Origin of the sequence: Arenibacter echinorum, assembly GCF_003259375.1 — a bacterium.
Lineage (GTDB): Bacteria > Bacteroidota > Bacteroidia > Flavobacteriales > Flavobacteriaceae > Arenibacter > Arenibacter echinorum.
Genome location: NZ_QLLN01000003.1, coordinates 115,343 through 173,013, shown reverse-complemented (window position 1 = coordinate 173,013; position 57,671 = coordinate 115,343). Strand labels below are relative to the sequence as shown.

The window sequence follows — 57,671 nt, the reverse complement described above, 5'->3', positions numbered from 1 at the left end:
GAATGTCCCTTGCTTAGGGCTAATAGTTCCTCCATCTACAGGAAATACATCTCCTGCAAAGTCATAAACGGTAATTTCATCTTTTTTGGAGCATGAACCAATTACAAACAGGAAAAGTGGGATTAAGATAATTAAGGTAGATAATATTCTTTTCATTGCACGTTTGGTTAGATAGGTTATTAAACTACAATTCAATAAAAAAATATTCTATTGGGGCAATGAATCATATTAGTAGAAATATACCTAAAAAACAATCAGTAGACAATTAACATCGGTGTAATTCCAACAATGTGGTATAAACGGTAATTCTTGAAAATTTATCAATTATTTAGATTGATTTGAATTATTATTATATACAATATTTTTCGTTTAAAAATAATTGTTACTACAGTAAAGGATTTTAAAAAATTAAGTACATATTAGGGGGTTGATTAGATTTTTTTTCAAATTCATAACCCGGAGGTCACGAGTTCAACTCTCGTTCTCGCTACAAAACTTAAGTTTATAGAAATCAACGGATTGGCAATAGCTGATCCGTTTTTTTATGTCCAAATTTGATTGAAAGCTTGCTCTTGAACACAAAAGTGAACACGTTTTGGAACACATTTTTATAAACTAGCATCTGAGAAGCCTTGAAAATAGATGGTTTTTAAAAACCAAGCAGGGATTATCCACTCCCCTATTTGGAAGAGGAATGTGAGTGCAACCTTTCTGAGAAACTATCTGATGTTGCAGGATTTTTGGTTGAGACAATCATGTATTGTCCGAAATCTGGAATTGGTTTTTATGAAGGTGGACACGTATTATATAGATGTACTCTGAAGAAAAACAGTGCACAACAGAGCTTAAAATTAGTACCGGATTCTGGCTAAATCCAATGGTTTTTGTATATTTAAAAAGTCCGCCAAATTGAAAATTACGCGATAGCAAAATATTCAAAATTTGGCTTTTAAAATGAAATGATAAAAATACCCCCCGAACGCCTGCCTGACCACATTCGGGCGAAGGCAGGCAAAAAGCTTGGCAGGCGGAAACTGGCCAACGCGCCAACTCGCCCGCTGTTATAACAGACGGCGTACCTCCGCACTACGCTTAGCTCAACCTTTGTGCACAAGCGCAATGGTATAATTTAATGTTTTTATTAATTTTGGAATATGGCACTTGACCTAAAGAAATTTTTCATTTCAAACCAGCATTGCAATAAAATTATAAGTGATGATTACATGTTTATTGAATTTAATTGCCCCATTGAAATGGAAAATTTTAAATTATGGACAGAAATTCCATTTTTAGCTTATATAGTTAGTGGCAGAAAAGATTGGACAACTTTAAATAAAACCTATTGTTTAAAAGAAGGGGATGCTGTTTTTGTTAGAAAAGGTGTTTTTAAAACCAAGCAATATTTTGAAGAGAATTATTGTAGCCTACTTTTTTTTATTACAGACGATTTTATAAGACGGTTTTGTAAAGAACATCATGAAGCTCTGCCTAAAACTTCAGCAGACTTTCTAGAAAATCAAATTTATAAAATCAATGTTAATGACCCTTTAAGCTCGCTTTTTTTAACAGTTTTCAATTATTTAAAAGCTGGGAAAGAAATACCAAAAGGTCTGGTAGAAATGAAATTTAAAGAGCTTTTATTTAATATAACAATAGATCCATTAAACAGAGAGTTAGTGGCACTCTTTAATTCTATTCAACAAGTTGAAAAAACTAATCTCAATGATGTGATGATTAAAAATTTTCAAAGTGATCTAACGCTGGAAGAGTATGCACGTTTATGCGGGAGAAGCTTGTCCACTTTTAAAAGAGATTTTCAAAATCATTTTAAAGAAACACCAGGTAAGTGGCTAAATAATAAACGTCTTGAGTATGCCAAAATGTTGCTTCAAAACCAAGATTTAAATATCAATGATGTCTGTTGGGAAAGTGGTTTTAAGAATACTTCACACTTTAATAGTGCTTTTAAGAATAAATACAAATTGCCCCCTAATCAGTTCAGAAAGGAGCATTATAATCTTTAGATTTTATTTTTCTGATATTTTCTTTTCTTTTTAAACTTGAACTTTTTACCAAACAAATCGAATTTTAAAGTAAATCGAAGACTTTAAATACGGAATACATTTGTCCTATTGAATCTGAAACAGATAAAAAAGACCATAAAGAACTATCGAAATCAAATGAAATCTTACATAAAAGCATCTCTAGGCCATGACCATCCATAAAAAGATGGCTTTTTTTTGCTTTGAACTTTTTACCAAATAATTTGAACTTTAGAGTAAATCCTACACTTCGCAATCGCAATACATTTGTATCAAACAAATATTAATAATTAAAATATTAAAAAAATGGAAGCAACAACAGTAAACATTAAAAACGGAGTAAACGTAGATCAATTAGTAGAAACAATTGGTCACATTCAAGATCAACCAGAATTGGCTAAATTCGAATTCAGAGCCAAAAACAATTGGATTGAAGGAGGACATTGTGTGTCTAGTGTTAAAGGATTCTATGGTGCAGGTCAAGAAGACTCAACACGTCAAGAAACTTTCACAATGGCATGTAGTCATCCACAAGTATTATTAGGAGCCGACGAAGGTGCTACACCACCAGAAGTAGTACTTCATGCTTTAAGTTCTTGTTTAACCGGAGCCATGGTTTATCATGCTGCAGCAAATGGAATTGATATTGATGGCGCAGAATCTAACATTAAAGGCACAGCAGACTTACATGGTTTTTTAGGATTGGATCCTGAAGTTCGTAAGGGATTTAACGGCATTCACTTTAAACTAAAAGTAAAATCGGATGCTACTGTTGAACAATTGGAAAATTTGGCAAAATTTTCGCCTGTATTCGACATGATTACTAATCCAACACCAGTTACAATCGAAATTGTAAAGGAGTAATTTCTTTAAAAAAGACTACTCTATAAAGTTAGAGTAGTCTTTTTTATTTCAATCAAAAAGCAAAAGAACTTTCACTTCATTACAATGAAAACTAAAAAACACATAACCGTTTGTGGTAACACAGCAGTAGCACGAATAGCTTATAAAACCAACGAGGTTTGCGCTATTTATCCTATTACGCCATCTTCCAAAATGTCAGAATTAGTAGAACAATGGAGTGCAACAAAACAAGAAAATATATTTAATACCATACCTTCAGTCTTCGAAATGCAAAGTGAAGCAGGTGTTGCTGGTGCAATGCATGGTGCTTTACAAACGGGCTCTTTATCGACAACGTTTACAGCATCACAAGGTTTATTATTAATGCTGCCTAACATGTATAAGATTGCTGGCGAATTAACGCCAAATGTCATTCATGTTGCAACAAGAAGTATTTCAACCCACGCCTTATCAGTTTTTGGAGACCATAGTGATATTATGGCTGTTAGAAGTTCCGGTTACGCCATGTTAGGATCAGCTTCAGTACAAGAAGCACAGGATTTTGCTTTAATATCCCAAGCGGCAACCTTACAATCTAGAATTCCATTTCTACACTTTTTCGATGGTTTTAGAACATCACATGAAACTTCTAAAATTGAAGAAATTTCAGATTCAATCATCAATGAAATGATGGATTTCGAATGTATTCAAAATCATAGAAATAGAGCCTTAAATCCAAACAATCCCGTAATTAGGGGAACAGCGCAAGGCGCAGAGGTGTTTTTTCAAAGTAGAGAAGCAGTGAATCCATACTATAATTCGTGTCCAGATATTGTTCAAAATAAAATGGATGCTTTCGCGGAATTAACTGGAAGGCATTATAAAATATTCGATTATGTCGGAGCAAAAAATGCTGAATATATTATTATTTCAATGGCTTCATCAACTGAAACCGTTGAAGAAACTATTAATTATTTAAATGCTAATGGTGAAAAGTACGGATTGATAAAAGTACGGTTGTTTAGACCTTTCAGTAAAAAACACATTATTAAAGCCTTACCAGAAACCGTAAAATCGATTGCTGTTTTAGACCGAACAAAAGAACCTGGTGCAACAGGAGAACCTTTATATTTGGATGTAGTTCAATCTATTTTCGAAGCCTTTCAAAATAAAGAAATCTCAATATTTCCTAAAATTGTTGGAGGTCGTTATGGTTTGTCATCAAAAGAGTTTACACCAAATATGGTGAAATCCGTATTTAATAATTTAAAATCCCTTCAACCAAAAAACAATTTCACAATTGGTATTTTCGATGACCTTACTAACTTAAGTTTATCGTACACCGAAGAATTCAAAATCAATATAGAAACTTACCAAGCATTATTCTATCAACATCAATCATTAAATAATAAAAACAAGTTCAATTGTGTGTCAGAACTGATTGGAAACACAACAGACCAGTACGTTCAATCGTATTCAGAAGGTGATTATAAAAAATCAGAATCCAGAAATGTGATGCATTTACGACTAGATTCAAAACCCATTAAAGCACCTTATTTAATTAATAATGCCGATTTTATTGTTTGCCAAAATGTGTACTTCATTGTAAATGACAATGTGTTAAAAAACATAAGGCAAAACGGAACACTTTTGGTTCCAACTTCACTTCGGACCAATGCATTTTGGCAGACACTTCCTGTAGAAATTCAGGAACAAATTATCAATAAAGAGATAACGCTTATTATTGTGGATAGTAATAATTTAAAAGAAAGTTATAACATTGAAAATCATTCAATTTCTTCTCTTCAAGCTTGTTTTCTTGCTTTAATAAATGAACTTATTGAGAATTCTACTTTAGCAGAAATAAAAAAGCAATTCATAAAAGTTGATACTTCAATTCAAACGAATTTTGATACGATTTCAATTGAAGATGATAAAGATTTTGCAACGACACTTTTAGGTAAATTATTAGCAAATAATGGAAATAATGTTTCTGTAAGCGAATTGCCAGTTGATGGCACATATCCAACGAATACTTCAGTTTATAACCCAAATACAAACACGACGACGATACCTAAATGGAATCCAAATAGTTGTACCCAATGTGGTGCTTGTAGTTTGGCATGTCCACAAAGTGCCATAAGAATGAAAGTATTTGAAGATGAAATTTTAGAAGAAGTTCCGCAAGGTTTCAAATCTGTAATTTCAAACGATTTTGACTTAATGAATTTTACTATTCAAGTTAATTCTAACCAATGCAATGCATGTAATAATTGTATTGATGCCTGTTCGGAAAAGGCATTATTTATGGCAGATAAGTCGGATTTAAATAATGAATATTGGAGATATTTTGATACCCTTCCAAAATTGGATAGGACTATTATTAATACTTCTAAAGTTAGTCAGCAACAACTACAAGAACCATTATTTGAATATTCAAATGGAGATGATGGTTGTGGTGAAGCCCCATATTTTAAATTATTATCACAATTATTTGGAGACAGACTGTTAATTGCTAATGCCACAGGTTCAAGTTCAATTTTTGGTGCAGCATTACCAACAACACCTTGGGCAAAAAACAAAGCAGGAAAAGGTCCTGTATGGTCAAATTCATTATTTGAGGATAATGCGGAATTTGGTTTAGGGTTTAGATTATCATTAGACCAACAAGAATACGAAGCAAGAACTTTGCTTAAAAAAATGATGCAATTCCTTGATTTTGATTTAGTACATGATATTATCACAGCAAAACAACATTCAGAAATTGAAATTATTAAACAGCAAAATAGAGTGACTCAACTAAAAGAAATTCTAAATAAAATTAAAACTAGTGATGCCGATGTACTTAATCGTTGTTCAGATGCTTTAGTTAAGAAAAGTGTTTGGTGTGTTGGTGGTGATGGTTGGGCATACGATATTGGTTTTGGAGGTTTGGACCATGTTATTGCATCTGGTAAAAACGTAAATATTCTAATTTTGGACAACGAAGTGTATTCCAATACAGGTGGGCAAATGTCTAAGGCAACACCATTTGGAGCATCGGCTAAATTTGCCCATTTAGGCAACGCAAAACAAAAAAAAGATTTAGGATTAATGGCAATGACTTATGAGGATGTTTATGTGGCTTCAGTTGCAATGGGCGCAAACCAAGAACAAACATTAAAGGCTTTTAAAGAAGCCGAAAGTTTTGATGGTCCATCAGTAATTATAGCCTATTGCCATAGTAATTCTCATGGTATTGACATGAGAAATCCAAGTCAGTATCATAAAGCAGCAGTTGCATCTGGCCAATGGTTGCTATATAGAAATGACCCAAGAAAATTGAAGTCATTTCAGCTCGATTCAAATCAACCAACACTAAAAATTGAAGATTATTTAAAAATGGAAAAACGATTTGATAGATTGCTCAAATCAACAAATAACCAATTAATAAATAAACTACAGATCAATATAGACAAGCGTTTTCAAAAATATAAATCCTTGTCATATTCATGAAAATAAAACCTAAAACCATAGAAATAGGTGATTAAACTTTAGAAAAGCAATCGTTATTCTACTCTCAGAAGGAATTGTAGTAGAATATTTAGACACTTTGTTTGAAAATGATATAGAAGCTATCCTGTATAATTATACCCATAAATCATTAGTGATTACACTTGAAAGATTTATAAAGGGCTTAATGAAATTAAAGAATTCATGTGTAAATTGATTAAGCATTTCTTTATAAAAAGTACTGTTTTAGTACATGATAATATGGCTATTGAAAACGAAATAGTTCATATTGTTTAGCATGAGCGCGCAAAAACATCAAGCTTATCAATGGCATCAGACACCTTTTTTATAAAAGACGAATAAATCAGGAAACATACCTTTATATGCCAATTAAACAATACATATAGATACCAAAAAAATATTCTAGCTGAAGGAATTTATTATTTAACTCTTCTCTTAATGCAAAATACTTTCGCAAACAACATTTCACTTCTTTTAAAATTTTGTGGAATTCATTTAAGAAGTAATTAAAACTAAATTCCGCAAATAAATATGATGACCTATTTAAACAAATATAATAAAAGCTAGTGGACAACAATGTGTATATTTAACCGGCCCGACAGAGTCGTTCCCGTCCTTGCCAGCACGGGCGGACTGGTGGGTTGCTAGTTCTAACGTACTTACGAAAATCCTCCTACGGCCAAAAGCGTGGGAGGACAGATTTTCTATCGGTCTACTGGCTGGCAGGTTCGGTTTTTATTTGCTAATTTAAGTGCTTAAAACACCCATCTAACCATATACTAACACGCTATGTGCAATTAACAATACAGTAAATCGTTCTTGACAGATAATCGCTCACCTCCTAAGCTCCTTATTCCTGTTGCTTAAGCTATCCCTCACTTTTGGCGTAGGTAAATGTGATGCAGTTTAAAATAAAAAGAACATATCCTTTGGAAAAATATTTTTATCCTTTTAATAGTATAGACTAACTTAAGACCTTCGTATCACGATTTTAAATATATATGAGCAATAACGATAAAGAGCACTTCCAAGAGAACAGTCCGTTTTATTTCCCTTTAGAAGTTACCCCAAGAAAAGGGCTACTACCGATATCACGGGAAGACTATGAAAACAAGCCCAGTGGTGACATTTTTGGCAAAATACAGGATGCGGGGATGAAGTGGAATCCTGGAGATGTAAATCAATCAGAATTCCTTATAATGAGTACTGCGGGAGGATTAAAGAACGGTGAAGAGACCCTGGCACTGGGCATGCACTCAGGACATTTCGAATTGGGGGATGCCGCAAAAGTTGCAGCAAATGCTTTCAAAAACCTCTTTACCAAACCCTATTATGTATCCGTATCCGATCCTTGTGATGGACGTACCCAAGGCACTACAGGCATGATGAATTCATTGGCCTATCGCAATCATGCCGCCACAGTTTTAGGAGATTTAAGACGCTCTTTGCCCAATCGCAAAGGCGTAATGGGGATCGCTACTTGTGACAAAGGCCTACCTGCCATGATGATGTCATTGGCGAATGAATCCAATCTACCAACGATTATCATGCCGGGCGGAGTGACATTGATCGCCAAAGGAATCAAAGATTTGGGTTCGGTACAGTCTTTACCATCGCTTGTTTCCCATAAAGAAATATCATTGCAAGAGGCACAATCCCATGGATGTGCTTCATGTGGGACACCAGGTGGAGGTTGTCATTTTTTGGGAACGGCAGCCACCTCCCAAGTGGTAGCGGAAGCATTGGGAATGGCATTGCCACATTCGGCACTAGCCCCCTCTGGAGGGAAGATTTGGTATGCCCTTGCTAAAGATTCAGCCATTGCTCTGGTAAATCTGGCAAAAAACAATATACATACTAGTCAGATCCTCACTCAAGATGCCGTGTACAATGCTATGGTAGTACATGCAGCTTTTGGCGGATCTACCAACCTCTTACTACATATCCCTGCTATAGCCCATGCAGCGGGACTACCCATACCTACTCGAGAAGAATGGGAGAATATTAACCGAAAAACGCCCCGATTGGTCAATGTCCTCCCCGCGGGGAAGTATTCCACAGCACACGTATATGCTGCCGGAGGAGTACCAGAGGTAATGTTACATTTGCGAAAATTAGGGCTACTCAAAGAAGACTGCCTCACCGTTACAGGCAGAACATTGGGCGAAAATTTGGATGTCTGGGAGCAGGGCGGCAAAATGTTCTCTTGGGAAGCAGAGAATAAAAGAAATAGGCGTCAGCAAGTACGCTTTAACCTCCAGACATTTAATCCTGATGCACATCCTGATAAAGTGATACTATCTCCGGAAGCGGCGAAGAAAGCCAACATGAAAAGCACCTTGACTTTCCCCACCGGAAATTTGGCACCTGAAGGAGCGCTGATCAAAAGCGGTGCAATCGCTCCAGAAATGATCGACGACAACGGCATATACTATAAAAAAGGAGTTGCTAAAGTATTTGTCTCTGAAGCAAATGCCATTAAGGCAATTAATCATGGAGAGGTAAAGCCAGGTCATATTATAATATTAATGGGGACAGGCCCAAGTGGCACCGGAATGGAGGAAACCTTCCAAATCACGGGCGCTTTAAAACAGTTATCCTTTGGCAAAGAGATAGCCCTGATTACCGACGGACGTTTTTCTGGCGTTTCCACAGGGGCATGTATAGGACATGTTGGTCCAGAGGCTCTTGTAGGTGGACCTATTGGTAAGATGCAAGATGGAGATGTCATTGAAATTAAAATTGATTGCGATAATCTAAGTGGAAGCATAAATCTAATAGCCTCTCACAGCGATCCCGATGCCGAACTAAGTGAAGCCGAAATAGCACAATTGTTTTCAAGCAGATCACCCCATCCAGCACTTCGACCACATCCAGAATTGCCCAATGATATTAAAATTTGGGCAGCTACGCAGAGCGGTATATGGGAGGGATGTGTACAGGATGCCGATCGGATTTTGAAGATTGTGAAGGCAGGTGTTGATGCTTTAAAATAAAAACAAGCACATAACAAAACTTATGGACGCATATCTGCTCCTACCCCGCAGGGACGGCGACATATGGTAACTCGTTTTGTTATAAAAGATAAAAAGGGTTGTAATATTATTTGGAAATGTTTTATTTCCTAATAAGTAGGAAAGACATGTACAAAGAGGTCACGAGTTCAACTCCCTTACGAAAAGTCTCCCGGATTTGAGCACTCCTCTATTTCCAGACCTCAAAATCTGGCCTCTTTTTCATCTGGTAAACCCTAAATACGAACTTTATAACTTTCAACATTATAACCTTCAAACTTACTTCTTTGAACCTTGAACCTTAAACATTATAACTCCACTGCCCGTTTGTCGGACATACTTGTATTTCATCGATTCACCCGATTCCAAAACCAATACTTCCTACTTTAGAAGGAGTGAAACAAAACCTTGGTTGTAGTACTCCCCCCGCTGCCCAACTCAGAAAATTTTATTGAATCGATGATATTAGAAATTTTCTTCTTTTAAAGTGGATCACCGTACTGTTCAAAATATCAAATTCCATTTGATGGAAACATCTTAAGCCATTTTTTTGCATTTTGGAAATAAATTTTATCCACTGCTTCCTTAGGGAGTTTTAATCCCCTAAACTCTTCATTTACCAGATCACTGGCCATAAGCTCATCGGTAACTAAAAATCGCCAATCCGTAAGCCACATTTTATGCATCTCCTTCTGCATTTCTAGGGCATTTTCCTTGTCTTCATCGGCCAAATCGGTTGCATAGAGGAGCCGATCTTGGTACTTAATAAAAAAGGCACGCACCTTTTCCCTATTTTCTACAGTTTGATAAAAAACTTGCCCCATTCTGGCAGCGAGGTCTACGGACATATTGGGAAACTTGTCCAACCGTTTCGCCAATTCATCCACGCTCCACTCTAGACTCCCCATGTGTGCCCCAATAAACACAAGATCGGGGTGTTTTTCCAGCATACGATCCCGAGCGGCGATCTGTTCTTCATAAGAAGGTAGTTCCGGATGTTGGTACATATGGTACTGTGGATGTTCCGAAAAATATTTCCGATCGTTATTGGTTGTCATTTCATCTAGCGGAAGCCAACAGTTTTTTGGTTCTCCCAAATGACCTACCAATGGGATCTTTTTACTGGCTAAATAATCGAATATCGTATCCAGCTTGGGATTGTCGACCATTATTAGCTCGTTATCCTTATCACGAAAAACCATGCCAATATTCTTCCAGACCTTTACAGCTATGGCCCCTTCTTCAAAACTCTTGTCCAACCAGGCAATGGTATTCTTTGTGAAGTCTGGGTTATCCCAATCCTCTATGGAAAAGGAGGTAGCGAACTCATAATCCTCAGGATGCCCTTTCTTTTGAGCTAAACAATAATCATATTGTTCTTTAATAAGTTCTTCGCCTTTTGAAAGGTCGACCATAATATTCAGCAAACGAAAATTGTCTTTTTTTGCTTGATTTACAAAACTGTTCCGATCAGCAAAAACATGAATGTGGGTATCAATTTTATCTACCTTGTCAAAATCGTCCAAAGTATAATATTCATTCTTTTCCACACAAGAAATCGTTAATAGTACTAATAAGGCAATCCATGGTTTTTTCATCTGTTTAATTTTTATAGTTTTTATCTGATATTGGTATTAATTGGCATCCGGATTAGTAGTTTTCAAAGCTGCTTTAAAATTGTTGAACAAAGGATAAGAACCTCCCAGCTTATTGTTCAGAACCTCTTTACTTTTGCCAGTTGAAACCAAACCGCAGATTTTAAATTCCTTTAAATTGTGATAAGCCGTTACAAGGGATGCACCCATATTTCCAAACCCCACTACCAGAACACGCACCGGATTGCTTTTATTGACCATAATATTAATATTAAATTTTACCAGTACTTATTTTAGGGAATTATCTTTCTGTTTTTAGGTCAGCGCTATCTGTCAAACCGCCCACCAAATCCTTTTGACCCCTATTGTCTGTATTAGGTAAAATGTGCGGCATCTTATTGTCTACTTTTAAGGTTCCTACAAGTTTTTCCCTGAAGAAAAACATGAATAACAAACCCACCAATAAAGCAATTATTGCTGGAACCAGCCAAATGGATTCCCATTGGTAGCTCAATATGCCATTAATGTCGACGAGAAAATTATCGGTTACTGCTCCTGAAACAAATGAGCCAATAAACATTCCCACCCCATAAGTTGCAAAAGTAATAAGCCCCTGGGCGGAATTTCGAAAGGAGGGTTTGGACTTCTTATCAATATAGATCTGACCGGAAACAAAAAAGAAATCATAACATACACCATGTAATATAATTCCAAAATATAACATCCAAATTCCTGGACCTATATCCCCATAAGCAAATAAAAGATAACGTACTACCCAAGCAAAAATACCTATCAGCATCATTTTTTTAATTCCGAGCCTTCTAAAAGCAAGGGGCATCAATAACATGAATAAAAGTTCGGAAACCTGCCCCAAAGTCATTTTAGCGGCAGCATTTTCCATCCCGATGTCATTCAGAAAAGGATTGGCAAAGTTGTAATAAAAAGCTAATGGGATACAAACTAGAATAGAGCTGACAAAAAAAACAACAAATGACCTTTTCTTAAATAAAACCAAGGCATCTAGTCCCAATATGGCAGAAATGCTTGCGCTTTTACCGGTAGGCGGGGTACTTGGCAAGAAGAAGCTTAAAATACCAAGCAACAAAGAACAATATGCCGCAATGCGGAAGGTCATATAAGAAGTCTCCAAATCCATAAACCCTATTAAAAGTCCCGCTGCTATCCAGCCCAAGGTTCCTAAAACCCTAATCCGTGGAAATTCCTTGTCGGGATCCTCCATTTGTGAAAAGGAAATGGAGTTAACCAAGGACATCGTAGGCATATACAACAATGTGTATAGTAAAATCAACCACCAAAATTTTTGAAAATGCTCAACGGTACTTATATAATATAAGGTGGCAGCACCCATTAAATGTAATGTTCCCAATACCTTTTGTGCGGAGAAAAATCGGTCAGCAACCAGACCAACGAAAAAAGGAGAGATAATGGCAGCTATAGAAAGGTTTGCATATGCTGCCCCCACTTGTGTTGCATTTACCTCCAATGAGGACATCAGATAGGTACCCATGGTAACATACCACGCTCCCCATATAAAATACTCCAATAGCATTAGAACGGATAAACGTAATCTTACTGAGTTTTTCATGGAGGTGAGTTGGTTGGTTATATTATTTTATGCAATGAATTCTATGGGGTAAAACTGAATATACTTTGGAAACAACGGAAAACCTCACCTTTTAGAATCAGACTTGTTGTTACTCATCCATAGGATTCCCAACTATTTATTTAGCAAAGGAGCTATCTGCTCAGCACTAGTTACCCCTGGCGGCAATTCTATTACTTTTAAATTCCTGAAATGAATCTCCGCACCTTCAGATTCGAGACAGAAATAACCTTTCTTTTGAGTGGATTTAGAAATACCATTCACAAATTTACCGTTAACAGAAAGTTTAATGACCCCATCTACACATACTACGTCATAGGTATTCCATTCTCCCTTTCCCTTACATCTATTCTCTACGGACTTACTTCTTTCCCCCCGTGGATTATCTGGTAGGGTCACTACTCCCCCTACACCCCAAACTTCCCCATGAACATAGGCTATGGGTTGCTGAACGCCATCTTTTGCATTTATGTTTACCCAGTCCAATTCCAACATCTGGATTTCCACACCGTCCGGCAATGGGGATTTCCCCTTTGGATCGGCACCGCTCCATGCAAATATTCCAGAATTGCCACCTGCTTCCATATGTCGCCATTCTACATGAAGGATAAAGTTTTCATATTGTTTCTCCGATCTTACTACCCCAATTGGATGGCCCAAGTTTACCAATACCCCATCTGCACCCACGGTCCAACCCTCTTTAACAGTATTCACATTGATCCATTTAATGGTAGATTCTTCTCCCGACTTCCCAGAAATCAAATTCTCCCAGGTATCCTCCTCGCCAAATTCAAATTCAAATGCTTCGTTCTGCGCCTCGGCCTGGTAAGCAATCATTATAATTAACAATACCGATAAAAGGGCAAATTTTCTATTAATCGAAATTTTCTTCATGTTTTTATGGTTCAATTATTTATCAAAATAAAATGGCTATTTAACAGATTACCGAACGTAGTTTTACGTTACAACAGAATAAAGTATTCCCATAAAAATAGCAATTTTGAGGACTCTTCACCTCTAAATTGCTAAATCTATAATTAGACCATTTTGGTGATGCCCGGAACCGCTATTCCTGGACCATCATATTTTAAATCCCAACTGTACTCATCGTTCTCGGGACCAAGGGATACGTTGGAGTTCATTGCCTCTTCCCAACTGATCGTTTGTCCGGAATAAGCAGCATCCCTAGCCATTATAGCCATCAAGGTACTATTGGCGGCCATTTCCCCATCGTTTATAGCACTTCCCATACGAATGGATTTAAACAATCCGTCGTGCTCACTTTGGTACATGTCGTTTGACTCCCCTTCATACTTCCATTCATTTTTGCCCCAAATCTCGTGCCTATTTCCCTGATAATATGCATTTCCAAGTGTACCGGCGACTTCTACAGAGTTTCTGGACGAACCTCCACTCAGTTGCCTTGTGGAAACATTTCCTTTTAAACCACCCCCATAATCAAATTCTACTGCAAAGTGGTCATAAATATTGCCGTACTTTTTATCCGTACGCCACTGCCTACCACCTACCCCGGTCGCACTCAATGGCATTCTTTCTCCCATGGCCCAGGAAATCATGTCTGTACTATGTACGAACATTTCTACAATAAAATCCCCGCTCAGCCAATTGTAATAATACCAGTTGCGCATTTTATATTGCATATCGTTCCAATCAGATTGGCGATCTTTGTGCCAAAGTTCACCCCCATTTCTAACGGAGGAAATGGATTTTATTTCCCCTATATCTCCACCCAATACTTTTCCAAAAAGGGCCTGTTTTGGTAAATCATATCTAAAACAGAGGCCAGAAACTATGGAAAGGTTCTTTTCTTTGGCTCTTTTTGCAGCTCCCAAGACTTTACGTATCCCAGGCGCATCCACGGCAACGGGTTTTTCATAGAACACATGTTTACCAGCGTCTATGGCCGCGCTAAAGTGTTTTGGCCTAAATCCTGGAGGCTCGGCCAAAAGCACAACATCTACACCGGAATCAATTAATTTCTGATAAGCGTCAAAACCAACAAATTGCATTTCTTTTTTTACATCTGCTCGTTGCCCATGTTCTTTCTTCAACAATTCCAAAGAACTGGTCAATCTATCCTCAAAAATATCGGCCATAGCATGCAGCACTGTATCAGGGTCTGCACTTAGTGCCTGTGCGGCCGCACCCGTACCTCTACCACCACAACCTATCAGGCCAACCTTCAATACTTTATTCTGCGTAAGGAATGGATTTGCAAAACCAGCGTTTAGGGTCGCTGCACTGAAAAGTGTAGCCGCCCCCGCCTTTTTTATGAAGGATCTTCGGTCAGAGCCGTCTAATGAAACAATACCTTTTTTAGTCATAATTTTTAATTTAAATAGCCCAGATTCTGGTTAATTATATCATTAATATTCATTTTGTACCGGGGGGAACAGGCCAGCAATAATCCCAGTATTAATTAAAATTAGCAAGCGCTCCATGGGCCAACAGCTTCCATTGACCGGAAACAGCATCTTAATAGTAAATTTTCTTGGTCCTACCTGGTTTTTACATAACCGATTTTCCAACGATTAATATCAAATAAGCGCAATCTCTCAAAAGCCAAATTCCTCAGTCGTTCAGCTTATGTTCCGTTAAGGGTGTCATTGTTATTCCAGACCTAATCTTTCTGTATAGGTTAAGGCCAGAATAGATATAACTTTGGTTCAACTTTTTGGTATATGCCATTTCTTTGTAAGTCTGCTACTAACCAAATATAATAATTTATAGTGAACAAGTTGATGACCAATAAGTTATCGAAATAAAATATTTAGACGGCTCGGATGAAGATTATCTTCTCCTTGAACATTTTAGTATTTATTGGTTTACTTTTACTAAAGATAGAATATTTGGCTGTACCAGTAACTGCGTTTGCATTGGTTTTGCCAAACAATCAAACTTGCTTGGTCCAAAGCGAAATGAAATTAGGTAGCGTACAACTATTAATAATACATTAATTAAGGTATATTTATTTACATTCTTAATTTCAAGCCTGTTTTTGCTACCATGGTCCACTAAGATGGGTCAGTTTAAAGGGTCGGCACCGACACGCTCCAACTTTCTTTTGCCCAAATAGTCAAACAACACGCTAACTACCAGGATTCATATTCGAATACTTTATCCAAAATAATTAAACCAAATACCACCGCTAATGTATAATCCAATTTAAATTCCTTAGATTCATTATATGTCAAATAAGCCCAAAATTAAAATCGCATTAATTGGATTAGGGAGGATTGCTCAAAAGGCCTATTTACCAATTTTAGCAAATCATTCAAAAGTAGATCCAATTCTTTGTACAAGAAATAATTATACTTTAAACAAACTTTCTAATGAATATAGAATACATAAAACCTGCTCAAGTTTAGATGAACTAATACTCTCAAAACCAGATGCAGCAATGGTTCACAGTTCAACTGAAAGTCACGTACTTATTATACCAAAATTGTTGGAAGCTAAAATTCCAGTTTTTGTAGACAAGCCCTTGAGCTATTCACTGGAAGAATCCGAAAGGATATTGGATATAGCCTCTAAAAATAAAGTACCCTTGTATCTAGGATTTAACAGAAGGTTTGCTCCTCTAATAAAATCATTATCAGAAGTACCAAACCCTATTCAAATATCGTGGCAAAAGAATCGGGTTGACCTCGCAGGTAATCCGCGAATTTTTATTTTTGATGATTTCATCCATGTAATTGATAGTCTTCGTTTTTTAGGTAAAGGGGCAATTCGGAATATAAATGTTGTTTCTAGAGTTAAAGACGAAAAGCTAGAGAATATTCAGGTCCAATGGCAACAAGGGGAAACGCTACTACTTGGAGGAATGAATAGAATTAGTGGTATTACTGAAGAAAAGATCGATTTGTTTTCAGTGGGGAATAAATGGGTAATCAATAATTTAAATTCTGGCACCCATTTTACAAAAGAAGAAGAAAATACGTTGAAGTTTGGTGATTGGGAATCTACTTTATACAAACGAGGATTTGTAAATATGATTGAAGATTGGATTAATGTTTTGGAAGAAAGAAGCTATAATCCTGAATCAATAGAGGATATTTGGGAAACTCATCAGTTATGCGAAACTATCTTGAACAAAGTATTAAATAGCTAATTCTAAGGATCACGTACCCCACTACGCAAAATCTACCGGATTTGAGCATTCCTCTAATTCGGGACCTCAAAGTCTGACCCTTTTTTCATCTGGTATGCCGTAGTTGTGAACTTTAAAACTTTCGACATTATAACTTTCAACTTCTCCGCCCGTTTGTCGGACAAATCAGTATTTCATCGATTCAGCCAATTCCAGAACCAATATTTGCTAATTTAGAAGGTTAGAAACAAACTCCTGGTTGTAGTACTCCCCCCGCTGCCCAACACAGAAAATTTTATTGGAATATTTAGAATTATAGGACACTAGAAGGTATTTAGGTGCTGTTTAGTTGGCTTGTAGTTTTTATAAGTGATATATAGTTAATAACTATATCTAATTGTTAGGTGTAAAACAGACCTCAATCAAGTAATCTAAAAGACAAAAAATGGTACTTATGGCAATTAATAATTTATTAAAACTTGAATCATGAAAAATATTGTTTTTGTATTAATATTTGCAACAATACCAACACTTACATTTGCCCAATTTAATGATGATGGAAAATCGAGCAATAACTCAATCAAAGAAAAAGTGGGTTCTGAATATAAAAATGCTTTGATGTATTATTCGCATATACCATTTAGCCCATATGGCATTAAGTATTCATATTGTAAATCTTGGGGATTTTATATAAGTGCAACATATGATTTTGAGACGGTGGATGGTGATGCATTCTTAAATGCTGGTGTTGTTAAATCTATTTCTAAAAAAACGCGTTGTTATATTGGTTCAGGTTATAACCCTATTTGGGAAGAAGCATGTGTGGAAACTGGGGTAACTTTTGTTTTTGGAAAATTTGCTTTAGATATTGGAGGAGGATTTAACTTTATTGTTCCTGAATATAGCTACGCAAATTTAGGGACTGGATTTAATTTCTAACCAATGCATACACCTAACATTAAGTATAGGTATTGGCAAGATTGGTACTGGTTTTGGGGTTTCGTAGCCCGTTCGTGCTTGTTCCCGGTCTGACAGTGAAAACTCAGGCAATCTGCCACTACCCTTACAATTTACCGTTAGGTGCAATTATGAGACTACTAACATTCATAAAGTAAATATATGAGTTCAAATTAGTTGGTAATTGTCTTTTTCGGACTACTTTATCTCGCATTTAAATTTTTCACCATAAAAAAAGGGAACCTTGAGGAGTTCTCAGTAGCAGGGAGGATTTTAGTTTTTTTTTGGTCTGGAAACCCTTGCAAACCCAACTCAAGCCCATGCTTTAAATAAGTTTGAATTCAACCACTCAAATTGGTAGTTAAAAAAACTATTAACTATTTTGCACATTAGATAACCAAGAAACCAATGACAAACAATTACTTTTTTAATTTTCGATCATATTGTTTTATGCTGATTGTATTGAGTTTTGCTTTTGCAAGCTGTTCCCCTCAAAATATTGTACTGGAAAACGATCATTTTAAATATGTAATAGAACCTAACGGGAAGAATCTTGAGTTTGTTGATAAGGCAACACATAACGATTATCTAGATACTGAATCAGGGTCAAAATGCGCTTATATATTCGTTGATGGACAAAGACATGATATCACCTCATTATCATTTGCAAAAGATAAATTTAAGATGGGATTTGGGGAGACCGGTGTTGATGTCGATATTCTAGTCAGTACCTCAAATGATCGCATCACTTTAAAGGTTGCATCAGTTTCCGGGGAAATTGAATCCCTCGTTTTTTTAAATGTTCCCCTAAAGCTCGAAGGCCAACCTTATGAACCTTTTGCTGCATGCGCACTCTCCATGAACCTTTTCACGCATGTCCGGCAGCTGCCACCTTTACAGACTGATCTTTGGGCAGAATGTTATAATAAATTCGGAATTGTAGGAGCAGAAGTGACCCTACTAGGCCTACCGCAACAGAAAGTACTTCCTGTTATTCGCGATGTGATCTCAACTGCCAAAAATATCCCTTTTTCAGATGCAGGAGGAGCCTGGGCACTTATGAAAAAGGAAGGGTACGGTTCTTACCTGATGAACTTTGGCTCACTTACCGAAGAAACAGTGGACGAATGGATTGAGACCTGTCATAATTTGGGTTTCAATCAGATCGATAGCCATGGGGGCGGTAGTTTTTTTGAGTTCGGAACCTTTGAGTTGAACAAGGAAAAGTGGCCCGATGGCTGGGATTCGTTCAAGCGGATCAATGAACTTTTACATAAGGCTGGTATTTCGCATATCTTTCATACTTACGCCTTTTTTATAGACAAAAACTCACGATACGTGACTCCTATTCCCAACAACGACCTGGGATATGTGAACACTTTTTCGCTTTTGGAACCCATTAATGAGACAACTGATGAAATTGTCGTAAAGGAACCAACAACCAATATATCTACAGTCACCGGTTTTCATACGGAAAACAGTGTAACCCTAAAAATTGGAGATGAGTTGATAGAATTTACCGGGGTTACTAAATCTGCTCCTTATAAATTCACCGGACTCAAACGTGGGGCAAATGGCACAAAAATCTCATCACATGGCCTAAATGAAGTCACTTATCACCTGAGCGAAAGATTCGGAAGATTCGTCCCCGGACCGGAAACCCCCTTATTTGATGAAATGGCGAAGAGGCATGCAGAAATTGTAAATCATTGTGGTTTTGATGGTATGTATTTCGATGCCATTGATGGAAGCGCTGTACTTGGAGGGGAAGAAAACTTCTGGTATTACGGGACCAAATTTATTTTTGAAGTGGTGAAAAATCTGGAACGGCCGGTTGGTATGGAGATGAGTTCTATGTCCCACCACTGGTGGCATTACCGCTCGCGCTGGCAGGCATGGGACAGGCCTGTCCGTGGATATAAGCGTTTTATTGATATTCATTTGGCATCTATAAAGGCATCTGGGCTCTTTCTCCCTGATGAAATAGTATCTTATGAATGGGAACACGGTAGATGGCCAGGACATACCCCCATAATAGATAAATATGCCGGGGTTGATAAGGGACAAATGCAGCTTCCTCTCCATTTGGGGTGGTGGGGTAACCAGATTTGGGGGCCACCTCAGGTAGAGCCAACCTTTTCCGACGATATTGAATATCTTGGTAGCAAAATGATAGGTAATAATGCTGGATTTTCACAATTGGGGGGAGTGGATAAAAAAACTTTAGAAGAAATCCCTCTATTCAAACAAGCTACAGAAATTATCAAGCAATATGATAAATTGAGACACGAAAATTACTTTGGAGAAAAGGTTAAAGAACTCCTTCGACAACCAGGAAAAGAATATAAACTTTTCCAGCAAGGAAATGACGAATGGAACTTTAAACCTATTGTCTATGACAAACACAAAGTTAAGGGCTTAGATCATTCTACGGCTAGCTGGACCGTAATTAATAAATTTGAAGCCCAGCCGATAAAACTCAGAATTGAACCGTTAATGTCGGTAAAATCCTATGACGACCCTTCCGGCATTATTTTAACTGATTTTTCAAAATCAACCGATTTTATCAACAAATCAAATGCAGAAGGGATCACAGGTCAAATAAGTGCAGCAGAAGAAAAGGTAGGAACGGGGGAAAAAGCAGCCATATTCTCTGCACAAAACAGTGGTGAGGCGCCGCAAGATGGTTCATACATTAATATGGAAAAAACTTTTGATCCATTGCTAGATCTAAGTAAAAATCAAGCGTTGGGGGTCTGGGTAAAAGGAGATGGCAATGGTCAAATACTCAATTTGAGTGTGAGGAGTCCCATACACATCTCACATGGTGCCCACGGAGATCATTTTATCAAAATAGATTTTACCGGTTGGAAATATTTTGAACTTGTGGAGATAGAATCTTCAAAGATCAGCGATTATATCTGGCCAGATGATTCTCATTTTTATGTATATGATTCTTACAGGCACACGGTTCACTTCGGAATGATCGAAAGATTGCAACTCTGGTACAATAATGTACAGGCTAATAAAAAAGTTAGTACAGAATTGGGCCCGGTCAAGGCATTACAAATGATTCCAGGATTTGTCGAAAATCCTTCGATTACAATTGAAGGGGAAACAATTGTTTTTCCAGTAAGAATGGAATCGGGCATGTATCTTGAATTCTTTTCGTCCAATGATTGTAAGCTCTATGGGTCCAAAGGGGAATTACTCGCAGAAGTAAAGCCCGAAGGCTCAATTCCCACACTTGCAAAAGGCAGCAATGAAATTTCCTTCGCTGGAAAAGGCCCAAATGAGATCAATGCTCGGGTACAAGTAACCGTTATTAGCGAAGGCGACCCTCTTGACAAAAATTAAATCACGTACCTTTTTATAAATCCCCCTGACCTAGCGCAAGCGTCCCGCTTGTGTTTAAATAAACTTTACCGCCGGTCCTAGTGCAAATTTCAAGGAATATAAAAAGGCGGTCTCTTTTCTTGTGTTTGTCTTTTGGATTTTATAAGATACGGTAATCTAGGTACCTTAAATATGCCTTCCGGCTATATCCTTTGGGCGTTCCCTCCTACGTCGGTCGGGCACTTGGCTATATCCCTTGCCTTGCTGCGGGGATGCCGCCGCGGTCCCTAACGCAAGCAAGTCTACCTGTACCCGGTGTAAAAGCCCATTGACCATTATCTTCAAAGTCTTTGGTCCGGTAGGTCTTCATAAAGCAATATCGAAGAATAAAGTTCGTTAATTTCAATAATAAAATAATTAAAACCGTTTTCATGCAAAGAACCTGTCTTCAATATCTTTTTTTGATGATTTTTGTTTGTTTTTCTTGTACAAATGATACAGAAGAAACATCGAAAGAAACGATTGACACTACAGCTCCTACTCTTAGTTTTTCCATAAGGGATATCGAAGCTTCTTCCAACGACCCCATTCGTGTGTCAGGGAAAATAAACATTAAGATAGAGGCCACTGATATAAGTGGCATTAGTAAAGTTGAAGTCTATATTAATAATGAAAAAGTTGCAGTAGATACTTCATCACCCTTCGATATAATCATTGACTTATCATCTTATACTTCAACGTCTAGTCTGAAAAAATTAGATTCTAACGCAATCTTAAAAATAATTGCTTATGATAAAGCGGGGAACGAAGCTACAATGGAACAAAATATCGTCATTTTTACCAGGGAATATCTTTTGGATATTAATATTCCTGAGGGGTTTCTCAATTCATTTTTCGAAAACGTTTATGTTTTCGCTTCTGATATGGACGGCAATTATTTAGAATCAACAACAGAACCTATCACTGCTTCCACCAGACAAATAAAGATATATGCCCCTGAGGATTTTGATTTGACCAAAGAGTTCATGATTACTTTTATGACTTTCAATCCCGGGAATGAAAACAGTTTTTCATATGCCACAACTTTTCAGAATTTAACGAAGGATAATCTCCAAGAAATTAATCTAAAGGTCCCAGAACGCTTTAGGGTATTTGAAAATGAATTAGTGCCTGCCATTGGTTTTGAAGACAATATCCACCCCGTTGGGTCTGGTATTGATTACAGAACAAGCTTAAATAACACAGATCAAGAATGGCTATTTCAAACATTAATTCCTGAAACAACGAATGATTTAACTACGAATAAAATTTACTTAAGCTATTTTTTAGACCAAAGTTTCACGAATTATCACTACCTATTTATTGACAGACCTTTAGCCGAAGATTTTCAGTTGGAGGCAAATAATTTTGTTAACGCCAATTCAACTTCGGGAAGCATTTCCTTTACCAACTTTCAACAACAACCCGAAATAAAAACCAGTCTTACAGTCTATGGTTACGAAAATGAAAACGATGTCCAAAAAAATATTTACCACACCCTATGGGGGCAAGGAACCACTAATTTTTCATTACCCATAATTTATAGCTATAACGATTCGTTTTACCAATATCGTCATCGCCTTTCAATGGAAAATTTTCACACAGAAGGACTGGGACTTCCTTTGGAGGAATATACCATTCCAAATTGGACTTTAAATCCTGTTGTCCAAAATAATAAGGTGATACTCAATAAAACTGGCGAAGGGCATTCAATAGGTAGAATTTCATTACAAGAGGACCAGGAAAAAGATATTTATGAATGGAGAATCTTATTCGACAGTGAAAAGACAAACGAAGTAGTTATTCCTAAAATTCCAGAACAATTACAAAACATCCCGTTTTTTACTTTATATGAATCCAATTCCTTTGAATTACAGCAGACTGAAATTAGTAAATTCGAGGGCATTGACAACTATGGACATTATCTAACGGAAATAATAAAGGAGAATAGAAATATTAATAATTACTCAAACAAAAAAGAAACAATATTTCAATCAAATCCAATGATTTATTTTCAGTTCAATGATTTTGTATTCGACTAAATCTATGCGGCATAAAGGAAGTACCTACCTTGGATTTAATTACTTTCCGGCAGCATTAATGAGTTTGTAATTTATTTAGTGGACAGACCATAACAACGATCTAAAGCAAAATACCTGGCCTATTCTTTGGGCGTTCCCTCCTACCTCGGGCGGGCCCTTGGCTATATCCCTTGTGGTGCTTCGGGGATGCCGCCGCGAACCCTACCTCCGGTAGGCAGGCCTAACGCGGGCAGGCTCGACCGAACAACATTACCTCAAACAATTCAGTAACTATTAAAATCGATAGAACTCACCTTATTTAGAATAAAGTATTCTTGAACCTCCTCCCTCTGCAGGCCTGTCTAACGATTAATACAGAATCAAACTACAGTATAAGCGCGTACCCCTTCCCTCCTATTCGGCTATCCGTTGGCCATAATAATCTGGAGAAAAAGGGATTATATGTTTTTGATGGTTTACAGAGCTTCAAAAAGAAGTAATCTAACCGTCGATTTGGGCAGATCTACTATGAGGCTGAAATCTTTACTGCTCAATATTTGTTCGCGGTCCAAGTCTAAATTGTGATTATCGTCCAATACATATTCGCTACACTTCAGTTCATTTTTAAAAGGAACATTCTTTATCTGGAGTTTATAGCGCGAAGCATTATCTTCAAAATTGCTTATTAAAACTGCTGTTTTTCCCTCACCTAATTCGGTAGAGGCTATAATAGAAACACCTGTTTCCTGTTTATTTCCTGAAGTAGAAACCCGTGTGCCCAATTGTACCATTTTATGATAGGCTTCCAAGGCATGAATTGCTTTTTTGGGTACTCCATATTTATCAAAAAGCCCAAAACGAAATATGGTTCCAAAAGCGGAATAGTATTGTGCCATATCCAGTTCTGTATCCTGCATATAAGATAAAACTGCGACGGTAAACGCTGCCCCAGGGGCGGCCATTGTTTGAGCCAATCCATCCCGTGATGCCTCTCTGCTTTTACCAGACCAGGATGATACGTAATTCCATTCGGACAGACTGATTTCCACATTTTTAAATCCATGTTTCCTTATAGCGGCGTTGGATATTTCAATTCTTTTCATGAAGTCGTCCGTACTTTTACTATAGATGTGATAGGAAACAAAGTCTAAAGGGGAATTGGTTTTTTTACAATGTTTAAGGAAAGCCTCGCCAAGCTCACTATCCATGTTATAGGCCAGCGTTGGCCCTCCAACTTTTAGGTTGGCATTGAGTTTTTTTAAGGTCTTTGCCGTTATTTCATATAATTGAAGATACTGTTCTTGGGTTCCTGACCAGCACTCTGCGATGTCCGGCTCATTCCAAACTTCCCAATATTGAATATCCCAATGAAAGCCATCGGCCCAGCCCATATTATAATGCTGTACTATTCGGGAACAAATGCGCGCCCATTTGTCAAAATCTGCCGGAGGATGGATGTAAAATTTTGGTTCCCCGTGCTCTATACTTTCGCCCAATCTAAATATTACTTTTGCGCCTAGGTCCAAGATCGACTTTATATAAATGTCCGTCTTTTGAAAACGATAGTTTGCCGGGTCATTTTCATCGGCATCAAAGTTTGGAAAGATGGTATGGATATCAACCGTTTCTTCATCGGAATATCGTGTATCATGAAGGCGAATATGTGGAGGGCCGAAGGTTTTGAAATATTCACTATTATCAAACGCATTTCCCAATCTAATTCTCGGACCGCCGTTAACCCCGTTCAAGGGCTTGAAACCACCCATGGTTTTAGATACGTCTACAACAAACTCAGGCAATGTTGCCGTGTCATTGCTTTGAGCCAGCAGTGCATTACCAGATAGTAATCCTAAAAATAAAAAAAGACCAAAAATTGCTGATGTAATACAATTGTTTGTTTTCATGGGTTTTTGGTTAGCTATTACGGTAAAATATCTAAATTATGATGTGTAATGAAAATGACTTGGATACACCTTCTTTTAATAATCGCATTGAATTGGCAGCACCTTAAAAAACTGTAATTAACAACCATTTTATAGTCAATGAAAACTTATGTACAGCAAACAAAGCATTATTTTATCGATTAAGCAAATACCAATACCAATATTAGTTATCTTAGAAGTTAAGAAACAAACATTTGGTTGTAGTACTCCCCCTCTTTACGCCACAAAAAATTTTATTGGATCAACAGGACACCTAAGTGTACTCAGGTACGGTCTAGTGGGATTGTAGTTTTAAAATAGATATATAGTTAATACCTATATCGAATTGTTGTGCATCATGCCATAGGCCTGTATATAATCTTCGGATTAAATTAAAATTATAGATTTAAAAAAATGAAATGAAACAAAACATATTATTACTCTTTATGACATTTATAAACGTAGGTTTTTTGCATTCCCAGAACCTCGTAAATGAAAGTTCACACTACAATCCCATGGATTTCTATGTATCCTCATTTAATCCAACTACAGGAAACGCATATCGTTCTTCAAATGGCACTCCTGGTCCTCTATATTGGCAAAACAGTTCCGATTATGTCATACATGCTACCTTGAGTGAAAAAGACACTACTGTTTTCGGTGATGTGACAATAACTTATACCAATAACAGCCCTGATCAATTGGAGTATTTATGGCTTCAACTAGATCAAAATATTTTTAAACCAGATTCTAGATCGGTTGCAGCTACCCGCTACCCAGGTGATTATTTTGGTGTTCTTGGAAATCCAAAAGGTGGTTACCAAATTAAGAATGTAACTATCAACCAAGGAGAGAATTCATATGCCGTACAACCAATTATTACAGATACAAGGATGCAGATTCGATTAAACACGGCCATGCAACCAAAAGGTGATCAGATCTCGATAAAAATAAATTTCAGTTTTGTAATTCCAATTGATGGAGCAGCCCGCTTTGGGCGACAGGATACTAAAAACGGTGTTATTTATCAAATAGCTCAATGGTATCCACGCATGTGTGTTTATGATGATGTAGAAGGCTGGAACACGCTTCCGTATTTGGGGCTTGGCGAATTTTATTGCGACTATGGCAATTATGATTATTACATCACTGCGCCAGCAGAGATGATTGTCTATGGGTCTGGTGACTTACAAAATGCACAAGATGTTTTGACAAAAGAACAAATAAAAAGACTTTCGTTAGCTTCAAAGAGCGACAGAACAATTGCTATTATTTCTTCTGACGAAGTTGGAAAACCTGCCATGCGTCCAAGTTCCAAAGGCTACCTAACCTGGCATTTTAATATGAACAATACAAGAGACGTGGCCTTTGCCGCATCAAAAGGATTAATATGGGATGCAGCAAAGATCAATTTGCCCTCTGGTCGAAAAGCACTTGCAATGTCTTGCTACCCAGTTGAAAGTGCAGGTGATACAGCATGGGCGAGATCAACAGAATATTTAAAAGCCAGCATAGAAATCTATTCAGAACATTTTTTTGAATATCCATGGAATAATGCAGTAAGTAGTGCAGGGATAACTGAAGGAATGGAATATCCTGGAATGATTTTCAATAATTATAAAGAGACAAAAGCTAGTTTGTGGTTTTTGATATCTCACGAAATTGGGCATAACTGGTACCCAATGATTGTAGGCTCAAATGAACGAAGATATATGTGGCACGATGAAGGTTTAAATACTTATGTAAACTTTATAGCCAACGATATTTTTAATAATGGAGAGTACGAAACCGACCCTTCCTATTTTGAAAAAGATTTTTTTGCATCCAGGGATTACAAGCAGTTCATGCAATACAAAGACCCATTAATGACTATGTCAGATGCAATGGATGAAGAGCAACATTGGCAGTTTTATGGCAAAACGGCTTATGGACTCAACTTACTTCGTACAGTTATAGTTGGCAAAGATCGGTTTGATTATGCCTTTAGAAAATATACCGAAGCATGGGCATTTAAACATCCAACACCCTATGACTTTTTTCATTGCATCAATAATGCAACAGGTGAAGATTTAAATTGGTTCTGGAACGAATGGTTTTATACCACCTGGAAACTGGATCAAGCAGTAGCATCTGTAAGCTACGTTGACAATGACCCTGCTAAAGGCTCATTAATCACAATTGAAAACAAGGGCAAAATGATTATGCCTGTTATAATCAAAATGACTCAAATGAATGGACAAACAGAGACGGTTCGACTACCGGTTGAAATATGGGCACGAGGATCCAACTGGACGTTTAAATATGCTTCTACATCTAAAATTGACAAAGTAATAATTGATCCGGAAAATCAATTCCCAGATCTAGAAAGAAAAAATAACGAATGGAAAAACATCAAATAATAAGATATAAAAACTTTATAAGTTGAGCTTTGAGTTTAATTAGGCACAAACTCACAACAATGTATAAAAATAATAGCCGAAATAGAAATGGATTCAAGGGTTGTAGCTCGCTTCAACATTCATGTAACGTAACATGAAAGTGTCACGTAATCGACTACTATTCTTATACTTATCGTTGGCAGCACTTAAAAGAAACTGTTTATGAATAAAAATTCAAGAAATCAAATTTTATCAATTTTGCTACTATCCTTGCTGATTGTGAGTTGTAAATCTAAACAAAGCACAGAAGAACTTTCAGAAAACACTACTTCAGACCAAATAGAAAGCACCTCAAGTCAATCTGAAAAAGAAATAAAAGCTATATTGGAAAGGATCTTGGCTGCAGTTGGAAACCGGGATGCTCAAGAATTGGATGACCTGAGTTTCGACCAGACCATTATCGCATATACGTATCCGAAGGATGGACAATGGCAGCATAAAGAGATGACTATTGACTCGTATTTGCAAACCATCCGAGATATGAAAGATCCAAAGCCTATTTTAGAATCCGCCAATTCGTTTAAGATAAATATAACCGAAGATCGATTGGCCTCAGTAATAATGCCTACCGTCATTTCAAAATTCGGTGTTGCCAGTAGCAATGAGGTCAATCATGCTATAATGATGAAAGACAGCGACCAATGGAAACTGTTAAGTATTTCATGGACCGCTCACCGGATTCCCGAAGAAGAAAGAGAATTCGATTTAAATCTCTGTGCACGCAACTATGCCCAAGTCTGGGGTAGTAACCGACCTGAGTTTGTTGCTATGTTTTATGCTGAAGACGGTTCATTACAAGTGAATGACGGAGAACCTGCCGATGGTAGAAATGCCATTACAAATGTTGCTAAAGGATTTATGGACGCTTTTCCTGATATGATTGTTTCAATGGATAGTCTAGTCACTAAATCTGACAAAAAACGATTCTATTGGACACTGACCGGAACAAATGACGTACCAAATGGAACAGGAAAGAAAGTTAAAATTAGTGGATTTGAAGAATGGACATTAAATGATGATGGATTAATCCAAGAATCAAAAGGCTATTTTGATGAAAAAGAATACAAGCGACAACTTGAATTTGGAACGGATAAATAATAACTGCTGCCAACAATTAATAAAAAGAAGATTGCAATGCTCATTAAGATTAAACCATATATATCAAAATTGGTAGTAATTATAATTTTTGGTATTACAGCATGTCAGCCTAGTAATGACAATTCAAAAAACAGACCCAATATTATCATTTTCTTTACCGATGATCAAGGATACGCAGATGTGGGGTGCTATGGTGCAGAAGGTTTTGAGACGCCTCATATTGATCGTTTAGCTTCTGAAGGTATTCGTTTTACCAATTTTTATGTTCCAGCAACAGTTTGTACGCCTTCTAGGGCCGGTCTTTTAACAGGTCGCTATCCTAAAAGATACAATCTTCACGAAGCGGTTCTTTTCCCTTTTTCAGAAGGTGGGCTTTCATTGAACGAATATACGATGGCAGAATTACTAAGGGACAATGGTTATACAACTTCCATTATCGGGAAATGGCATTTGGGTCATAAAGAGGAGTTTATGCCAAATAATCAGGGTTTTGATATGTTTTATGGTGTGCCCTATTCCAATGACATGGATAATTACTATTATAAGGAGATTGATTTTCAATCCCCTCCCCTTCCATTTTATAGAAACAAAACATTGATAGAAAGCGGCCCTGACCAAGACTATCTAACCAAAAGATATACTGAAGAGGCCATTGATCAAATAAGAAATAGAAGTGAAAAACCATTTTTCATGTATGTTGCCCAAAATATGCCACATACACCACTACACGCTTCTCCTGCTTTTATAGGTAAAAGTGAAAAAGGATTATATGGCGATGTTATTATGGAATTGGATTGGAGTGTAGGAGAGATCGTAAAAACGCTGAAAGAACAAAAAATCTATGATAATACTATTTTTATTTTCACCTCTGACAATGGACCTAGAATTGGTTCTGCAAAACCACTGAGAGGCAAGAAAGCTGAAACTTGGGACGGAGGTCAGCGGGTGCCGGCAATAGTGGCTTGGCCAGGAAAAATTCCTAAAGGAGTGGTTAGTAGTGATTTTACTACCACTTTGGATTTATATCCAACACTTGCAAAGATATCTGGTTCAAAGATTCCCAATGATTTAAAATTGGACGGCTTGGATATTAGCGATTATCTTTTACATCCTGAAACTACCAAATTACCAGAACGGCCGTTTTATTTTTATGCCAGAAACGGGGAAATGGAAGCTGTTAGAATGGGGAAATGGAAACTTCATATTGAAAAATCCAGAGGGTGGAATTTAGAGGAAAGTGGTGTTTTTCCTGTTTCTCTATATAATCTTGATGCGGACATAGGTGAAAAAAATAATGTGGTAGATCAATTTCCTGAGGTTGTTGAGGAATTAACGAACACGATGAAAGAATTTGAAGCTGAATTATAATAAGACAATAACACTATATAGTATCGATTGGCGAATAACATATTGGTAACAAAATATAAAAATAAGTACTCTATTTAGGGCTTACCTACCGGCCGGCAGTTAGGGTTAATTATAACCCGTCCTGAATCATCTGCACATACAAATACTCAAAAGAAAAAAATATCTAGTGCATGATATTGCGGATTAGTTATTAGATTGTCATTATTTACATTTGTGTTATCGTCAAACAAATTATTACATGAAAAGAAGATCAATGTTAAAATCCATGGGAGCAGTCTCTCTTGGAATGGTAACACCATCCTTTGCAAAGGGAGAATCGCTCGTAGCGCCATATAAAGTAAAAGAAGAAAGTATAACTACAGAGATATTGGTAGTAGGTGGTGGTACGGCTGGTACTATTGCCGCTATACAGGCTGGCAGAGCCGGAGCAGAAACGATCTTGATTGAAAGTGGGAGTCAGTTGGGAGGAACTACCACGACTGGCGGCGTTGCCTTTCCGGGGATATTCCATGCTTGGGGCAAACAAATTATTGGAGGTATTGGTTGGGAATTAGTGATGGATTGTGTGGAGTTGAATGGAGATAAATTACCCAATTTCTCTAAAGTTCCAGATAGCCATTGGAAACATCAAGTAACGATAAATGTGCCATTATATACTTTATTGGCCGAAGAGAAATGCCTGGAGGCAGGTGTGGATATTCGTTATTATGAATCTCCAACACAGATTGAATTTAAAAAGGGAAAATGGATCGTTGAATCCGTTGGAAAAGGGACAAAAACAACCATCGTCTGCAATCAAATAATTGATTGTACTGGAAATGCATTGATAGCATCGATGGCCGGTTATGATGTGCTAAGAGAAAAAGATACCCAACCTGGCTCCTTGATCTTTAGATTGGGAGGCTATAACTATGATTCACTTGATTTAACCAAGATTCCGGAAAAATACCACCGCGTATTGAGACAAAACATGCTCGAAAATTCAAAAAGGGAAAGTCGTGAGCACACCTATGTTCCCTATAGTTATGTATATGTGCCGGGTGCAGATTCTACCACTTCCGAAGTACATACCAAGGCCAATAATGAAGGAAGAAATACCCTGCTAAAATTGGTAAGAACGCTAAAGACTTTTCCGGGGTGTGAGAATTTGAAACTGGTGGATTTAAAAACGGAAACTGCCGTTCGAGAAACTTATCGAATAGACGGTTTGTATAAAATGAACAAGGATGATTATACCTCTGGAAAGGTGTTTGACGATGCTATTTCACATTCTTTTTATCCGATCGATCTGCATAGGGAAGGAAAATCTATTTATCAAGAATTTTTAAAACCTGATGTGGTAGCGTGTATTCCGTTGCGATCATTAATTCCGAAACAAAGCCGGAATTTTCTGGTAGCGGGTCGTTGTGTGAGTAGTGATCGCTTGGCAAACTCTGCACTCCGCGTTCAGGCATCCTGTATGGGTATGGGACAAGCAGCAGCAGTAGCTGCGGTATTGGCCAGTAAGCAAGGTGTTTCCCCTGAACAAGTGGATATTAATGAAATTAAGGAACTGTTGAAAAAACATGGAGCCATTGTTCCCGCTCAAAAATAGAGAATTACAGCATGATCAAGGTCCGTTTTTTTAACGTGGTAATTATTGGATTATTAGGGATGGTGTTAACCTCTTTTTTACAAGAAAAAGAATCCATAAAATATTGGCAAGTGGCTACGATTGAAAGTAGTGCTGCTGACGAACCTTTAATTGTTGAGACTTATAAGGACACGCTAACCAATGAAACTATTTTTTTACACAAGACAAAGGATAATCTACCGCTGCATTACTATAAAAAAGTAACAGGTGAAGTGTGTATTGACCAAGAATGTAGGTTGTTGAACATTGTGGTTTACTGGAATATTACGGGCAGGTATTTAGGGTTTGAATTGCCCAAAGGGGAGTTTTTGAGTAAATATGACCACGAACCATTTTCTGAAAGTGAATACCAACGATTACACCAATTATTGGCAGATTCATCAATGCCCTTAGATGTGGTATCTTTTGAAAAGCTGGTAGAGCAACCCAATAAGGAGCAAGGTACTGCTGATGCTGTTTCTGGAGCCACTTCAAAAAGTGTAGCAGACATGGTAGTAAAGGGGGCCGCCTATACCACGTATAAATTATGGAATGTAATAAATGGTCCAACGATGGATTTGGTTTCAGAACTCACAGAAAAACAGTTGACACCCTTATTGATAAATCGTATTTTACAAAGTCCGGATAACAGTGATAAGCTGTGGGCTTTGAATAGAATTGTCAGTGCAACAGAACTGACACCAGATCTAGAGACATCACTTTTAGAAATCGTTTCTTCCGATGATTTTTATTTGGCATATAGCGCTATTCAAGCTGTAGAACCTGTTCATTTAAAAGCTACCGATTTGCAAGAGCATTTATATTCAATGTATGCAAATGTCAATCACAGTATCCAGAAGGAATTGCTGAAAAAGTTGGGACAGGCTCCTGAACTGAGCTTAGAGGTTGTAAATGCGTCTAGAGATTTGTTGAATCAATTAAATGGACAGCAATTGGATGATCTGTTAAAACTGTATTCAAAACATGGCGTAAACGACCTTGAAACGTGTAGATCTGTGGTAAGAATTCTGGAAAATGAGAACAAATATATTTCAAAAAAGGCCTACGACTTTTTAATTGGACTACAAATAGATGATGCTACTATCATGGAACGTTTAGATGCTTATAAAAAGGGAAAACATTAACGACTCCTTAAAAGTGTAGGGCTAACAATACACTCCAAATATTGGACTTTTGTAGGCCGTGACAACTCCACCCCCAGGACCCGCATAAAATACCATACAACGGATATATTAGGACTTTATCGATTAAGCGGATTCCATAACCAATATTTGTTAACTTAGAAGGTTAGAAACAAACTCCTGGTTGTAGTACTCCCCCCGCTGCCCAACACAGAAAATTTTATTGGATTAATAGGAATTATAAGACAATTAAAGATATCTAGTTGCGGCCTAGTTGATTTATAGTTTGCTATAAGTAGTATATCATCAATGATGATATCCAATTGTTGGCAATAATTTTAACCACGACAATAATTTAGATGAAAATTAATAATGTTTTGGCGATAGCTATTAATGATTACGATAATTTAGAATTGAATAAAATTCAAAATTGCCACAAAGATGTTTCTTCAATTGTTAATGTGCTCACCGAAAAATATGCAATCGATGATGTTGAATTCATCTCTGAAAAAAGTGAAACAACAAGAAAGTCATTATATAATAAATTAAATGAATACTTTATTAATCGACTAGAAGATGAAAATGTACTTTTAATTTATGCAGGTCATGGAGAATATAACGAAAAACTTAATACTGCTTATTGGCAACCTTCAGACGCTGACCCTAACGATTCATCAACTTGGATTAATATTAGTGAAATAATGACTTTCATAAGAGCTTCAAAAGCTTATCACATAGGAGTTATATCCGATTCTTGCTTTTCAGGTGCAATGTTCGAACCTATGAACCGAGGTGGAGGAATTGACGCTTTTAATTCAAAAAAATCACGACTAGGACTAACTTCTGGAAGTTTAGAAAAAGTTAGTGATGGACACAAAGGGGAGTTAAGTCCTTTTGCAGATTCATTAATAAAAATGCTAAATGAAAATACTCAAGATGAATTACCTTTTAGCATACTAGGGACTAACTTAATAATGGAATTTAATCCTGAAAAAAGACAAACACCTATGTTCGGTCCTTTATATAATGTCGGTCACGAAGGAGGTTCTTTTTTATTTAAACTTAAAAAGAAAAGAAAAAGTGTTTCAAAAATTGACAATAAAAATAAATTCTTGAAGGAAAGAATGGAAAACTTGTTCATTCCTATCTCTGAATCTGATTTGAAAATCATAGAAGAATTTGACCCAATTACTGAATTAAAGACAAAGGCTGTAAAGAATCAAAAATATGAAGAAGCTGCAAAATATAGAGATGAAGAAAAAGCATTAGAAAAAAAAATCAAAACAAATTCTTCACACTACATAGATTCATTTTTAGCAACTATGGCATATTCAGCATCAGAAGTCAAAAAAGCTAAAGAACTTGATAATAAAATTGCGAAATACAAAAAAGAAATAGAGAAAGAAAAAGGCAAATCTTCTGAAGAAGAGAAAAAATTAAAAGAAAAATATGAAAAGTCAATTATCGAAGGTGAAGGTCTTTTTGAACAAGAGCATTTTTCAGAATTTTGGAAGATTTTTTTAAAATACTCTAAACCATCAAATCCAGCAGTGAGTTTATTTGTATCAGAAAAGGGAAATTTTGTGAACGCCTACAAGAAAAATATAATCGATGTATATGAGCATATAGTTAGAATTAAGTGTATTTCAGAAAGTGAGTTTTTAAATCAAAAAATATCTGACCTTAAAGAAATTCTGATTAAAATTTATGATTATGAAATTGGTTTACTTTTAAAAGGTTACAGAGATGAATTGGATGAAATAATGACCATTAAAGAGCTAGATGTTAAGGTTCTAAATTGGATTAAACATAAATAAACTATTGCCAACACCGTATAAAAATAATTACGGTTTAGTGGCTTAATCAAAGGTCGTTGCGTGTTTGTAACGTCTGATTTTCCTGCGGAAAATCCTCGCATACAAACCCGCAACTATTCTTATACATAAATGTTGTGTACATCTTGTACTAACCAAGAAAACTTAAATTATGACAAGAAAAAAAGTAATTTTTATAGCATTTGCGATTGAGGACGAACGCTCAAGAGATTTTTTAAAAGGGCAATCCTTAAATACAAATTCGCCATTTGAATATATTGATATGTCTGTAAAAGAAGCATATGTTTCTGAATGGAAGGACAAAGTAAGAGAAAGAATAAAAAGGTCAGATGGTGTTATAGTTTTGGTAAGTAAAAATTCATTGAATTCAAGCGGACAAAAATGGGAAATTCAATGTGCTCGAGAAGAAGGTAAACGAGTTTTAGGAATATATGCCTACAAAGATGACAGAACCAATATTGTAGGAGTAAACATAAAAGTTTGGACTTGGGAAAACATAAGAGTTTTCATTGATAGCTTATAAAACATTGATATGTGGCCATTAATTTTAGGTGCTGGAGCAGCATTACTCTTAAATGAACTGTTTGAAGAAAAACCTAAATCGAATAAGCGGATTTTTATAAGCTTTGCGATTGAGGATGCAAAATACAGAGACCATTTTGTAGCCCAAGCTAAAAAAGGTAATTCACCTTTTTCATTTGTAGATATGTCAGTTAAAAAACCTTGGGACGAGAAAATTTGGAAACAGAAATGCAGAAGCAAAATAAAATCTTGTGATGGCGTGATTGTTTTATTAAGCAAGAACACATATCATTCAAGTGGAACGAGATGGGAAATAAAATGTGCAAAACAAGAAAATATTCCAGTAGTAGGAATGCATATTCAAAAAAAATATCAAGGAGCAATTCCACCAGAACTTAAAGTTGAAAAAATAATAATTTGGACTTGGAAGAATTTAGAAAAAGTCATTAGAAAAATTTAATATGAGAAAAGCTTTAGTTGTAGGAATAAATAATTATCCAACTGCACCTTTAAGAGGATGCATAAATGATGCTTCTGCTTTTGGAAACACTCTTGAAGTCAACGGAGATGGTTCACCAAATTTTGACGTTCGATTAATGACTGATGTAGAAAAAAAATCTGAATTAAAAGGTCAAATTAGAGAATTGTTTGCGGGAGATTCAGAAACCGCCTTATTTTATTTTTCAGGACACGGATTTTTTGATGATTTAGGTGGTGGCTTTATTGTTACACCGGATTATCAGCCGAATGACGAAGGAGTCTCTATGGACGAAATTTTGAATATTGCAAATGATTCTAAAGCAAAAAATCGTGTAATAATCCTAGATTGCTGTCATTCTGGTTCATTTGGTTCTCCTCAAATATCTGGTGGTAAAAATGCGCAAATTGGAGAAGGAGTTTCAATTCTGACTGCAAGTAAATCTGACGAAGTTTCTTTAGAAATAAATGGTCACGGAGTATTTACGAATTTACTTCTCGATGCACTACAAGGTGGAGCTTCTGACCTACGAGGACATATAACACCAGGAAGCATTTATTCATATATAGACCAAGCTTTGGGACCTTGGGACCAAAGACCAGTATTTAAAACTAATATTACAAGGTTCACATCATTAAGAACTGTGAATCCACAAGTTCCTTCTGATATTTTAAGAAAACTTACAAAATATTTTGAAACCGCAGAAAGCAAATATGAACTTGACCCTTCATTTGAGTTTACCAATGACCCAAAAATTGAACATAATTATGTTGAGCCATATGCTTCAGGCGACAAGGTGACGATTTTTAAAGAACTTCAAAAACTTGCGAGCGTTGGATTAATAGTACCTGTAGATGAACAACATATGTATTTTGCAGCTATGAATTCCAAATCTTGTAGACTGACTGCATTAGGTTTTCATTATTGGAGACTTGTAAAAGATAAAAGAATATAAAAAACTGTACACAACAATGGCTCTAAGTAATTGCTTGTTCTCGCCTACTTCTAAAAATCCTCGCAGATTTTCAGTTTGGTGTGTACTTGCAAAGTTAAGTGCTAACCCACGCAACTACTCATAGCCGAGACCGTTGCCGAACATTTAAGACGATATTATGAAAGAATGGAATTTTAAGTTAAAAAGTAATCCTAGAGAGATTAGTGCGAAATTAGAAGACGCCCTTGGATCTGCTAACGGATTTGTATTTAATATGGATGAGAGCATAAATAATTCAATAACATTTAAAATTCGGAAACGGATTCTCTATGCTTGGTATTTGATATTTAGTAATAATATTATCGTTAATGGAAAATTATTAAAAAGTGATACTAAAAATGTGACAGACGTAAAAATTTCATTTACTCAGCACTTTTTAATGGTATTGGTAGTGTTTACAAACATAATTTTTGGTTTAGGCCTTCTAATTGCACTGATTTCAGGAATAATTAACAACACCTCTATCTACGCAATTGGCGGAATATTTTTATTATTTGGAATTTCTTTATGGTTTATTATTAAGAACAGGTTCGACAGAAAGGTTCAAGAATATCAAAAGTTAATTTCTGGAGTCTTGGAGTTATAAAAAACGATTGGTAACAACCCCGCTAGTGCGAGCGTCACGCTGGTACTTCCATAAGTACATTTGCCAGTGTATCCCTGCTTTTTGATGGTTAGGCACGCTTTGCAAAATCGCAACTGTGTTAAGGCTTCCGATTTTTGGATACCCCTAGAATCAGGTACTAGTAATGCCAATTGTTTCTGCCCATTCTTTGGAAATTGACTTGAATACTATTAAAGGCACGAGCGCGACGCTCGCGCCAACGAGGGAAGTACCTTCGAAATACTATCCAAAGAAACTATACAAACCAACTACGGAGAACTGGAAAATTGTTGGAAAGTTAAGGGCATATCAATCTTTGACCTTGGCCGATCTGAAGTGACCTATTGGTTTCATGAAAAATATGGGTTTGTAAAGTTGAACTATGTGAATTATGGAAACCAAAAACTACATATTGAGTTATCAGAAATAAAAGAAAACTAGCATTTTAAGAAGTCCTTAGCTTTTATCATCCAATTTATGAACCTTTTAAAAAGCAGGGCTTATTTAATTAATTTTGGGTTGAATCAATTCCGTTCTCTATTTTCTTCTGCATTTCTTTTGCCCAGTCGGCAAGGTGTTGGTATTGTTCGTCGGTCAGTTTTGCTTCATCATGCAGTAAAAGGTAAGATTTAAGTGGCATGCTCTGCTCTTCCATGACCTTGTAAAGGTTTTCGAATTTCTTGGCAGCAGTATCTGGAGGATAAGAGGCAAATTCAGAAAAGTTCAAAGCCTGTTTGGCATTCCTAATATGGCCGTTCATCCACCAACTTATAGGTTGTATATTATAATACCACGGATAATCTTCGGTATAATTGGAATGGCAATTATAACAAGCCACATACAGATCCATTTGGATATCCATTGGCACCTCATACTTATCCGTTATGTCCACATGGGTATCAGCGTCCACATAATTTTTTTCAGGATTAAACACAGGAAGTTGGAGAATCAGGAAGACTATAAATAACGAAAGGACAATCTTTAACCAAGTATTCATAACTTCATGTGAAAAAAGATACGGTTTTTAATAAAAATAGCCACAAGTGCCTTTACCGTTGAACTAAACTAATGAATTTTTTCAAAACTTTTTGGAAAACAATTCTAGCAATCGCCCCATAATTTCCTTACAATCATACAAATATCTACCATTTTAATTGTAATTTTAGATTAGAACCTTTTTAAAAATCAATCTAATATGAAACATGCAAAAACTCATTATTTCGGATTATTATTGACGGCTTTTCTTTTTATGTTCTCTTCCAACGCTTTTGCCCAAAGCAGTGAAACTATCAAAGGAGAAGTTTTGGACATGTCTTGTTATGTTGCGCAAGAAGCTACTGGTCAAGGCCACAAAAAATGCGCCCAAGCCTGCTTGGATAAAGGATTGCCTGCCGGAATTCTCAGCGAAAACGGAATGGTTTATCTTTTGGTAGAAGACCACAACGCAGCTGATGCCTATAAACAAGCCATTTCAAACGCTGCTGAAACGGTAGAAGTAACCGGAAAAGTGGTGGAAAAAGATGGCATAAAATCTATCGTTGTAGAAAAAGTTACGGTAAAAGGATAAAGCGCAAATCTTTTTAAACTTATTCAAAAGCAGTTCTTTCACAGAACTGCTTTTTTTATGGTCATATTTTTCCATTGTCCAATGTAAGGGTCATCCAAGCCCCAAAGCAGATTTCATTTAAGGTTTGCCGTTTAGCTTTCCTAATTTAGCCCTTAGGTTTCTATGGTTCAGTAATTATAATGGATTATGCTTATTTGTTGTGTTTCTTCAAAAATTAGGATGAACATAATATTTAGTGTTTTTTGATTTTAGCTTGATTTATTGGGCAAAATCGAATAAAATTATTGTTAAAATTATTCTTTCATTTTACTCAAGTGGTTTTTATTGTTTTTAATTGGATTTCGTGAATCTTCGGTTTAGTTCATTGATTTCTGCTTGTTATTTCAAGGTATTCATGAACCTTCGGTTTCTTTGCTGTCCAATGAAACCGACGCAGGAGGTTCATGAATACCTTATTCCAAAATAAACAAGCAATGAATAAAACGAAACAAAAGAAAAGACCCTTCTTCACTATGTGGTCCCTAAAATATCGGGATTTTAAGGACCGATGCCATTGCCTAAATTATTTCCAAGGCTTCAATAATTCTATACGGCCATGTCATATCCACCAAGGAAGAAGATAGACCCAACAAGGGGCTTTCAAGGTAATGTTCCTCAGTATTCGTTAAATGACAATGATTTTTCGACACTGTATAGGTTGAGGGAGCCAATGAACCGCCTATTTTTAATTTACTTAAGTGGTTATTATTGTTTTTAATAGGTTTTCGTGAATCTTCGATTTCGTAGTAAATCAAGTGGTTTAGAGATTAATTTAGGAGTTTGAGTCGGTATGATAATCCTATTCTATATGGGGTTGCCTTTTCAATTTATCCTTGATGCCCAAGCACAATAATACCAGAGTAACAAAAAAGGAAAATAGTTCCTCCAATATTGTATATTTTTAGACCTTGGGCGAAAACATAAGCTCGCCCTTATTTTTTTTTAATTCTTTTTAATTTGAGATATTGAACTATTGACATTATATAATGAAAGCAATAATATATAACTTCTTCATAATAGGATTCCTCCTTTTAATAAGTCCCATATATGGGCAAGCTGAGCAAGATGAGACACAAAAAAAATACCATTTAATTGCCCATCGCGGCGGAGTTGTAGATAACCGAACCGCAGAAAACAGTTTAGCTTCTTTGAAAAAAGCTTCTCAAGAAGGTTATTGGATGGTTGAAGTAGATTTGCGTTTAACACGGGACAGTGTATTGATTATCCATCATGATCAGAATTTTAAAAGGTATTATGGTACAAATAAAACGGTATCAGAAATGGATTGGGATGAAGTCAAGGAATTAAAAGGTGACTTGGATAATAAGGTGCTTTCTTTTGAAGAAGCCCTAAAGTTTTGTCAAGAAAGCAATCTTCAAGTGATGGTCGATAATAAAATTGAAGGGTATGACAGCAGTTTATTTTCTAAGGTAGTGGCTTTACTAAAGAAATATGAACGTTTGGAGTATGCAATGATGATCGGAACTGATGAATCTACCCCCTACTTCACTGGGAAAGTAAAATTGAGTTGTACACGTCAACAGCTAGAAGACAATATGTTAAAGCCCGATTTTAACCCAAAGGACTATTATTTATTTTCTAGAAATATATCCAAAGCAGATGTAGAATGGACTAGGAAGCATGGCATATTGGCGGTCGGAGTAATCAATGCCTGGGCATTTAAAGGGGATGATAAGATAAAAGAAGCCCGTGAAGAAGCGAAAAGATTGTTGGAAGCCGGTGTAGATTACTATCAAATTGATTCGATTTTTGGTTTCTTGTTTATGTAAAACCATTTAAAGAAATCTTACTACTCCTTCGCTAGTACAAGCCTGCCTAAGGGCGAGGCAGGCTCGTACTGTCATCAGCGTGTTCACCAGTGTCTCCCTGCTTTTTGATGGTAGGGCTAGCTTTGCAAAGTTGCAGCTGTGTAAAATCTTCCGATTTAGGGATACTCCTAGAATCAGGTACTAGTTTTAATGCCAATTGTTTTCGCCCATTCTTTGGAAATTGTGTTGAATACTATAAAAGGCACGAGCGCGACGCTCGCGCCAGCGGTTAGTATAATTAATGGCTAAGTAGTATTCCAAAAGGAAATCCATAGAAATAACTATCTTAGGACTGTTGGACACCTTTCCTGTAGAAAGGTCCGGAATTAATAGGACCTAAGCGGTCGTACAAGCTTTTAATCAATCTTTAGGTAAGTTCAATGAGCACTAAATTGGATTCCAAAAACATATACAACTTCGCCAACTTTCTGATTGGGCTATTTATAGTGCTTTCTTTAGTTCAGATTATTGTAGAGGCCTTGGCCGGATATCGCTTTTATTTATTTAGCCCGTATTATGAACCGTGGATTATTCTACTCACTATTGTCACCATTGCGGTTATGTTGGTGCTACTTTGGTATTTTCGGACTAAAAACTATAGGATTGCCTTTATAGCCTTTTTAATCTCTTCCGTAACCTCATTGGCCTTTACCCTAATGGCGTATTTGGCCCTATCGGACAGGGATTTGCAAAAATCGGTACCATGGGCATTTGTAATACTCCTATGCACTGGAATTATTTATTCGGTAAGTCTTTTTACGTCCAAGACAAGACATAAGCGCTGGTTGTTCTGGGTAGGAGCTATTGGGTTCTCTTTAGAGCTCATTTTATTAGTGCTACAGCTATGGGCTCTGAATACTGACAATGCGGCTGTTCCAATTATAATAGGCAAAGTTTTGCTGTGGATATTAGTGCTGATCAATTTCAACATGATCTTCTATATATTGAACTTTAAAGAGGAGTTGGACCTACTGAAAAGCGAAGCTAAGACAGAACCCTCCAATTTATTTACCGGGATACGTGTCGGACTTGGCATTGTGTCCCTATTTGCAGTTTTAATTGTTTTAAATGTTGCTACCTCTGAATATGCTTGGGAAAAGGGAAAAGTTGCCAGATCTAAACTAATGGTTGGGGATTTTGAAGCCAAAATTTATGTAAACGCCCAAAATGATACGCTGCTGTACCGCTTGCAATTACCAAAGGATTACGATAGCAACAAGGAGTATCCCCTAGTCGTCAATTTACATAATGGAGGGGGTGTAGGAACGGACAACCTGATCCAATTGGATGCCACCACCACCGCCCAACTATTGTCTACTGCCGAGAATCGTGAAAAATATCCTGCTTTTATATTTTTGCCCCAGAGTCCTACAAACAACGGTTTCGGAGGGATTTCAGATGATCCGGGAGTTTCTGGCCTGGTATTCGAGGCCATGGATCAACTGGAAAAAGAATACAATATTGATGATAAACGACGCTACGTAGTAGGAATGTCGACCGGGGGTTATGGTGCTTGGTATTTTATTGGAGTAAAACCAGAAAAATTTGCTGCGGCCATACCTATATGCGGAGGAGGGGATCCGAAAATGGCAGCTAAAATGACCCATATTCCTATCTGGGCATTTCATGGTAAAACAGATAAATCGGTACCGGTGCATTTAACACAAAACATGATCAAGGCTATAAGGAAAGCCGGTGGAAGCCCTAAGTATACAGAATTTTCGGCAGGGCATCTTATCTGGGACAAGGTGCAAAGTACTCCTGGTTACTTGGACTGGCTATTTGCCCAAAAAAGGCCTGATTAATGGAGAAAGTACTGTGGCCAACCTATATCACCTAAACAGCCCTGGCCTTCCACTTAGGGCTTATGGTTATGTTTTTTTAATAAAACTGCTTATTTCGCCAACCAGCTGTCGAACCAATCAAAAGCATCGGTCTGCATCTGGACATCGAACTTATGCCCACCATCATAGAACTTTCCGCTATACCTTTCCGGATGGCCCGCTTTTGAAAAGACGGAAGCGAGAATGTCATCTGCTTTTTTCATTTCGGGCAAAGTGTACAATTCGTCCTGGTTATTGCTCTGCACCATGGTTGGGAGAGGTACTCGAAGCCCTAAAATCTCAGGAAAATCCAGATAATTCGCTAAGCCCGGCGCGTATGTCATCCAGGTGTGGGTGTAGGCCTTGTTCAGTAAAAAATCTTTCCAAGTGGTCATAAACCCTACGCATACGGCACATTTTATTCGAGCATCCATTCCCCCCAAAAAAACAGTACGAAGTCCACCGCCTGAGAGTCCACCGCAACCCATACGGTCCGGATCCACGTCCTTTCTGGCACTCAGAATATCCAAGGCGATACGGTCTTCGGCCAACACCATACCGGTGTATGAGGTGCCTGCGGACAAAAGGGACTTCGCCATAAGGTGTTCATGGTGGCCGGCCCATTCGTTGTAGGCCTCTATGTTCCTGACATCCTCGGAGTTTTCATCGGTACGTCCCTCCGCTTTCAATGCTCCCCATTCAATACCGGCCATATCTTCATAGAATACCCGCCGGCTAGCAAAGGAAAAGGCGTCATGTACCAGAACGGCATAGCCCCTTTTGGCCATCTCGTTCGCCCATGCCCTACCCTCATAATAACTGTTTTGGTGAGGTTCCATAAGCAGATGTTGAGTATCCGAAGTCTTGGTGATCTTTCTCTTGCCAAAGTATTTATTACCGCCATGGTCGTGCAGGGCCAAAATAGCGGGCAACTTCCCTGTACTGTTCTCGGGTTTCATAAAAATAGCCTCCACAGGTCTTCCGTAGGGCAATTTCCAAGTAAGCTCCTCTATTTCAAGTCCGTCGTAGTTGTATTTCCTTTTTAGGGTAACTGCAATATTATCTTTTATCAAAGGCTCTGCTATCTGTTCCTGGGCCTTGGCATGGGCACTTGGTTTCCAATCTTCAATTTTGGACCAGAGGTCGTTCCGGAACGACAACTTGGGCGGGTCTGGCATTTGATCAGCCAACCAAGGGCCGTATTGGCCTATTTGGCTTTTCTGGAGTTCTGCATTCATAGGGATAGGGTTTATGGGTGGTACCATGTTTTCAAAAGCGGCGGTCATGGTGCTGGGCAAAAGAGGCAAGCCCACGGTAGCCATCGCGGTCTTGGATATAAAGGCCCTTCTGGAATCCTGGATGTCGCCATCGGTATTTTTGGATTTTTTCATATTCTAAATTAATTGGCAGGACATTTAAAGTTACTACTTATTTCCAATTATTCCTTATCGATTTTGGGTGTTGGGTGGTTGTTCAGTAATTTCAATAAATTAAACATCTATAAATTTAATAATGCTAATCTAATAGCAGAGTCGAGAGGTATTGGACGCTAATAGCACTAAAATGAGGTCTCGTCTGCGCCCGCCTGAACGGAACGGGCAGGCTCCACCGGACAACGGTAGTCACTTCGACAGAGTCCCTTTTCGGGACGACGAGAAGTCGCACACAATTGGTTTTAGCGAACATTAGGGGTTGGGCACTTTTGTCATTAAAATGAGGGCTTTCCCGATAACTATCGGGATAGGCTTACATGCGGAAAGTAGGCTCGATCGGACAACATTACCCTAAACAATTCATTAACAATTAAAAAGAGATTGAACACACCTTATTTTGGAAAAAGGTATTCATGAACCTCCTACGTTGGTTTATTATTAATAATCTCCTTACTCTCACCTATTGGGGTAACCATAAGTCAGGTTTCGGCAATATTTACCAATTATAGCAGCCATTTATTACATAAATTGAATGTTTTAATTCAGACCTAATTTCACCCATGACTACAACCAACCACTTTTTAAGAAAACTGTTTATTTCCGGATTAATGCTAGCCCTATCCGTTTCCGGATTTTCCCAATCGAGCGCAGAAATTGATGACAATTTCCAATTTGCCAAACAACATCAGGACGATATAAAGCTTAGCGTATACATCACCGCACATTCGGTGGAACGTTTGCTCTCCACCCCTGAAGGAAGAAGGGAAGCCACTTCTCTAATGATGGCCAATGGAATCACCAAAGTGTATTTGGAGGTGTACCGTGGCGGTTTGCTTGTCGCGCCCGAGTTGTTGGCCGAGATCACAACATATTTTACCCAAAACGGATTTGAAGTGGTTGGCGGAATTGCCACTGTCCCCGGAGGTGATATTGGGGTAAAGCAGGAGGGCGAACTAGGTTGGTTCAATTGGCAGAATCCAAAGACCCAACAGGATATGAAGAAAGTGATGTTGGACGCAGCCCCTATTTTTGACACCTTTATTGTGGATGATTTTTTATGTACGGGAGATATCAGCTTGGAATCCAAGGTCGCCAAGGGAGACCGCAGCTGGTCCGATTACCGCAGACAATTAATGACGGAATTGGCAAGCTCCATCTTCATAGATCCGGCAAAGTCCGTTAATCCGGATATACATATGATCATTAAATATCCACAGTGGTACGATCGTTTTCATATGTTCGGTTATGATGTGGAAACCGGTCCAAAATTATTCGACGAAGTTTGGGTAGGAACGGAAACAAGGGGACAATACACCCAGCGCTTTGGATTTGTACAACCCTATGAAGGCTTTGTGAACTATAGTTGGATAAAGTCTATGGCCGGCAAGAAGATCGGGGGAGCCTGGTTTGATCATGGCGATTGCGATGCTTTGGATTTTGTGGAGCAGGCCTATCAGTCCGTACTTGCCGGAGCCAACGAATTGGTTATTTTTAACTATGGGAGTTTTGTAAACGGACATGCCGGACACCATCTGTTGCGAATGGATTTTGAAAAATTGGCAAGGCTGGCCAAAACCTTAAAGACCTCCCCCATTCATGGCATAGCTGGATATAAACCCCCACATAGTGATGCAGGCGGCGATCTTTACATTATGGACTTTGTAGGCATGTTTGGGATTCCCTTGATGCCAACGGCATACTATCCCGAAAATGCAGCAACCATTTTTTTACCCACACAAGCTGCTGCCGATCCCAATATTGTGGGCAAGGTAGTGGCATCGCACAAGCAGGGTAAAAGAATTATTATGACCGCCGGATTTTTGGCTAAGGTAGATGACAAGGGGAAACTCTCCAAATTGGCCGGTATCCCAAAGCCGGAGGTTGGGGTAATAAGTGCGGAGAAAATAATCCTGGATGGCAGTGAAACTACTTTGGAAAGGCAGTTGGATTTGGAGGCCCCATTGGAAGTCAAAAAAGCAATCGCGTTGCTGGAAGTGAAATCGGGCCACGGCACTATTCCATTCCTGACCAAAAGCAAAGATGGGCAGGTATATGTTTTAAATTCCCATACCTTTTCCGAGGCTGATTTTAAAGCAGTTGGGGAAGTGTTGCTCTGCCCTCGCCCACTGGGTCTACTGGATCTACCCACTTCCTGGGCCAATGAAATTCGCGCTGTTTTTAACGAACAATTACAGATAGAACTCAATGCACCCACCAGAATCACTATGCAACCCTTGGAAAATGGAGACCTAATTTTGCACAATTACAACAAGGAGGAAGTAGAACTTCAATTAAGCGGATTGGAAAACTCTGGCCTTTTGGATGCTTTTACGGGTCAAAAATTGGATACGGCATCAGGAACATTGAAAATGAAACCAAGGTCGAGGCTTTGGCTAGAGAATAACCATTAGCCTATAATAAATATGGGGCGCTCCCCTACCCAAAAAACGACACACAATACAATCACTCGTACTATGATCTACATTACGCAACTCATTTACGTTAAAGAGGGACAGGAAGAAATATTTCATCAGTTTGAAGATATTGCCATTCCCACCATTTTAAAATATAATGGTCGACTTACCTTAAGAATTCGACCCACGGATGATTCCATCATTGAAAATAATATAGAGAAGCCTTATGAAATTCATCTGGTGGAGTTTAATACCCAGGAAGATTTTGATCATTTTAAACAAGACGAAGAGCGAAAAAAGTTCCTGCACCTAAAAGAAAAATCGATCAAATCTTCTGTTTTGATACAAGGGAGTAAGTTATAGGAAAACAATAGGTGGATTATTCCTTTTTTTTAAGGAAATCATATCAAATTGGTATAGGAATCCACATCATACCGGAATTGGTCCTTGGCATAATGTGGATTTCTTTACCCTACTTATTCGGAAATATTTATTTGTTTCTTTTGTGGGGGACCCTTCCATAGGATGGATCATATACCTGGATTCCCATTCCCTCAGGAGTTTGCCAACCCAGTTCGGGTTTGTGCGTAACATAGGCATAATAAGGGGTAGCCGTTAATTCTGGACCGATGAATACAGGGGCCAGTTTGGTGACGCCCTTTTTCAGGTCCATCTTAAAAGTAACCTCTTTAGCTCCCTTGGGGATATCCATGGTCTCGTCAAAATCCCCGATACGCATACGGGCCTGCTTATAGTTGAATGCCTTACCATAAGTGCCATCATTGATGCCTTTGTCTGCTTCCACTGGCCAACGTCTCAATGAGATTTCATATACGCCGTCACGCTCTACCTCTATCGCCCAGAAGGATTCCTCTGCAACTTCCCCATTTATAATATGTCCTTGGTTCCAGGGTGGAAGCTTATCTATCAGCCAATCGTGGGAAGAGAGGGAGACAATGGGCGAATTGTCCGAACCAATGACCATATAGCTTATAAGGTCGTGCTCCTGCGAGACATCATTCCAGAATTTATCGTACTCCCCACGCAACTGCTCAATTACCTGTGGGTTCTCTTCAGCAATGTCCGTGGCCTGCTTGGGGTCTTGGTCCAGTTGGTAGAGCTCTTCACCATTTACCAATCGCCAGCGATCGTGCATTACGGCACTTTTTCGCCATTTTATGGGGTCTACCACCCGTTGGGATTCAACCACCAGGCTACGATCCGGCCAATCAGGAGCTTCCGAATAAAGGAGATCCCGAATACTGCTGCCATCAAACTCGATTTTAGGTGCTTCCAACTGACATAGGTCAATTAGGGTTGGAAGTATGTCTATATGGGCAGTGAGGTTCTCAATAGATTTCCCGGCCTCTATCTTGCCATCCGGCCAGCGAATAATGAAGGGGACACGGTGTCCGCCTTCGTACTCCGAATTTTTCATCCCGCGCATTCCACCGTCATAGCCCCTACCGTCTATAATGCCACTAGCGGTACCGTTATCCGTCATAAAAATGAGGATGGTATTGTCCGCCAAACCCTCGGCATCCAACATTTCTGTAAGCCGTGCCAGATTATCATCAATATTGGTTATCATCCCATAGAATTCCGGGGAAGAAACCCGTGGATCATTTTCATAGGGTTTCACATACTCTTCCGGACAGTAGAGCGGCGTATGGGGTGCATTTAAAGAAATGTAAGTAAAAAAGGGCTTGTCCTTGTTCTCCTTGATAAATTTTATCCCTTCGTTGAACCATACATCCGTGCAGAAGCCTTCAAAACGCTGGTGCTTACCATTGACGATGTAAGTATCGTCAAAATAATCGTTGCCCCAATAATCCGGAGCCTGTCCCACACCTCCCGCTTGATGGTAGATACTGTGCTGAAAGCCTCGGTCTTCCGGACGGTAAGGATAACAGTCCCCAAGGTGCCATTTTCCAAAAAGGCCGGTTGCATAGCCATTGGCCCCAAAAACATCGGCCATGGTAGTTTCACGCTTACGCAGCATATTACGTCCCTGAACCGTATGCCAGACGCCAACGCGGTCCGAATAGCGTCCCGTCATCAGTGCTGCACGTGTTGGTGCACAGGTGGGATCTACGTGAAAATTGTTCAACAAGGTCCCTTGGGTACTCAGTCTGTCTATGTTGGGCGTATTGATAGCTGGGTTACCGGTAAAGCCTAAATCCCCATATCCCTGGTCATCGGTGATAACGATAATCACATTGGGCGGTTTTTCTGTTCCTAGCTGTTCCACCGATTCCTTTTTAGGTTTACCATCCGCACAACTTAACAATACTAGTGCGAGGACAGCATAAACAAAATGTAAATTATATTTAATCATTTTACTGGATTATATTGGTACTATCTTGAAAAACTAAGGTTGATTTATCATTCCCATTTTAGAAGCGTCAAGCGGTTCGATACCTAGTTTTAATGCAGGACTATTTTCTTTAAAACTAAAATCGCCATTTTCCGGATCAACAAACATAGGGTCTCCAAAAATACTGGATTTTTCATTACCTACCGCCCGCATTTTGGCCAAATGATCATCCATCCAATTTGGATTGGTTGGGTGGTAGTACAGATTGGAATCCATTTTGGTTTCTACCAAAAGAGGTACTCCATCATAATTGAACCCCCCTTGAGCATAAGGTCTTTCTCCATGTGCATTGCCACCATCGGGATGGGAAACAATGATATTTTTTGAAACCTTACTTCCTTTTACACTTACCCATTCATAACTTATATAGCCATAACGGGGAGCATTTAAAGGTTTAACAATAAAATTATTGATAACATCGTTAACGCCTTTTGAAACTATTCCGGCAGCGAAAAAAGCATTGTTGTTCAAAATATTTCCATAAATCAATGTTTCATGTTGATCGTCATCACATCTAATAGCGGATGGCATTGAATGCCCAAGATTATCATGTATGTAATTAAATCTAATTATATTTCCTGTTCCAGCACCAGAAATATATATGTCGTTTCCATCTGATAACAATTGTACAGCATGTGTTATCTCATTGTATTCTACAATATTGTGTCGGGAATGATTATATTTTTCACGAACCTTCCAGTTTTCATAGGTCTCCACTGTATTTTCTATAACATCAGCCGGAATTTCATGGTGCCTTACAGTTCTTCCGCCTTCCCCATTTAAACTTCTATTTGGTTCTACCCTATTGGTGACGAGTATACCGGAATATCCGCTATGATGAATGTAATTATTTGCAATACGGTTATACCCACTTTGCCAGGCCCATACCGCTGGAGAATGCCAGGTTATTTCACTAAAGTGGTGAATATGGTTGTTGACTATTTCGTTGTGATGGTTAACATCTTTGGTTCCAGGTCCATAACCAGCTAAAAGAACCCCAGCTTCGCCAAGATGTGCAAATTCTGAATTTTCCACTTTATTCCGTTGTGCATAGAGGTCAAAACGAACTCCGGAGCCACCAGAATTTAAAAATTTACAATCAATGACCAGACAATTTTCTGCACCCCTGAACCGAAGCATGGAGGTTGGTCTATCGAACATATCCCAATCGTGTTGCATACCCCATCCCAATTGTTCATCATCTGTGGTCCAAGCACGACGGTCAGCATGCGAAAAAGTTATTCCAGAAAACGAAATTCCCCTTACAGGTTGATCAACCGAACCATCGTAATCAATATTGCCTTCAATACGAATTAATTCAGTAATAGCAGGTGCAAGGATACCCTTGGGCGAACCGTCTGCTGATGGATTTGCTGGCCATAAAAAAATCTTTCTGGTCTTAGAATTTATGACCCACTCACCAGGTTCATCAAGAGCTTCAAGTGTATTTTCAATCCATGCCGAGTTTCCATCATTGGTGTGCACCCAATCGGCTAATTTGCCCATTTCATAGGTTGCGGATACGCCGGTCGTTGCCACACCGTTTTCCTCATCAACAGATTCCAAGGGTAGCATGTTGATCATCCAGGCCCTACCAGGTCTTATGTTCAACTCAACATCCGCCAAGTTATCCCAGTTTTTTAGTTTTCCCTGTGGGAAATACAAAGTTCTTTTATCTCCAGTTTTGGTGGGCAGGAAACCCTCAGCCCTGGCACGGTTCAAGCGACCCTTTTCGTCGTATAGGGTGTAAAATTTATCAAATCCTTCTGGAAAATCCGCTACCCATACTTTTCCGGTTGCAGCACCGGGCAAGCCGGCTGCTTCGGAATCCAACAGTTCCCATCCGTTCACGGGAACTCCAGCACTCAAAATAGGTTTTTCATCCCCATAGGCAGCAAATGTCAGATAGCTAGGGGCCAGTTCCCCTGCACCGTACTCATTTAAAGGAGCCGATTCCATAAGGCCAGGGTTCCCGTCTTCCATGCCCAAGACCAAAGTTTCCGTTAAGGCATGACGCCCTTCCCTAAAGTAAATAACTACGGGTGAAGTTTCACCGGCTTTTCTCATGGCCCTAACAGCCTCTACAGCCCCATAAATAGTAGCAACCGGTTTCGAAATACTACCCTCTGCCCCATCATCACCATCAAGAGCAACGTATATTTCTTTAGGTGTTTTTTCTTTGGCTTCATTGGCACATGAGACAAAAAACAAGCATAGAACAAAACTTAATATTGTTGGTTTAATAATTCTTACAAAGAGTTTCATAAAGGTTAGTTTGATTGTTTTAAGTTTATTTGAAATTTAACGATAATACAGTAAGCCAATTCATAAACGTCTTATAAAATGAAGTACATATTTAATTTGTATTTTTTTCAAATTCAAAACCCCTAGTTCTCATTACCAAACTAAAATTTATAGAATTCAACGGATTGACAATGCCTTATCGGTTTTTTTATGCCCAAAATTGACTGGAGGGTTATTCTTGAACGGACAAATGAACACTTTTTGGAACACCCTTAACATTTGAGCGTTCCCTACTACGTCCGTCGGGCCCTTGATTATATCCTTGGCTTTGCAACGGTGATACCAACGCTATTTTTTTGTTTACCCACTTTATAAGATAGCCCCAGCTCACTTTTGAGGTTATTATTTTTTGGTAAAATAGGGTAAACGGCTCAAAGGAACTTCAATTTCAATGGTGCGGTCTCCTCTATAAGTTTCTCCGTTCTCTGCTATCCATTTTCCTTTAGGTAGAATTACCTTTCGTTTCCGCACTCCTTTTTTGATTACAGGGGTAACCAGTATATGGTCTCCAAGCATGAATTGGTCTTTTATGGTTTCATACCCATTATTTGGATATGCTAGGGCCATAGGCTTTACTATAGGTTCTCCGGTTCTTGAAGCTTCTTCCGCCAATTCTTGAATTAAGCGTCCCATTTTGGTGTGTAAAAGGGAAGCTTCAAGGCATAACTGATTATTTTCTTCGGACAAAACTCGCCATGGTGCCACAGAGAATTGCATCATTGGCATTAGAGCATGCACTTGAGCTGAACGTACCACCAATTCCTCATCAATTGTTGTGGAATTTTCAAAAGACTGGTGCTCTCCTCCGCCTATCATATCAGGACAAGTATATGCATACCCCATTAAACTTTGGGACATCAGATCAGGAATAAGCTTTTCGAGATCACTCCAATTATGGTTTTTGTCTCTTAATCGCTGCGCCAAAGGTAAACCTGCCATTTTCCATGACGCTCTATATTCATTCAAAGGAAATTGTAATCCTAATTTTGCAAAGTAAGTAGTATGGTCATTTGGGTTAGTTTCAGGGGCAAAAGAAACAATATCCCCAGTGTAGAAATCTGCGTCCCCTGCGTCAAATTTAAAACCATCTACACCGTATTCATCCATTAAGTATTTTAATCTTCCTTCAAACCAGACTTGGGTTTTAGGATTACTTAAATCCAAACAAGCACTGGCACCATTCCACCATCTTATAATTGCTGCTTTTTTTTCTGTATTGGCCCACAGTACCTCTTGTGTTTTATCGGCATCCAATAGCAACATTTTTTCTTTGGCCAAATGTCTAAAAATTTCTGTGTCCGCGCTTACAAAAGGACACACCCATAGCATAACCTTGAAACCCATGTCATGTAACTTTTTAATCATTCCTTTGGGATCTTTGAATCTGCGCGGCGAAAATTCCCAAGTGCCATAACTTTCCTGCCAATTGTCATCTATCATTAGGACCCCTGGCGGGTATCCCTTATCAATAATTGCTTGGGCATATTTTAATATATCGTCCTCATTTTGGTTATATGTTAGCTCTATCCATGTGTTGTATTGAGGCTTGGTAAACAAAAGTTCATCAGGCGTTTTGCCGTTTGGAGGAAAAAAATTTGCCACGGCAAAATTGTAAGCATCCCTTAAATTTTCACCAGCACTTCCAAATTCTATTTCCCCTTTTCTAGAGGTTACCGTTATTTTTCCGCTATCAAAGGAATACTTTATGGGAGATTCACTCCAAACGTATCTGCCCTTACTGGATAACAACAATGGTTGCGCTTGATTTCCTTTGTTATCTCCCCAAAGGTCATGACTCTCATTAGTTACCGAGTCATAAGGAGTGTTGTGGCCAATAGCGCTAAGTCCACCCCACCAATATTCATCTTGCAGTATTACTATCTCCACTTTTTCCTTATTCTGCGAATATGTCCTATAAGTTGTTATGAGCAATAATGAAATTAACAGTATTTTTTTCATAGTCTTTTATTATTGTTTTTCAATTTTAACAAATGGGTGAAATTGTAATATCAGGTATAGTTTTAATTGGGGAATAGTATAATTTAGTGGTTCTGGGATTTAATCCAACTAGTTAAGATTATCAATTTTAGATTATGCTTTTCAAGTAAAAATGGTTAGATCAATCTTTTATATCTTCAAAGTCAGAAGGATTGACCCAACTAGTGCCAAGTTCTTCACCATCGAGATATCTTTCGTAAAAATTAACCCCAGTGGAATCGGCATAAACATAGTTGTCGAATATTTGACCATTTCCCAATATTCTTGGGTCTTCTTGTCTTTTTAGCTCATCTATCATAAGGGTATTCAACTCTTCCGACGTTTTGGAATAGTCAGGATTGCCAAAAATATTTACCATACATTCAGGGTCTTGTTTTATGTTATACAGTTCAAACTCCGGTCTTTTGCCAAAATTTGAATCCCAGTAATGAAATGTTTCAAGGTTTTTCCTTAAAGCCAACACTTCTGTTTTAGTAGGAGAACCATCACAATTTAAATATCCGGTAACAGGATTTCCTGCTGGCCAACGGGAAGTTTCAAAATTTCGAATGAAGAGGTAGTCCTCCTTGACAATGCCACGGATAGGATAACCCCAATCATTGGGTCTGCCCACATCATGTCTCTCTTTTCCCAATAATACGAAATCATCTCTTGAACTGTCAATATTAATTGATTTGGTAGAACTAAAGATGGGTCTTAAACTTTTACCGGTAATTGGCTTCATCCCATGCTCGGAAGGCTCTATTTTAGCCAATTCTAGAAAGGTGGGTGCAAAATCCGCAAAAGATACTATATCTTTTATATTACGGCCTGGTGATTTTATTCCCATTTTCCACATTATAGCCAATGGCAGGTGATTGGAGAGTTCATAATCTTGGCCTTTCACTCTTGGAAAAGGCATTCCATTATCTGAGGTTACAACTATGACGGTATTGTCCAATTCTTCTCTATCCTCCAAAGTTTTCAACATTTTGCCCAATTGGTTGTCAAAATATTCAATTTCATAGGCATAATCCAAAAGATCTCCCCTTACGGTCTCGTTATCAGGCCAAAACGAATAGACCTTGTCAATTTCCTCAAGTTTTTTACCTCCTCTTTCAATACCTATTCCTTTATCGTAAGCTCTATGGGGTTCCCTTGATCCAAACCAAAAGCAAAATGGAGAACTTTCTTTATTTGCAGATAAAAAATCCGAAAAATTAGCGGCATAGTCATTTGTTGAAATATGATCCCCAGGGGGGTCTGTACGTTTTTCATTGTATGGTTTTCCAACTAAAAAACGTTCCTCACCATTTTCCCACTTTGCGATACCCGGTGCCCAGCCTTTATCGGTATAACCAACGTGATACCCGTTATCTTCCAATACTTCGGCATAGGTCTTGAATTTGGTTGGGAAATATGCCCAATGATTCGCTGCTTCCTCCAATTGCCATGAATTTCTGCCTGTTAATATTATTGACCTCGAGGGTGCACACTTTGCATTCGGTGTATATGCCCTTGAAAACAGAAGGCCTTCATTAGCTATCCTATCGAAATTAGGTGTTTTTATCCAATCGCATCCGTAGATCCCCATATGTTCATATGTAGCATCATCCATAATAGCAAACAGGATGTTTGGTCTATTCGTTTGGATCGCTGTATTTTCATTTTTACAGGAAATGAATACTACAATTGTCAAAATGAAAACAATTGATTGAGCGGTTTTTTGAATTTTCTTCATAATCTCTATTTTGGTCAATTGAATATTTGAAAGAATACTAAAGTTAGAATATTTTCGGTCTTCCAAGGCTTGTCACTGCATTACTATCGTCACAAAGCATAAACTGGGTGTTTATCATCTAAAATCCTTGGTGTGTAAAAACATATTCCATTTTGGTAAAATGGAATACCCTTTATGGTCATTCTGTTATCCGGATTTTTAAAATTATTAAATTTTGATGAAAAGTTTCTTATAATACATCAAGTAACAAATGTACCAAAGCCCGAAGGCTACAAATAAGGAAGTAATGATATTTGTACCTAATTCCCCTGTCCAACTACACAATGCTGTTGAAAATGGCTTTATAATTCGCCCTAGGAAATCGGCTCCACCCACACTTGCAAATATATAGATAAACAAAGGGTTCATGCCAACCACTGCAAAAAACAGTACCCCTCTTTGCATTTTCATCCATCTAATATTTTCGCAACTAGGCCCCAAACCCGCCTACGTCTAATAGCATGCTAAATAATTGTTTAGTAATTACATGAACAACCCAATAAGCTATTTCTTAAACATAAACCCATTAAACTTTCCAAAAAACATCAAAAAAACAGATTATTGCACGATTTTTTTTTAATCTTTATCAAAATAAAATGAATAACGACTAATGACCTTAGACTACCCCTCGATATTGTTTTTTTTAGCGGTGAATAACTTATTTATCATTGCTTTGTTTATCTATCAATATTTTTATCAACACAAACAATGGTATTTATTGCTGGTTGCATTGGGTATTACATTTCAAACCGTGGCGATTCTCACGTACACTAATAGGGATTTATTACCTCCTTTGCTTGCTTTGCGGATCAATAATTTTCTTATGATTTCTTGTTTTGCATTTACCTCGTTTGGACTTGTTTCGTTTAATGGTAAAATGCGGATAAAACTATTGTGGATTTTCGCTGTGTTTACTTTTCTATTTTATTCCGCCATTTTGATAGCTGAGGAAAATTACACCATGCTTAGTATTACACGCATAATATCCTGCTCATTTTTCTATGGGATAGGTGCTTATTATCTATTTTTCAATAAAAATAAATACAAGTTTTCCATCCTCTTAAGTGGAGTACTTCTCTTGTATTCTATATTCCAACTAATTCGTGCTTTTCAAATATACCAAATGGGCGACTCATATGTTTTCCTCCAGAACTCTACCTTCAATAATTGGTTTCTAATAATTTCTATCCTTGTAATCAGTGCTATTAGTATAGGTTTCATGATGTTATTAAAAGAAGCAGATCAAAAAACAATACTTAAAAAAAATAAAATCATTGAACAGGATAAACTTGAACTTGAAGCGTTGAACCAGACCCAGAATAAATTATTTTCAATTATAGCACATGATTTAAGAAGTCCGTTCAACAACATATTATGCCTTTCCGAACTACTCTCAGAAAAGGTATCTACCGCAGAAAATTCCGACTCTGAAGAGTTTGTTGATCTAATAAATACAACTGCCAAGAATACACTCAGTTTGCTAGACAACTTATTAAATTGGGCTAAATCACAAACTGGGGAACTTGGTTTCAGCCCAAAAAAAATTAACCTGTCGGAAGTAATATTGCATATCATTGAACTTAAAATACCTCAAGCAAAAGCTAAAGACATTTCCTTGCATTTTTCCACTACAGATGAAATAGAATTAAGTACTGATGAAAATATTTTAGGAACTATTTTACGCAATTTAATTTCGAACGCCATAAAATTCACAAATCCTGGCGGACATATAGATGTTGCAGCCACTACAAATCAAGACCATGTAGAAATTTCTATATCCGACAATGGAGTGGGTATGGACGAAAAAACAATTCATAAAATCTTTGATTTATCCACTAATGTAACCTTGCCAGGCACGGCGAACGAAAAAGGTTCTGGTTTAGGTCTTGTTCTTTGCAGAGAATTTGTGAAAAAATTGGATGGACATCTTTGGGTGGAAAGTGAAAAAGGAAAAGGCAGCAATTTTAAATTTACCTTGCCTTTAAATATTCCAATACCAAAATTGGCAAAAATTGCATAAAGAACTGTCCTAGGAAAAGCCATGATAATGTTTAAAATTGTCTTGACTTTAAATTTTCACACATTAAAACACAGTGGTTTTTCTAGAGCATACTTAGCATCTGCTTTTTAATATCGCCTTTTTCATAGATTTTCTGAACCATATCCACATAGAGCTCAGAGAATTGCTTGTTTTTTGCAAGATCACCAAAAAGGGATTCTTGTCGAATAAAGGCAAGTGGATCGGTCTTGGTTTGTTGGGCTGCCTGCTTTAATTCCCCGCTCATGGCATCTATTATTTCAAGCGATTGTCCATTTTTATCAAGCCCCATATCATTATAGTAGCACCAAGCCGCAATCACCAAGGTTGCAAATTTAATGCTTCCTTTTCCCTCCAAATTTTCCTGTAGGGTCGGGATTAGAAATTTTGGCAACTTGGCAGAACTTTCCGAACAAATACGGCTAACACTGTCCTTTATATTGGGATTGGCAAAGCGCTCCTGTAAACTGTCTTTGTATTTATTTAGATCAATCCCTTTCACCTCTTGCAATACAGGGCTTACTTCTTTATCCATAAAAGCCCTTAAGTAGGTAACGAAAGTTTGGTCCTCCATACAGGCATTAATGGTCTTATGCCCGTGAATAGCGCCAAGAATACCCAGTACCGAATGCCCCGCGTTTAGCAGGCGGAGTTTCATTTCCTCGTAAGGTTTCACGTCAGGTACAAATTGCACCCCCACCTTTTCATAATCGGGTCGACCATTGGAAAAGTTATCCTCAACCACCCATTGTATAAAGGGCTCACAGGTTACTGGCCACCCATCTTTTATGCCATAGGTATTATCCAAATAATCTATGTCCGATGGACTTGAAACAGGGGTTATACGGTCTACCATACTATTTGGAAAACACACTTCTTTTTCAATCCATTCGGCCAAGGGCATATCTTGTTTTCGAGCAAACGCTAGCAACATTTTGCGTGCAACATCCCCGTTGTGCTGAATATTATCACAAGACATAAT

At 37.8% G+C, this 57,671-nt stretch carries 38 protein-coding genes (2 of these 38 running past the window's edge); 24 read left to right on the top strand and 14 right to left on the bottom strand.

Annotated features, from left to right (window positions below):
• Nucleotides 1-156: the 5' portion of an FISUMP domain-containing protein gene (locus tag LV92_RS21880; protein WP_111623127.1), read on the bottom strand. 1,767 nt of this gene lie to the left of the window's left edge; 156 of the gene's 1,923 nt are visible here — the first part of the coding sequence; it begins with the start codon at nt 154-156; the stop codon falls past the left edge of the window.
• 998 nt (nt 157-1,154) lie between these two features.
• On the opposite strand from LV92_RS21880, the gene LV92_RS07950 reads away from it, so the two are divergent.
• The 4 genes from LV92_RS07950 to LV92_RS07935 all read left to right on the top strand — a co-directional run bounded on the left by LV92_RS07950 (nt 1,155) and on the right by LV92_RS07935 (nt 9,394).
• The gene (locus LV92_RS07950; protein WP_072860919.1) at nt 1,155-2,024 is read left to right on the top strand and encodes a helix-turn-helix domain-containing protein; all 870 of its coding nucleotides are present in this window, start codon (nt 1,155-1,157) and stop codon (nt 2,022-2,024) included.
• Between the two features lie 324 nt (nt 2,025-2,348).
• Complete coding sequence (locus tag LV92_RS07945) at nt 2,349-2,906, top strand: OsmC family protein (protein WP_111623126.1); 558 nt, start codon at nt 2,349-2,351, stop codon at nt 2,904-2,906.
• 84 nt (nt 2,907-2,990) lie between these two features.
• Complete coding sequence (locus tag LV92_RS07940; RefSeq protein WP_111623125.1) at nt 2,991-6,380, top strand: thiamine pyrophosphate-dependent enzyme; 3,390 nt, start codon at nt 2,991-2,993, stop codon at nt 6,378-6,380.
• A gap of 1,019 nt (nt 6,381-7,399) precedes the next feature.
• Entirely contained in the window at nt 7,400-9,394 is a 1,995-nt protein-coding gene (locus LV92_RS07935) for a YjhG/YagF family D-xylonate dehydratase (RefSeq protein WP_111623124.1), read from the top strand.
• A gap of 530 nt (nt 9,395-9,924) precedes the next feature.
• On the opposite strand, the gene LV92_RS07930 is transcribed toward LV92_RS07935, so the two are convergent.
• The 5 genes from LV92_RS07930 to LV92_RS07910 form a co-directional block, all read right to left on the bottom strand.
• Nucleotides 9,925-11,010, bottom strand: a complete 1,086-nt coding sequence (locus LV92_RS07930; RefSeq protein WP_111623123.1) for an amidohydrolase family protein — start codon at nt 11,008-11,010, stop codon at nt 9,925-9,927.
• A gap of 36 nt (nt 11,011-11,046) precedes the next feature.
• Nucleotides 11,047-11,268 (bottom strand): Gfo/Idh/MocA family oxidoreductase, encoded by a 222-nt coding sequence (locus LV92_RS07925; RefSeq protein WP_211322948.1) that lies wholly within the window; start codon nt 11,266-11,268, stop codon nt 11,047-11,049.
• 40 nt (nt 11,269-11,308) lie between these two features.
• Nucleotides 11,309-12,613: a nucleoside permease gene (locus tag LV92_RS07920; protein WP_111623122.1), complete on the bottom strand. Its 1,305-nt coding sequence runs from the start codon at nt 12,611-12,613 to the stop codon at nt 11,309-11,311.
• Between the two features lie 132 nt (nt 12,614-12,745).
• Nucleotides 12,746-13,525: a 3-keto-disaccharide hydrolase gene (locus LV92_RS07915; RefSeq protein WP_245946300.1), complete on the bottom strand. Its 780-nt coding sequence runs from the start codon at nt 13,523-13,525 to the stop codon at nt 12,746-12,748.
• 143 nt (nt 13,526-13,668) lie between these two features.
• A complete protein-coding gene (locus LV92_RS07910) occupies nt 13,669-14,976 on the bottom strand; it encodes a Gfo/Idh/MocA family protein (protein ID WP_111623121.1) in 1,308 nt (435 codons plus the stop codon).
• A gap of 863 nt (nt 14,977-15,839) precedes the next feature.
• Here LV92_RS07910 and LV92_RS07905 point away from each other — a divergent pair.
• The 4 genes from LV92_RS07905 (at nt 15,840) to LV92_RS07885 (ending at nt 23,116) form a co-directional block, all read left to right on the top strand.
• Complete coding sequence (locus LV92_RS07905) at nt 15,840-16,763, top strand: Gfo/Idh/MocA family protein (protein ID WP_111623120.1); 924 nt, start codon at nt 15,840-15,842, stop codon at nt 16,761-16,763.
• 465 nt (nt 16,764-17,228) lie between these two features.
• Nucleotides 17,229-17,681 carry a hypothetical protein gene (locus LV92_RS07900; protein ID WP_111623119.1) on the top strand — a complete coding sequence of 151 codons (453 nt, stop codon included), beginning with the start codon at nt 17,229-17,231 and terminating at the stop codon, nt 17,679-17,681.
• A 468-nt stretch (nt 17,682-18,149) separates the two neighbouring features.
• A complete protein-coding gene (locus LV92_RS07895) occupies nt 18,150-21,056 on the top strand; it encodes a carbohydrate binding domain-containing protein (protein ID WP_111623118.1) in 2,907 nt (968 codons plus the stop codon).
• 410 nt (nt 21,057-21,466) lie between these two features.
• Nucleotides 21,467-23,116 carry an Ig-like domain-containing protein gene (locus LV92_RS07885; RefSeq protein WP_111623116.1) on the top strand — a complete coding sequence of 550 codons (1,650 nt, stop codon included), beginning with the start codon at nt 21,467-21,469 and terminating at the stop codon, nt 23,114-23,116.
• Between the two features lie 455 nt (nt 23,117-23,571).
• Here LV92_RS07885 and LV92_RS07880 read toward each other — a convergent pair whose 3' ends face one another.
• A complete protein-coding gene (locus LV92_RS07880; protein ID WP_111623115.1) occupies nt 23,572-24,999 on the bottom strand; it encodes a GH39 family glycosyl hydrolase in 1,428 nt (475 codons plus the stop codon).
• Nucleotides 25,000-25,436: 437 nt separating this feature from the next.
• Here LV92_RS07880 and LV92_RS07875 point away from each other — a divergent pair, with 437 nt between their 5' ends.
• The 10 genes from LV92_RS07875 (at nt 25,437) to LV92_RS07830 (ending at nt 37,090) form a co-directional block, all read left to right on the top strand.
• Entirely contained in the window at nt 25,437-27,416 is a 1,980-nt protein-coding gene (locus tag LV92_RS07875) for a M1 family metallopeptidase (RefSeq protein ID WP_111623114.1), read from the top strand.
• A gap of 201 nt (nt 27,417-27,617) precedes the next feature.
• Complete coding sequence (locus tag LV92_RS07870; protein WP_111623113.1) at nt 27,618-28,553, top strand: ester cyclase; 936 nt, start codon at nt 27,618-27,620, stop codon at nt 28,551-28,553.
• Nucleotides 28,554-28,589: 36 nt separating this feature from the next.
• Nucleotides 28,590-29,921: a sulfatase family protein gene (locus LV92_RS07865; protein WP_111623112.1), complete on the top strand. Its 1,332-nt coding sequence runs from the start codon at nt 28,590-28,592 to the stop codon at nt 29,919-29,921.
• Nucleotides 29,922-30,159: 238 nt separating this feature from the next.
• Nucleotides 30,160-31,515 (top strand): FAD-dependent oxidoreductase, encoded by a 1,356-nt coding sequence (locus tag LV92_RS07860; RefSeq protein WP_111623111.1) that lies wholly within the window; start codon nt 30,160-30,162, stop codon nt 31,513-31,515.
• An 11-nt stretch (nt 31,516-31,526) separates the two neighbouring features.
• Nucleotides 31,527-32,678, top strand: a complete 1,152-nt coding sequence (locus LV92_RS07855) for a hypothetical protein (protein ID WP_111623110.1) — start codon at nt 31,527-31,529, stop codon at nt 32,676-32,678.
• A gap of 356 nt (nt 32,679-33,034) precedes the next feature.
• On the top strand, nt 33,035-34,492 hold the full coding sequence (locus LV92_RS07850; protein ID WP_111623109.1) for a caspase family protein: 1,458 nt from the start codon (nt 33,035-33,037) through the stop codon (nt 34,490-34,492).
• A 169-nt stretch (nt 34,493-34,661) separates the two neighbouring features.
• Entirely contained in the window at nt 34,662-35,033 is a 372-nt protein-coding gene (locus LV92_RS07845; protein ID WP_111623108.1) for a TIR domain-containing protein, read from the top strand.
• A 9-nt stretch (nt 35,034-35,042) separates the two neighbouring features.
• Nucleotides 35,043-35,492: a TIR domain-containing protein gene (locus LV92_RS07840; RefSeq protein ID WP_111623107.1), complete on the top strand. Its 450-nt coding sequence runs from the start codon at nt 35,043-35,045 to the stop codon at nt 35,490-35,492.
• A gap of 1 nt (nt 35,493) precedes the next feature.
• A complete protein-coding gene (locus LV92_RS07835; protein WP_111623106.1) occupies nt 35,494-36,465 on the top strand; it encodes a caspase family protein in 972 nt (323 codons plus the stop codon).
• A gap of 157 nt (nt 36,466-36,622) precedes the next feature.
• Nucleotides 36,623-37,090, top strand: a complete 468-nt coding sequence (locus tag LV92_RS07830) for a DUF423 domain-containing protein (RefSeq protein WP_111623105.1) — start codon at nt 36,623-36,625, stop codon at nt 37,088-37,090.
• 526 nt (nt 37,091-37,616) lie between these two features.
• Here LV92_RS07830 and LV92_RS07820 read toward each other — a convergent pair.
• Complete coding sequence (locus tag LV92_RS07820) at nt 37,617-38,105, bottom strand: heme-binding domain-containing protein (protein WP_111623103.1); 489 nt, start codon at nt 38,103-38,105, stop codon at nt 37,617-37,619.
• A 198-nt stretch (nt 38,106-38,303) separates the two neighbouring features.
• On the opposite strand from LV92_RS07820, the gene LV92_RS07815 reads away from it, so the two are divergent.
• From LV92_RS07815 to LV92_RS07805, 3 genes are all read left to right on the top strand, one after another.
• Entirely contained in the window at nt 38,304-38,675 is a 372-nt protein-coding gene (locus tag LV92_RS07815; RefSeq protein ID WP_111623102.1) for a hypothetical protein, read from the top strand.
• 1,025 nt (nt 38,676-39,700) lie between these two features.
• Nucleotides 39,701-40,504, top strand: a complete 804-nt coding sequence (locus LV92_RS07810; protein ID WP_111623101.1) for a glycerophosphodiester phosphodiesterase — start codon at nt 39,701-39,703, stop codon at nt 40,502-40,504.
• A gap of 419 nt (nt 40,505-40,923) precedes the next feature.
• Complete coding sequence (locus LV92_RS07805; RefSeq protein WP_111623100.1) at nt 40,924-42,348, top strand: carboxylesterase family protein; 1,425 nt, start codon at nt 40,924-40,926, stop codon at nt 42,346-42,348.
• An 89-nt stretch (nt 42,349-42,437) separates the two neighbouring features.
• Here the strand turns inward: LV92_RS07805 and LV92_RS07800 are convergent, their stop codons facing one another.
• Nucleotides 42,438-43,757: an alpha/beta hydrolase family protein gene (locus LV92_RS07800; protein ID WP_211322947.1), complete on the bottom strand. Its 1,320-nt coding sequence runs from the start codon at nt 43,755-43,757 to the stop codon at nt 42,438-42,440.
• A gap of 602 nt (nt 43,758-44,359) precedes the next feature.
• On the opposite strand from LV92_RS07800, the gene LV92_RS07795 reads away from it, so the two are divergent.
• Both LV92_RS07795 and LV92_RS07790 read left to right on the top strand, forming a co-directional pair.
• The gene (locus tag LV92_RS07795; protein ID WP_111623099.1) at nt 44,360-46,210 is read left to right on the top strand and encodes a hypothetical protein; all 1,851 of its coding nucleotides are present in this window, start codon (nt 44,360-44,362) and stop codon (nt 46,208-46,210) included.
• A 63-nt stretch (nt 46,211-46,273) separates the two neighbouring features.
• Nucleotides 46,274-46,576, top strand: a complete 303-nt coding sequence (locus LV92_RS07790; protein ID WP_111623594.1) for a DUF1330 domain-containing protein — start codon at nt 46,274-46,276, stop codon at nt 46,574-46,576.
• 127 nt (nt 46,577-46,703) lie between these two features.
• On the opposite strand, the gene LV92_RS07785 is transcribed toward LV92_RS07790, so the two are convergent.
• From LV92_RS07785 to LV92_RS07770, 4 genes are all read right to left on the bottom strand, one after another.
• Complete coding sequence (locus LV92_RS07785; RefSeq protein ID WP_111623098.1) at nt 46,704-48,551, bottom strand: arylsulfatase; 1,848 nt, start codon at nt 48,549-48,551, stop codon at nt 46,704-46,706.
• A 33-nt stretch (nt 48,552-48,584) separates the two neighbouring features.
• Nucleotides 48,585-50,855 carry a right-handed parallel beta-helix repeat-containing protein gene (locus LV92_RS07780; protein ID WP_111623097.1) on the bottom strand — a complete coding sequence of 757 codons (2,271 nt, stop codon included), beginning with the start codon at nt 50,853-50,855 and terminating at the stop codon, nt 48,585-48,587.
• Nucleotides 50,856-51,236: 381 nt separating this feature from the next.
• Nucleotides 51,237-52,853: a glycoside hydrolase family 31 protein gene (locus LV92_RS07775; RefSeq protein WP_111623096.1), complete on the bottom strand. Its 1,617-nt coding sequence runs from the start codon at nt 52,851-52,853 to the stop codon at nt 51,237-51,239.
• 160 nt (nt 52,854-53,013) lie between these two features.
• The gene (locus LV92_RS07770; RefSeq protein WP_111623095.1) at nt 53,014-54,612 is read right to left on the bottom strand and encodes a sulfatase family protein; all 1,599 of its coding nucleotides are present in this window, start codon (nt 54,610-54,612) and stop codon (nt 53,014-53,016) included.
• A 649-nt stretch (nt 54,613-55,261) separates the two neighbouring features.
• Between LV92_RS07770 and LV92_RS07760 the strand changes: the two genes are divergently transcribed.
• Complete coding sequence (locus LV92_RS07760; protein ID WP_111623093.1) at nt 55,262-56,671, top strand: sensor histidine kinase; 1,410 nt, start codon at nt 55,262-55,264, stop codon at nt 56,669-56,671.
• A gap of 82 nt (nt 56,672-56,753) precedes the next feature.
• On the opposite strand, the gene LV92_RS07755 is transcribed toward LV92_RS07760, so the two are convergent.
• A protein-coding gene (locus tag LV92_RS07755) for a mannitol dehydrogenase family protein (RefSeq protein WP_111623092.1) crosses the window boundary here: on the bottom strand, nt 56,754-57,671 show its 3' portion. It continues 567 nt past the right edge of the window; the window shows 918 of its 1,485 coding nt (coding positions 568-1,485); its start codon lies off the right edge, out of view — the gene reads right to left on this strand; it ends in the stop codon at nt 56,754-56,756.

What these genes read in the sequence shown, in the direction of transcription:
- LV92_RS07950 (WP_072860919.1), top strand. Translation starts at nt 1,155, where the DNA reads ATGGCACTTGACCTAAAGAAATTTTTCATTTCAAACCAGCATTGCAAT.
- LV92_RS07945 (WP_111623126.1), top strand. Translation starts at nt 2,349, where the DNA reads ATGGAAGCAACAACAGTAAACATTAAAAACGGAGTAAACGTAGATCAA.
- LV92_RS07940 (WP_111623125.1), top strand. Translation starts at nt 2,991, where the DNA reads ATGAAAACTAAAAAACACATAACCGTTTGTGGTAACACAGCAGTAGCA.
- LV92_RS07935 (WP_111623124.1), top strand. Translation starts at nt 7,400, where the DNA reads ATGAGCAATAACGATAAAGAGCACTTCCAAGAGAACAGTCCGTTTTAT.
- LV92_RS07930 (WP_111623123.1), bottom strand. Translation starts at nt 11,010, where the DNA reads ATGAAAAAACCATGGATTGCCTTATTAGTACTATTAACGATTTCTTGT.
- LV92_RS07925 (WP_211322948.1), bottom strand. Translation starts at nt 11,268, where the DNA reads ATGGTCAATAAAAGCAATCCGGTGCGTGTTCTGGTAGTGGGGTTTGGA.
- LV92_RS07920 (WP_111623122.1), bottom strand. Translation starts at nt 12,613, where the DNA reads ATGAAAAACTCAGTAAGATTACGTTTATCCGTTCTAATGCTATTGGAG.
- LV92_RS07915 (WP_245946300.1), bottom strand. Translation starts at nt 13,525, where the DNA reads ATGAAGAAAATTTCGATTAATAGAAAATTTGCCCTTTTATCGGTATTG.
- LV92_RS07910 (WP_111623121.1), bottom strand. Translation starts at nt 14,976, where the DNA reads ATGACTAAAAAAGGTATTGTTTCATTAGACGGCTCTGACCGAAGATCC.
- LV92_RS07905 (WP_111623120.1), top strand. Translation starts at nt 15,840, where the DNA reads ATGTCAAATAAGCCCAAAATTAAAATCGCATTAATTGGATTAGGGAGG.
- LV92_RS07900 (WP_111623119.1), top strand. Translation starts at nt 17,229, where the DNA reads ATGAAAAATATTGTTTTTGTATTAATATTTGCAACAATACCAACACTT.
- LV92_RS07895 (WP_111623118.1), top strand. Translation starts at nt 18,150, where the DNA reads ATGCTGATTGTATTGAGTTTTGCTTTTGCAAGCTGTTCCCCTCAAAAT.
- LV92_RS07885 (WP_111623116.1), top strand. Translation starts at nt 21,467, where the DNA reads ATGCAAAGAACCTGTCTTCAATATCTTTTTTTGATGATTTTTGTTTGT.
- LV92_RS07880 (WP_111623115.1), bottom strand. Translation starts at nt 24,999, where the DNA reads ATGAAAACAAACAATTGTATTACATCAGCAATTTTTGGTCTTTTTTTA.
- LV92_RS07875 (WP_111623114.1), top strand. Translation starts at nt 25,437, where the DNA reads ATGAAACAAAACATATTATTACTCTTTATGACATTTATAAACGTAGGT.
- LV92_RS07870 (WP_111623113.1), top strand. Translation starts at nt 27,618, where the DNA reads ATGAATAAAAATTCAAGAAATCAAATTTTATCAATTTTGCTACTATCC.
- LV92_RS07865 (WP_111623112.1), top strand. Translation starts at nt 28,590, where the DNA reads ATGCTCATTAAGATTAAACCATATATATCAAAATTGGTAGTAATTATA.
- LV92_RS07860 (WP_111623111.1), top strand. Translation starts at nt 30,160, where the DNA reads ATGAAAAGAAGATCAATGTTAAAATCCATGGGAGCAGTCTCTCTTGGA.
- LV92_RS07855 (WP_111623110.1), top strand. Translation starts at nt 31,527, where the DNA reads ATGATCAAGGTCCGTTTTTTTAACGTGGTAATTATTGGATTATTAGGG.
- LV92_RS07850 (WP_111623109.1), top strand. Translation starts at nt 33,035, where the DNA reads ATGAAAATTAATAATGTTTTGGCGATAGCTATTAATGATTACGATAAT.
- LV92_RS07845 (WP_111623108.1), top strand. Translation starts at nt 34,662, where the DNA reads ATGACAAGAAAAAAAGTAATTTTTATAGCATTTGCGATTGAGGACGAA.
- LV92_RS07840 (WP_111623107.1), top strand. Translation starts at nt 35,043, where the DNA reads ATGTGGCCATTAATTTTAGGTGCTGGAGCAGCATTACTCTTAAATGAA.
- LV92_RS07835 (WP_111623106.1), top strand. Translation starts at nt 35,494, where the DNA reads ATGAGAAAAGCTTTAGTTGTAGGAATAAATAATTATCCAACTGCACCT.
- LV92_RS07830 (WP_111623105.1), top strand. Translation starts at nt 36,623, where the DNA reads ATGAAAGAATGGAATTTTAAGTTAAAAAGTAATCCTAGAGAGATTAGT.
- LV92_RS07820 (WP_111623103.1), bottom strand. Translation starts at nt 38,105, where the DNA reads ATGAATACTTGGTTAAAGATTGTCCTTTCGTTATTTATAGTCTTCCTG.
- LV92_RS07815 (WP_111623102.1), top strand. Translation starts at nt 38,304, where the DNA reads ATGAAACATGCAAAAACTCATTATTTCGGATTATTATTGACGGCTTTT.
- LV92_RS07810 (WP_111623101.1), top strand. Translation starts at nt 39,701, where the DNA reads ATGAAAGCAATAATATATAACTTCTTCATAATAGGATTCCTCCTTTTA.
- LV92_RS07805 (WP_111623100.1), top strand. Translation starts at nt 40,924, where the DNA reads ATGAGCACTAAATTGGATTCCAAAAACATATACAACTTCGCCAACTTT.
- LV92_RS07800 (WP_211322947.1), bottom strand. Translation starts at nt 43,757, where the DNA reads ATGAAAAAATCCAAAAATACCGATGGCGACATCCAGGATTCCAGAAGG.
- LV92_RS07795 (WP_111623099.1), top strand. Translation starts at nt 44,360, where the DNA reads ATGACTACAACCAACCACTTTTTAAGAAAACTGTTTATTTCCGGATTA.
- LV92_RS07790 (WP_111623594.1), top strand. Translation starts at nt 46,274, where the DNA reads ATGATCTACATTACGCAACTCATTTACGTTAAAGAGGGACAGGAAGAA.
- LV92_RS07785 (WP_111623098.1), bottom strand. Translation starts at nt 48,551, where the DNA reads ATGATTAAATATAATTTACATTTTGTTTATGCTGTCCTCGCACTAGTA.
- LV92_RS07780 (WP_111623097.1), bottom strand. Translation starts at nt 50,855, where the DNA reads ATGAAACTCTTTGTAAGAATTATTAAACCAACAATATTAAGTTTTGTT.
- LV92_RS07775 (WP_111623096.1), bottom strand. Translation starts at nt 52,853, where the DNA reads ATGAAAAAAATACTGTTAATTTCATTATTGCTCATAACAACTTATAGG.
- LV92_RS07770 (WP_111623095.1), bottom strand. Translation starts at nt 54,612, where the DNA reads ATGAAGAAAATTCAAAAAACCGCTCAATCAATTGTTTTCATTTTGACA.
- LV92_RS07760 (WP_111623093.1), top strand. Translation starts at nt 55,262, where the DNA reads ATGACCTTAGACTACCCCTCGATATTGTTTTTTTTAGCGGTGAATAAC.